46 protein-coding genes and 2 pseudogenes (2 of these 48 cut by a window edge) are annotated in these 57,671 nt (G+C 40.0%); 4 read left to right on the top strand and 44 right to left on the bottom strand.

The features are described from left to right. The 38 genes and pseudogenes from CTT31_RS02840 to CTT31_RS02655 all read right to left on the bottom strand — a co-directional run. Positions 1–704, bottom strand: partial view of a hypothetical protein gene (locus CTT31_RS02840; RefSeq protein WP_260491942.1) — the 5' end (the start) only. 895 nt of this gene lie to the left of the window's left edge; only the first 704 of its 1,599 coding nucleotides appear in the window; its start codon is at positions 702–704; the stop codon falls past the left edge of the window. 914 nt (positions 705–1,618) lie between these two features. Next, positions 1,619–3,766, bottom strand: a complete 2,148-nt coding sequence (locus CTT31_RS02835; RefSeq protein WP_260491941.1) for a YjbH domain-containing protein — start codon at positions 3,764–3,766, stop codon at positions 1,619–1,621. A gap of 101 nt (positions 3,767–3,867) precedes the next feature. Continuing rightward, a complete protein-coding gene (locus CTT31_RS02830) occupies positions 3,868–4,827 on the bottom strand; it encodes a DHH family phosphoesterase (RefSeq protein WP_260491940.1) in 960 nt (319 codons plus the stop codon). Positions 4,828–4,849: 22 nt separating this feature from the next. Beyond that, positions 4,850–5,446, bottom strand: coding sequence for an adenylyl-sulfate kinase (cysC, locus tag CTT31_RS02825; protein WP_017217096.1), 597 nt, complete (start codon positions 5,444–5,446; stop codon positions 4,850–4,852). 86 nt (positions 5,447–5,532) lie between these two features. After that, positions 5,533–7,260 carry an SLC13 family permease gene (locus CTT31_RS02820; protein ID WP_260491939.1) on the bottom strand — a complete coding sequence of 576 codons (1,728 nt, stop codon included), beginning with the start codon at positions 7,258–7,260 and terminating at the stop codon, positions 5,533–5,535. 21 nt (positions 7,261–7,281) lie between these two features. Continuing rightward, positions 7,282–8,580, bottom strand: a complete 1,299-nt coding sequence (locus CTT31_RS02815) for an oligosaccharide flippase family protein (RefSeq protein ID WP_260491938.1) — start codon at positions 8,578–8,580, stop codon at positions 7,282–7,284. 36 nt (positions 8,581–8,616) lie between these two features. Next, on the bottom strand, positions 8,617–10,017 hold the full coding sequence (locus CTT31_RS02810; protein ID WP_260491937.1) for an undecaprenyl-phosphate glucose phosphotransferase: 1,401 nt from the start codon (positions 10,015–10,017) through the stop codon (positions 8,617–8,619). A gap of 8 nt (positions 10,018–10,025) precedes the next feature. Beyond that, positions 10,026–10,904, bottom strand: coding sequence for a dTDP-4-dehydrorhamnose reductase (gene rfbD, locus CTT31_RS02805; RefSeq protein WP_260491936.1), 879 nt, complete (start codon positions 10,902–10,904; stop codon positions 10,026–10,028). Between the two features lie 3 nt (positions 10,905–10,907). After that, on the bottom strand, positions 10,908–11,441 hold the full coding sequence (gene rfbC, locus CTT31_RS02800; RefSeq protein WP_260491935.1) for a dTDP-4-dehydrorhamnose 3,5-epimerase: 534 nt from the start codon (positions 11,439–11,441) through the stop codon (positions 10,908–10,910). Position 11,442: 1 nt separating this feature from the next. After that, complete coding sequence (gene rfbA, locus CTT31_RS02795) at positions 11,443–12,321, bottom strand: glucose-1-phosphate thymidylyltransferase RfbA (protein ID WP_260491934.1); 879 nt, start codon at positions 12,319–12,321, stop codon at positions 11,443–11,445. Between the two features lie 12 nt (positions 12,322–12,333). Then, complete coding sequence (gene rfbB, locus CTT31_RS02790) at positions 12,334–13,401, bottom strand: dTDP-glucose 4,6-dehydratase (protein ID WP_260491933.1); 1,068 nt, start codon at positions 13,399–13,401, stop codon at positions 12,334–12,336. A gap of 13 nt (positions 13,402–13,414) precedes the next feature. After that, positions 13,415–14,518: a DUF1972 domain-containing protein gene (locus CTT31_RS02785; RefSeq protein WP_260491932.1), complete on the bottom strand. Its 1,104-nt coding sequence runs from the start codon at positions 14,516–14,518 to the stop codon at positions 13,415–13,417. Next, positions 14,511–15,497: a sulfotransferase family protein gene (locus CTT31_RS02780; RefSeq protein WP_260491931.1), complete on the bottom strand. Its 987-nt coding sequence runs from the start codon at positions 15,495–15,497 to the stop codon at positions 14,511–14,513. Before CTT31_RS02780 ends, CTT31_RS02785 begins: the two co-directional genes overlap by 8 nt. Beyond that, positions 15,491–16,402: an NAD-dependent epimerase/dehydratase family protein gene (locus tag CTT31_RS02775; RefSeq protein ID WP_260491930.1), complete on the bottom strand. Its 912-nt coding sequence runs from the start codon at positions 16,400–16,402 to the stop codon at positions 15,491–15,493. Before CTT31_RS02775 ends, CTT31_RS02780 begins: the two co-directional genes overlap by 7 nt. Next, a complete protein-coding gene (locus tag CTT31_RS02770) occupies positions 16,399–17,607 on the bottom strand; it encodes a glycosyltransferase (RefSeq protein ID WP_260491929.1) in 1,209 nt (402 codons plus the stop codon). The genes CTT31_RS02775 and CTT31_RS02770 overlap by 4 nt, the downstream gene beginning before the upstream one ends. Next, complete coding sequence (locus CTT31_RS02765; RefSeq protein WP_260491928.1) at positions 17,604–18,818, bottom strand: O-antigen ligase family protein; 1,215 nt, start codon at positions 18,816–18,818, stop codon at positions 17,604–17,606. The genes CTT31_RS02770 and CTT31_RS02765 overlap by 4 nt, the downstream gene beginning before the upstream one ends. After that, complete coding sequence (locus CTT31_RS02760) at positions 18,815–19,717, bottom strand: glycosyltransferase family 2 protein (RefSeq protein ID WP_260491927.1); 903 nt, start codon at positions 19,715–19,717, stop codon at positions 18,815–18,817. The genes CTT31_RS02765 and CTT31_RS02760 overlap by 4 nt, the downstream gene beginning before the upstream one ends. After that, positions 19,707–20,375: a sulfotransferase family protein gene (locus CTT31_RS02755; RefSeq protein WP_260491926.1), complete on the bottom strand. Its 669-nt coding sequence runs from the start codon at positions 20,373–20,375 to the stop codon at positions 19,707–19,709. The genes CTT31_RS02760 and CTT31_RS02755 overlap by 11 nt, the downstream gene beginning before the upstream one ends. After that, complete coding sequence (gene cysN, locus CTT31_RS02750) at positions 20,372–21,805, bottom strand: sulfate adenylyltransferase subunit CysN (RefSeq protein ID WP_260491925.1); 1,434 nt, start codon at positions 21,803–21,805, stop codon at positions 20,372–20,374. The genes CTT31_RS02755 and cysN overlap by 4 nt, the downstream gene beginning before the upstream one ends. 116 nt (positions 21,806–21,921) lie before the next feature. After that, positions 21,922–22,269, bottom strand: a pseudogene (locus CTT31_RS02745) (four helix bundle protein). 101 nt (positions 22,270–22,370) lie between these two features. Further along, a complete protein-coding gene (cysD, locus tag CTT31_RS02740; protein ID WP_312026960.1) occupies positions 22,371–23,285 on the bottom strand; it encodes a sulfate adenylyltransferase subunit CysD in 915 nt (304 codons plus the stop codon). A gap of 99 nt (positions 23,286–23,384) precedes the next feature. Next, positions 23,385–25,616: a polysaccharide biosynthesis tyrosine autokinase gene (locus tag CTT31_RS02735; RefSeq protein ID WP_260491924.1), complete on the bottom strand. Its 2,232-nt coding sequence runs from the start codon at positions 25,614–25,616 to the stop codon at positions 23,385–23,387. Between the two features lie 14 nt (positions 25,617–25,630). Beyond that, positions 25,631–26,065 carry a low molecular weight protein-tyrosine-phosphatase gene (locus tag CTT31_RS02730; protein WP_260491923.1) on the bottom strand — a complete coding sequence of 145 codons (435 nt, stop codon included), beginning with the start codon at positions 26,063–26,065 and terminating at the stop codon, positions 25,631–25,633. 11 nt (positions 26,066–26,076) lie between these two features. Further along, positions 26,077–27,192 carry a polysaccharide export protein gene (locus tag CTT31_RS02725; RefSeq protein WP_039494238.1) on the bottom strand — a complete coding sequence of 372 codons (1,116 nt, stop codon included), beginning with the start codon at positions 27,190–27,192 and terminating at the stop codon, positions 26,077–26,079. Positions 27,193–28,610: 1,418 nt separating this feature from the next. After that, positions 28,611–29,090 (bottom strand): transcription/translation regulatory transformer protein RfaH, encoded by a 480-nt coding sequence (gene rfaH / locus CTT31_RS02720; protein ID WP_017217117.1) that lies wholly within the window; start codon positions 29,088–29,090, stop codon positions 28,611–28,613. 75 nt (positions 29,091–29,165) lie between these two features. After that, a complete protein-coding gene (locus tag CTT31_RS02715; protein WP_017217118.1) occupies positions 29,166–30,332 on the bottom strand; it encodes a nucleotide sugar dehydrogenase in 1,167 nt (388 codons plus the stop codon). A gap of 52 nt (positions 30,333–30,384) precedes the next feature. Continuing rightward, on the bottom strand, positions 30,385–31,536 hold the full coding sequence (locus CTT31_RS02710; RefSeq protein ID WP_260491922.1) for a hypothetical protein: 1,152 nt from the start codon (positions 31,534–31,536) through the stop codon (positions 30,385–30,387). Between the two features lie 2 nt (positions 31,537–31,538). Then, the gene (locus CTT31_RS02705) at positions 31,539–32,468 is read right to left on the bottom strand and encodes a glycosyltransferase family 2 protein (RefSeq protein ID WP_088531606.1); all 930 of its coding nucleotides are present in this window, start codon (positions 32,466–32,468) and stop codon (positions 31,539–31,541) included. Positions 32,469–32,492: 24 nt separating this feature from the next. Continuing rightward, complete coding sequence (locus CTT31_RS02700; protein WP_260491921.1) at positions 32,493–33,575, bottom strand: DegT/DnrJ/EryC1/StrS family aminotransferase; 1,083 nt, start codon at positions 33,573–33,575, stop codon at positions 32,493–32,495. Between the two features lie 12 nt (positions 33,576–33,587). Beyond that, a complete protein-coding gene (locus CTT31_RS02695) occupies positions 33,588–34,166 on the bottom strand; it encodes an acyltransferase (RefSeq protein WP_211859186.1) in 579 nt (192 codons plus the stop codon). After that, a complete protein-coding gene (locus CTT31_RS02690) occupies positions 34,166–35,113 on the bottom strand; it encodes a Gfo/Idh/MocA family oxidoreductase (protein WP_017217123.1) in 948 nt (315 codons plus the stop codon). Before CTT31_RS02690 ends, CTT31_RS02695 begins: the two co-directional genes overlap by 1 nt. Positions 35,114–35,129: 16 nt before the next feature. Further along, positions 35,130–36,410 (bottom strand): Vi polysaccharide biosynthesis UDP-N-acetylglucosamine C-6 dehydrogenase TviB, encoded by a 1,281-nt coding sequence (gene tviB / locus CTT31_RS02685; RefSeq protein WP_039494231.1) that lies wholly within the window; start codon positions 36,408–36,410, stop codon positions 35,130–35,132. A gap of 7 nt (positions 36,411–36,417) precedes the next feature. After that, positions 36,418–37,191 (bottom strand): WecB/TagA/CpsF family glycosyltransferase, encoded by a 774-nt coding sequence (locus tag CTT31_RS02680; protein WP_211859185.1) that lies wholly within the window; start codon positions 37,189–37,191, stop codon positions 36,418–36,420. A gap of 19 nt (positions 37,192–37,210) precedes the next feature. Further along, positions 37,211–38,287 carry a glycosyltransferase gene (locus tag CTT31_RS02675; protein ID WP_260491920.1) on the bottom strand — a complete coding sequence of 359 codons (1,077 nt, stop codon included), beginning with the start codon at positions 38,285–38,287 and terminating at the stop codon, positions 37,211–37,213. Beyond that, positions 38,287–39,369 (bottom strand): non-hydrolyzing UDP-N-acetylglucosamine 2-epimerase, encoded by a 1,083-nt coding sequence (gene wecB / locus CTT31_RS02670; protein WP_260491919.1) that lies wholly within the window; start codon positions 39,367–39,369, stop codon positions 38,287–38,289. Before wecB ends, CTT31_RS02675 begins: the two co-directional genes overlap by 1 nt. Positions 39,370–39,617: 248 nt before the next feature. Next, entirely contained in the window at positions 39,618–41,192 is a 1,575-nt protein-coding gene (locus CTT31_RS02665) for an asparagine synthase family protein (RefSeq protein WP_211859183.1), read from the bottom strand. Then, on the bottom strand, positions 41,189–42,361 hold the full coding sequence (locus tag CTT31_RS02660; protein WP_260492394.1) for a glycosyltransferase: 1,173 nt from the start codon (positions 42,359–42,361) through the stop codon (positions 41,189–41,191). The genes CTT31_RS02665 and CTT31_RS02660 overlap by 4 nt, the downstream gene beginning before the upstream one ends. 2 nt (positions 42,362–42,363) lie before the next feature. Further along, complete coding sequence (locus tag CTT31_RS02655; RefSeq protein ID WP_211859181.1) at positions 42,364–43,755, bottom strand: lipopolysaccharide biosynthesis protein; 1,392 nt, start codon at positions 43,753–43,755, stop codon at positions 42,364–42,366. 247 nt (positions 43,756–44,002) lie between these two features. Here CTT31_RS02655 and CTT31_RS02650 point away from each other — a divergent pair, with 247 nt between their 5' ends. Then, a complete protein-coding gene (locus CTT31_RS02650; protein WP_211859180.1) occupies positions 44,003–45,571 on the top strand; it encodes an Ig-like domain-containing protein in 1,569 nt (522 codons plus the stop codon). Between the two features lie 52 nt (positions 45,572–45,623). Here the strand turns inward: CTT31_RS02650 and CTT31_RS02645 are convergent, their stop codons facing one another. Both CTT31_RS02645 and CTT31_RS02640 read right to left on the bottom strand, forming a co-directional pair. After that, positions 45,624–46,817, bottom strand: a complete 1,194-nt coding sequence (locus CTT31_RS02645) for a glycosyltransferase family 4 protein (protein WP_260491918.1) — start codon at positions 46,815–46,817, stop codon at positions 45,624–45,626. Further along, the gene (locus tag CTT31_RS02640; protein ID WP_211859178.1) at positions 46,810–47,457 is read right to left on the bottom strand and encodes a sulfotransferase family 2 domain-containing protein; all 648 of its coding nucleotides are present in this window, start codon (positions 47,455–47,457) and stop codon (positions 46,810–46,812) included. The genes CTT31_RS02645 and CTT31_RS02640 overlap by 8 nt, the downstream gene beginning before the upstream one ends. An 87-nt stretch (positions 47,458–47,544) precedes the next feature. Here CTT31_RS02640 and CTT31_RS02635 point away from each other — a divergent pair, with 87 nt between their 5' ends. Genes CTT31_RS02635 through CTT31_RS02625 form a run of 3 tightly spaced genes read left to right on the top strand, consistent with a single transcriptional unit; the run spans position 47,545 to position 50,603 of the window. Continuing rightward, positions 47,545–48,699: a glycosyltransferase gene (locus CTT31_RS02635; protein WP_260491917.1), complete on the top strand. Its 1,155-nt coding sequence runs from the start codon at positions 47,545–47,547 to the stop codon at positions 48,697–48,699. A gap of 31 nt (positions 48,700–48,730) precedes the next feature. Beyond that, a complete protein-coding gene (locus CTT31_RS02630; protein ID WP_260491916.1) occupies positions 48,731–49,930 on the top strand; it encodes an oligosaccharide flippase family protein in 1,200 nt (399 codons plus the stop codon). Position 49,931: 1 nt separating this feature from the next. Further along, entirely contained in the window at positions 49,932–50,603 is a 672-nt protein-coding gene (locus tag CTT31_RS02625) for a sulfotransferase family protein (RefSeq protein ID WP_260491915.1), read from the top strand. 134 nt (positions 50,604–50,737) lie between these two features. On the opposite strand, the gene CTT31_RS02620 is transcribed toward CTT31_RS02625, so the two are convergent. The 4 genes and pseudogenes from CTT31_RS02620 to CTT31_RS02605 all read right to left on the bottom strand — a co-directional run. After that, complete coding sequence (locus tag CTT31_RS02620; protein ID WP_260491914.1) at positions 50,738–52,609, bottom strand: tetratricopeptide repeat protein; 1,872 nt, start codon at positions 52,607–52,609, stop codon at positions 50,738–50,740. A gap of 11 nt (positions 52,610–52,620) precedes the next feature. Then, positions 52,621–53,049 (bottom strand): annotated as a pseudogene (locus CTT31_RS02615) (hypothetical protein); the annotation flags it as partial. A gap of 543 nt (positions 53,050–53,592) precedes the next feature. Further along, positions 53,593–55,293, bottom strand: coding sequence for a hypothetical protein (locus CTT31_RS02610; protein WP_260491913.1), 1,701 nt, complete (start codon positions 55,291–55,293; stop codon positions 53,593–53,595). A gap of 435 nt (positions 55,294–55,728) precedes the next feature. Then, positions 55,729–57,671, bottom strand: the 3' portion of a protein-coding gene (locus CTT31_RS02605) for a secretin N-terminal domain-containing protein (RefSeq protein ID WP_045962957.1). 121 nt of this gene lie beyond the right edge of the window; 1,943 of the gene's 2,064 nt are visible here — the last part of the coding sequence; the start codon falls outside the window, past its right edge — the gene reads right to left on this strand; the stop codon is at positions 55,729–55,731.

Genomic DNA, 57,671 nt, shown 5'->3' with positions numbered 1-57,671 from the left:
GCACCTGCCGCGTTAAGACCTTCAGGAAGAATCGCACCCGCACTTGCTGATGTGCTATCAGCAGCAGTAACATTTAGTGAAATTGTAGAACCCGACACTGGGTTGTTGTTTGCATCAAGTAGCTGAGTATTTGCTGGAACTGCTACGTCAGCACCAGCTTTACCAGATTCAGCTTTTGCTGTGATTACTTCAGCAGTCGTTGCATCAGTTACAGAAGCTTCTACCACTTTATCAGCTAGGCCTTCAGCGTTCTTAGAAACAAGCTCTAGTTGAGCAGGAACTACTGACTCGCCTTCAGCAAGTGTTAAATCAACAATAAAGCTCTTAGATACATAACCTTCAGCTGTTACGTTAACAGTAATTGAATCAACAGCAGCGCCTTCTTTCAGTGTGAAAGTAAAGTCACCTTCAGTTGCGTCAATCACGTTTACTGCAGTGCCATTTACGTCAACAGTGTTTGCACTTAGTTCACCGTTTTCAAGCAGAGTTACTTGCGCTTTGATCGCGTCGAAGTCTGCATTAACAACGTTACCGTTTACAACTAGTGCTAGCGCATCTGGAGTCTCAGGTGCAACGATTACTGGATCAGTAGGCTCTGGTGGAGGCGTGATAGTTACGTTGTTGTCATCATCGCTAAAACAGCCAGAAAGCGTTAGCGCAGACGCTACAGAGAGCGCAAGAAGAGATTTTTTATTTGCAATCATGATTAGTCCTTGTTTTCCTTCTGTTAACTTACGTCGATTTGACGCGTTAACTCATAAAAAAAGCCATATTGCGAGAGAGCAATATAAGCTTAAGTTTTAAATCATTTAATAAGACAGACAGGAACTAAGTCGCTCCCTGACTAAAGCCAACTCAGTTATTCTACCAATCTAGCGGAAAAACAACCATATAGTCGGAGTTAGCTGCCTTAATTTATCACAGAAAAGCGGTAGTTCCAACCGCCTGTAATAAGTTGAAAGTAGGATACCTTTAGAACACTAAATAGACAATGAATGAAGTCAAATTTATAGCAAAAAGTTTCAATATAGTGCTTATTTATTAACAAGGTATATGAATTTAAGAGTAAGAGTGAGATGGCTGTATGATTCCCGCAGATTTTAGTAGCTGCGGGTTTATCCCGCGACGAGAGCATCGCAACAAGAGAATCGCGACATAAAGTCGCTGCTACAAATACATAACCTTGCGACAAAAAACATCGAAACACTACTCTCGTAGCAGCGGGTTTACCCCGCGACAAGAGAATCGCGACAAAAGCACCGAAACACCACTCCCGTAGCAGCGGGTTTATCCCGCGACAGAGCATCGCGACATAAAGTCGCTGCTACAAATACATAACCCCGCGACAGGAGCATCGAAGCATCTCTCCCGTAGCAGCGAGTTTATCCCGCGACAGGAGCATCGCGATGTAAAGTCGTTGCTACAAATCCATAAGCCTACGGCAAGTGCATCGAAACACCGCTCCCGTAGCAGCGGATTCACCCCGCGACAAAAGCATCGCGACGTAAAGTCGCTGCTACGAATACATAACCCTGCGACAAAAGCACCGAAACACCGCTCCCGTAGCAGCGGGTTTATCCCGCGACAAAAGCATCGCAACACAAAGTCGCTGCTACTGTTATCTGTAAGTTAGGTATGCTTCTCGTAATCTTGCCAAATTGCTGTAAATATAACTACTCGACAAGCGTCCTTGATTCAGGAATGTCTTATCCAAATTCACAGGTGTTTTAACTGAATGAGCACGGCCTACTGTTATATAGTTCATTTCATTTCCAATTCGAGAGCTAACGTCATGGCGCCAAGCTTCATTTCCTTTTATCTGGCCATAACGGATCGGTGCCATATCCTTACGTGGAGTGAGCGGGATGCTAAACGCAATGCCTGCGACTTGTACATCCGTATCTTGGGCAAAGATTGAAACATAGCTATCTCCAAACCAGAAGCGGGTTTCCAACTTTACACCGCTATCTTCATAAAAAAATCGACCTGCCGTTGCATGAAAACTTACATCCTGCTCAACCCAGTTATAGCGATAAGACAAAGTTTGATAGTCTCTGTCTAAGTCATAGTCATCATATTCTAAATAACCAATTTCAGCATTAAGCTGGTGACGACCGTTTTCACTAAGCCAAGTCGTTTCGTTTTTGATACCGGTATAATCATTAAACTCTTTAAAGAAACCAATGTGGGTTTGGTTATAAATTCCATACGGTAAATCTAACGTTTGATAGATTGTCGCTTGCGTAACACCACTGTTTTTTGCAAAACGACCAAACGCCTTGCCTGTTTCGTAGTCATCTGTTTTGGCAACTTCGGTTTCAGCGCTAACGCTTATGCCACCGCCATACCACATAGGCACATCCACATCTGCTTTAATTGCGAGTGAAAAGTCATAAACACCTATCTCTGTCCCAAAGTGTGAGTCTAGAGAAGGGCCTATTGTTACACGCGGTTTAAAGTATGAACTGTTGGCTTTAGGCATTCCCACCCAAGACACACTGCCAATCGGATCCATTTCACCGCGACGAATATCCATATCTGGCGTACTGCTAGTATTGATAAACTCACGGTAATTATCGATATCACCACGCACAGAAAGCATTGGAATACCACGGTTTAATAACTGAATCGTATATTTAGCCTCAGGCTCATCTATATGCTCAGCAATACGACCTAGCACAAGACCAATAGCGTCTATATCATTACGATTAAAGACATAGTTCTCAAAACTTACAACAATATGCGGGTCGCGATTAAAGCCCACACTAATCGCCTCTAAACCATCGTCGATTAGCGCATTTTTAAGCTCCCGAGTTTGCAGCGTTAGTGACTTTCGGTACTCATCACGCTCAGCAATCTCTTGCTTGGCTTCTTCTAACGGCTTTTGAGCTAGCGCTCGTTGCTGTTGATAGTGCGCTTCAAATGCAGCTTCACGCTTTTTATGGTTATCTAATATAGGGGCTGGTGCGGCTTCTGTTGGGTCATTTAGTTTCGCCTTTTTAAATAAAGGCATAGAAAAATCTACCCCCCAAAAGGTATCTTTTTCTGCATGTTCAGTATTACTGTAAAACTTGCTGGTTAACGTAAGTGTACCTACATCGTATATCCAGCTCCTAGGGACAGTTAAACGCAAACCTGCATTTACAGCATCACCATCATGTTCTACTTGAAGTGCCATCCAATCTAGCGGTTGCCATTCAACCCCTGCAAAAGCGCCATCCATTTGCCCTAATGGTTGATTACTGTCACCAAAGCCAGCAGAGAACCTGAAATCCCAAATTTCTTTCGAGCCCACTATGTAGTAAGTCTGATATGCATTAGCCTTTACTCGTCCTCCAAAATCTCTAACACCAATAGCCAAGTCAAACCAATCTTTAGGAATATAAGGCACTTGGTACTTAGCGTTGAAAGATAGATCTCGAATCTCAGAGTTCTTATCTGCAAATTTGTCTGTATGGATGCTATAAGCCGCTAAAAAGCCTTGTACTTCTAATCCTTCGAACAGGCCTGCTGAAAACTTAAAGTTATGTCCATCAACATATCTCGCCCCATTTTCATCATGAGAGTAACGAGCTTTAAATGCTGAAGGCGCGAGCTGGTTGTTATACCCAATCACTATATTTCCTTTATCTATGACCTCTGCGTTGGGCGTATTGAATAGTCCAGAGAAACCAGTAAACGATTGGTAAGTATTAACCTGGTTAGCCGATGTAAATGGTGCTCCTAACATGAAAACACCACTAAATAAGGTAGTAAGTTTAGACATACTTTTCCCGAGTTGAAATTATGTAAATCCTGATTTAGTTACAAAACTAACATTTAATTTAAAGCTTTGGAATTAGCAGCTTCCTCAATAGTACAAATATGCTAACCCGAGTAATGGGATACCAAAGCCTCAATTAGTAAAGGCAATTTATCGTAAGGCAGCTCATTTATACCAGCTGCGGCCTCACGGCCACCACCGGTTGTAAATTGGCTGCATACATGGGCGGCACCTTGTTTGTTACTTAATGGCGCTCTCACACTAACAGTGTAACTACCTTTATTGTTATATGTGACAACAGCATGCGCTTTGTTCGGTGTTTTATTCGCAAGTTCATTGCCTAGTACACCGCTTACTCTTCGAGACCAAGCTTTGTCGTCTAATAGAATCACTTTAGTAAAATGGCATTCATGGAGTACTTGCGCCGACTCTGCACTAAGCATATCTGCCTTATAGGCTCTTTCAAGTTGATAATAGACTGACTGTTTATCTGCAATTAGCTCGAAGGGGGATGTATATGGCAGCAAAGCGTTAAATAATGCTACAGGATGAAAATGCAAGTCTGTTATCTCGCTACCATAACCATTGTAATTAATATAAGTGCCAAGCGCTTTTAGTTTAGACTTTTCTTGCTCTGTTAAACCCAAAACATCAGCTTCCCTATTAGCTTTGCTAATTAAATTATCGCCGTATGCTGCAGTGATAGCCCATAAATGAAAGCGCCTATTTAATATATCGCTTACAATTAAGCTCGTGCATACATCAGGATCCAGGTTGATATGAGCAAACAGGTTACAATGTTCTGGAACAGTACCAGACCTATGATGATCCACATACATAACACGAGCACCAACAGACAACGCATGATAGAGATCCGGCTTGTTCTTCTCCATAGACACATCAAGCACACGAATATTATCACCTGCCTTTGGCGTTATTTTTTTCATTAGCTCAATATCGCGCTTCACCCCTGTGATCTTTATACTGTCGACAGGATTCGCCAGTTGGAGCTGTAACAGCGCAATAATACCATCGGCATCGCCATTAAAAATATCGTAATACATATATGCTCTTAGCTTGAAAAGTTTAAGTAATAATCTGCTTTTGATGTAAGTACTTTATAACTTGCTCTGCGCATTGTTTAACACTTTGCTCTGCTGTTTTTAAATGCAGCTCAGGTTTTTCTGGTGCATCAAATATTGAATCAATTCCAGTAAAATTTGGTATTTCCCCTGCTCTCGCTTTTTTATAAAGCCCTTTTGGATCCCGGCTCTCGCAGACCTCTAAAGGAGTATCGACAAACACCTCAATAAACTCACCTTCTTCCATAAGGTTACGCGCCTGCTCTCTGTCTTGTTTAAATGGTGAGATAAACGCGGTAGAGACAATCACTCCAGCATCGACAAAAAGCTTGGCTACTTCGCTGATCCGGCGAATATTTTCAACCCTATCTTCATCGCTAAAAGTCAACCCTTTGTTTAATCCTAAGCGCACATTATCGCCATCAAGAAGATAAGTGTGGCACCCTAACTCAAATAATCTAGCCTCTACTGCATTGGCAATTGTTGATTTACCAGAGCCACTGAGCCCGGTATACCATAGCAGTACAGGTTTATGTCCTTTATGTGCCTGTTTTTGTGCTTTTGATACCGTCTGAGAGTGCCATACAATGTTTTCTGTCATCGCTTTTCCAGATTCTAGCTTCTTTGAAATGATATTTAATTACAATTTCGCAACTGTGACTCATTAATATTGCCTATATTCATCCCCTAAAATGGAAAGAATATAGGAATTAAAACCAGTACAACCACACTGTATGTGATAGAGACAGGTAGGCCAAACAGTACGAAGTCCTTTAATTTATAGTTTCCGGCATTGTATACCATTAAGTTTGTTTGGTAGCCATAGGGGCTCATAAAACTACCGCTGGCAGCAAATACTACTGCCAATACAAATGGTAAATAGCTGACTTCCAATCCCTGAGCAATAGCAAAGGCAATTGGAAATGTTAATGCAGCAGCTGCATTATTGGTAATTAGCTCTGTAAACAACAGCGTGAGAATAAAAACACCAATAAAAGCCACATATGCGCTTTGCTCAGTTAAAAGAGATTTAAACTGCTCAGCTATTAACAAAGCAATTCCCGTGTTATCTAAAGCTGTTGCTAAGGTAAGAGCACTCATTACTATTAACCACAATTCAAGAGGGAATCGGCGCTTTATTTCATTAAGAGATAAGCATCTGCTCGCTATTAGTATCGCTAAATAAAAAATAAAGCACTTTAATAGACTTATCTTTAGTACTAATGCTCCCCCAAGAGTAACAACAAACCCCCAAGTAACAATCCGTTCTTTTATGCCTGAGAGCATATTTTCTGCTTTTACGCCATTGAGTATAAAGAAGTTTTTAGTAAGATTAGTACGTTTAGCAAAATCAGGACCCACGGCCAAAACTAAAAAGTCTCCAGCCTGAATCGACACGTCACCTAGCTTGCCTGAAAGCTTTTCACCTTCTCGTCTAATCGCAACGACGGCAGCATCAAATCGGGCCCTAAAACCAGCCGTCTTTAATGTTTTTCCTACTACCGCGGCACCAGGTTTAACGACCACTTCGGTTAAATTTTCACGAAGCAACCCGTCTTTTTCTGCAAATAGTGTTAACCCTTCAAACTGCTGCAGTACTAAAATTTTAGTGATATCTCCTGAAAAAATAAGCTTATCGCCTTCGCGTATAATATGCGAAGGAGCAACTGGAGATATCAACTTACTCTCTCTTACAATCTCTACTAAAAACAATGACTCTAAGCTTCTTAGACCATTTTGCTCTATTGTTTTACCAATGAGCGCTGAACCTTTATTAACTTGTGCTTCTACAAAATAGTCGGCCACCTCAGCAGAATCGTTAACTTTGCCATTTAAGCGCTTGACGGTAAACCCAATAACTACCATACAGGCGGCAACAGCGGTGAGACCGATGGGAAGAAAGTCAAAAAAAGCAAACCCATCAACACCTCGCTCAATCAGCATTGAGTTAACGATCAAGTTTGTAGATGTGCCAATGAGAGTTAATGTTCCGCCCAAAATAGCGGCATACGACAACGGCAATAATAGTTTATTCGGGGCTATTAGTTTGTTGTTTTTAACTGGGCTAATGAGCGTAGCTATCACCGCAGTATTATTTAAAAAACCAGAGGCCAGCACTGTGGCCAGTAGAGTACGTACGTAGGATTTAACTACCGAACCATTGAAAAGCACATTGGCAAGCCTACGCAAAAAACCAGTGCGTTCAAAAGCAAATGCACACACCACAAGTAACAACAAAGTAACTAAACCGGGGTTGACGGCATTTGCAAGCAATTGTTCGGTAGATACTAATGAAGTTGCAAAGCAGGTTAAGCTCGCCGCTGCAAATACTCGTTCAGGGAAGTGTTGATATTTAATTAACCCCACAATGGTTGATAAAAAAATAACGACCATCAACCATTGTTCTAAAACCATGCAAACATCCTTATTCCTAACTTACATCTTCTGCCAAAACTTTAAGGTATTAAAACCCAAGCGTTTTTTAACAAAATAAACAGCTAATAAGTTTTGCAAGCTTATAAAAAAGCTTGTAGCTATTGCAGCCCCAATTGCCCCATATAACTTTGTAAAAATAGGCACGCTAATTAAAACACCAAAACCGCTAATAAGTGTGACCAAACGCATATCGCGCTCATGACCAGTCATTTGCAATAGAAAGCCAACCGAACCGGTTACAACATTAACGGCTTGCCCCAATACTAGTATTTGTAAAATAGCGGCCCCTTGCTTAAACTCCTCACCAAATAATCCCATTAAAAATTCTGGAAATAGCAGCATAACCAGTACAATTGGAAAAGCGCTGACCACTAATAATCGCACTGAAAATAACGCAGTTTTACGAATCCCCTCAAGATCACCTTTGCTATTAAAGGCTGAAAATTTAGGAGCAACAACTAGGTTTACGGCCATTAAAACGAAAGAGGTTAATAAAGCGATACGCTGTGCAACACTAAAAAAAGCAACTTGCTCAGAGATTAAAAACACCCCCACCATTATTGGAGCGAACCACTGGACAGCTTGACTCATCATCATAATGACCCAATTGGGCCTAGCACTTATCCAAAGTTCACCTTCACTTACTGTTCTACCGAGATCATTAAGGCCTCGCAAGCTTAACCAGTAAAAAAAACACGCTGTGCTAGCTAATGATAAGCTGAGATAAAGCGCAGTAGAACTTGCTGACTCGACATTCAAGCAAATAATTGCCACTCCACATAGTACAAAGTGTGCAATATTCTGGCACGGAATGCTCGCTATCAATTTATGTCTTGCCTGTAAACTCATCGCCACTAATGCGACAATAACCAACCCAATAATCGCTGGCGATATACTCCTTAACGTAGTAACAATTTCAGGCTTATCAAATACCATATTGGCTAAAAAGGGAGCTGTGAAATAAACTAATAGCATCAAAAGGAACGCCACAGGCAAGCTATACTTTAAGGAAAAATGTAGAATAGCCTTAACTGTTTTACCATTGAACGAGTTTGCGGAAGTGAACCTCAGCACGGTATTATCAAAACCAAGCCTCGCTATCGCAGAAAAAATCATAACCAAAGAAAAAGCAAGGAAAAAATATCCGCTCTGCTCTGCTCCAAGTTGATGAGCTATGGCTAAATTAAATAAAAAAGCCATTGCAGCACCAAGGATTCTAATGCCTAGTGCTAATACTGCGTGAATTACTGTATGCCGATGCTCAGAATCTTTTAATACAACTTTTAACTTTGCGAGCACAGTTATCTCATTTCTACATTTGATTGACAATACAACCTAATAAGCATTTTTATTTATAAAGCCTTTAAAAATGGTTAAGAAGACAATCTTTAAGTCGAGCAGTAGGGACCAATTACGAATGTACTCAAGGTCAAACTCTATGCGTTTTTCCATTTTATCTAGCGTATCGGTTTCACCGCGCCAACCATTCACTTGTGCCCACCCCGTGATTCCGGGTTTTACCTTGTGTCTTAGCATATAACCATCGACTAGTTTTCGGTACTGCTCGTTATGCACTACGGCATGTGGTCGGGGGCCTACTATTGACATATTACCTTGGAGTACGTTTATAAACTGGGGAAGTTCGTCTAAGCTCGTCTTTCGGATAAATTGGCCTATAGGGGTAAAACGCTTATCGTTTTTGGTTGCTTGAGTCACTGTAGCACCGTTTTCCATTACATTCATTGAGCGAAACTTCCATACTTCTATGGGTTTACCGTCAATTCCGTAACGATTTTGTTTGAAGAATATAGGTCCCTTTGATGTTACTTTAACAGCAATTGCTAGCCCTATTAAAATAGGTGAGATTAGAAGCAAAATAACAACAGAAAGTAATATGTCTTCAACCCTTTTGATAATCGCATTACTGCCATCAATAGGTGAGTCGTAAATGCTAATTGTCGGAATGCCCATAATAACGTCACTCCGCGCATGCAATAACTGATATGTAAAGACGTCAGGCACTATATAAACGCTTGCCGTACTATCTGCTAGCTCACTGACGAGCCATTTACTTCGTTCATGAGCCTGAGGAGGCAAGGCAATATATACTCGATCTATCCCTCCCTCTTTACAATCAACTACAAGCTGCTCTAGATCCCCTATGGTTTGCGCTGCTGTCAATTTATTTTCAGGTACAATATCATCATAATAGCCCCCAAACACTAATCCAAAACTAGAATGACTAATGATACTACTCGCCAGCCGTTGACCAACATTCCCAGCCCCTACAACAACCACTGAGCGCGTGTTTATGCCTTGTGTACGCAACAAACGTAATACTAAACGAAGAGCAATTCGATAGATCAACAAGCCTACTAAAGCGATTAAAAACCATTTAAATTGCAACCCCTCAGGGTTTAAATATTGCGGTGCGAAAAAATTTACACTAAGAAATAAGGTAGCTGCGCTGATTGCCCAGTGCGATGTTGTCTTTTTTAACTCTTTATATATCGACAAACCACGCCATGAGATATAAAGGTTATCTAACTCACACGTAAAGTGGAAAATAAAAACAGCTAAAAGCGCAGCAGTAGTATGCTGTAAAAGCCAAGGCTGCTCTTGAAGCAGCACAGCAAGCACTAAGCTACCTACAATTATGCATATATCTAAGATCCGTTGTATAAAAGCAATTATGGTTGCGTTACTTTGTAGTATTCCTAAATTCCTCTTTTTCATAATCCATACTAACCATTTAACTTGTTGATCACTGTACTCAGCGAGTTTCGCCAGTTGCTGCTTTCAAGCAGGCCTAGTAAGGGTAGGCTATTATCAGCTAAAACGGAATATTGAGGTCTTTTAGCAGCAGTGGGAAATTGTGCCGTTGAAAGCGGATTAAGCTTTGGTACTTTATAATTTTCGTCTACTGATAACTGGCGAGTAAAAATTTCCTTTGCAAAGTCATACCAACTAACTGCTTTGTTTCCACAAAAGTGGTAGACACCATACTGATTGAAGTCAGCATTTTTTAACTTGTCAGCAAACATAATTATCAACTGTGCTAAATCTCCAGCATAGGTAGGACAGCCTATTTGGTCCGCAACAATACCCAGCTCATCCTTTGAAGAACCCAGCTTAATCATGGTTTTTACAAAGTTACTGCCATATTCACTAAATACCCACGCTGTTCTAATAATAATGTGCTTAGATGTAATTGCCTGAACTGCCTTTTCACCGGCTAGCTTTGTATTTCCATAAACGCTCGTTGGTGCAGTAGGTGACTCAGGTAAGTAAGGAGTTTTAGATTCCCCGTCAAATACATAGTCAGTGGAAATATGTATAAGTGGGATACCTAATATGGCCGCAGCATACGCCAAGTTCTCTGGTCCTGTGCAATTTACGGAATACGCTGCTTTTTCATCATTTTCAGCTCGATCTACCGCTGTATAGGCCGCACAATTAACGATTAAATCTGGCTGTAGTGTGGTTATTGCATGATTAACCATTGATTTGGAGGTAATATCTAACTCACTACTTGATAATGCAATAGCCTCAAAGTCATTAGTGATGCGGCTTTGAAGGCACAGCCCTAGCTGCCCTCGCGCACCTGTAATTAGCACTTTCATCCCTTATAAGTCCTTTAAAAAACCAGCATCAGCATCTTTTGCCGAAAGCGATGGCTCAAAGTCCATCGGCCATTTTATATTTAATGTTGGATCGTCCCAACGAATCGCACTCTCATCAGTGGGATCATAGTAATCTGTACATTTATACTCGAAGTCGGCTACATCGCTCAACACTACAAAGCCGTGTGCAAAGCCTGGGGGCACCCAGAATTGCCTTTTATTGTCGCCTGTTAGCAATACACCGACCCAGTGACCAAAAGTATTTGAATCTTTACGAATATCAACTGCGACATCATAAACTTCACCTGTAACCACTCTTACTAGCTTACCTTGAGGCTTCATTTTTTGAAAATGCAAACCTCTTAAAACGCCTTTACGCGAGCGGCTATGGTTATCTTGAACAAATGATACTTCATCACCTAGAAACTCTGAATAACGTGTTGCTTGGAAAGTTTCGAGGAAAAACCCCCGTTCATCACCAAACACTTTAGGCTCGATAATTTTTACTTCGGGAATCTCTGTATCTATAATTTTCATATTATTTATCTTTGACTAAATTCAATAAGTATTGGCCATAACCAGTTTTGATAAGGCTAGTTCCTGCCCTCAAGACTTCTTCAGTGGTTAGCCAACCTTTGTGGTAGGCAATTTCCTCAAGACAGGCAACTTTGAGACCTTGCCGATGCTCTATTGTTTGCACAAAGTGTCCTGCTTCAATAAGCGAATCATGGGTTCCAGTATCTAACCAAGCAAATCCACGTCCTAATACATTTACGTTTAGATCGCCACGTTGCAGATAAACATTATTTACATCGGTTATTTCCAACTCACCACGAGGTGAAGGTTTAATATCTCTCGCTATACTTACAACATCATTATCATAAAAATATAAGCCTGTTACTGCATAATTTGACCTTGGCTCGAGGGGCTTTTCCTCAATGCTAATAGCAATACCATTGGCATCAAAGTCAACTACACCAAAACGCTCAGGATCGGTTACATGGTAACCAAATACGGTAGCACCACTGTCACGTGATACAGCTGACGCTAGCTGCGTGCCAAAACTTTGCCCATAAAAAATATTGTCGCCAAGTACTAAACTCACATTATCATTACCAATGAAATCAGCACCAATAGTAAATGCCTGTGCTAACCCATCAGGGCTTGGTTGTACGGCATAACTAATGTTAATACCAAATTGGCTACCATCAGCTAATAAGCGTTGAAATGCTGGCATATCTTCAGGGGTAGAAATAATTAGTATATCTTGAATGCCAGCCAGCATTAATACAGATAATGGGTAAAAAATCATTGGTTTATCGTAAATAGGTAAAAGCTGCTTAGACACCCCTTGGGTGATTGGATGTAAACGCGTACCTGAACCGCCAGCTAAAATTATTCCCTTATATTTTTTCATTTTATTCACCCTTTATTTTGTATTTTCGCCAATACGGTCTAGTTTGTAGTCTCCACTTAAAACGCGCTGCCACCAACTTGTATTTGCCAAGTACCACTCAACCGTTTTACGCATACCGGTTTCAAAGGTTTCTTTAGGTACCCAATTAAGTTCTTGTTGCATTTTAGTCGCATCAATTGCATAACGTACATCATGCCCAGGGCGGTCTTTAACAAAGGTAATAAGATCTTTGTAATTAGCAATACCCTCAGGTTTATTGGGTACAAGCTCTTCTAGTAATTCACAAATAGTGTGGACTACTTCGATATTTTGTTTTTCGTTATGACCACCAATATTATATGTTTCGCCAACTTTGCCTTCGGTTACTACCTTGTATAAAGCGCGAGCGTGGTCTTCAACAAACAACCAATCTCGAATTTGCTTACCATCACCATACACAGGTAAAGGCTTACCATGTAATGCATTTAAAATAACATGCGGAATAAGCTTTTCAGGGAAGTGGTAAGGGCCATAATTATTAGAACAATTAGTTACAACAATCGGTAGACCATAAGTTCTCCCCCAAGCTCTTACTAAGTGATCAGACCCAGCTTTACTCGCCGAGTAAGGGCTACTTGGTGCATAAGGAGTTTGTTCTGTGAATAGCTCTTCAGTACCTTCAAGGTCACCATATACTTCGTCTGTTGAAATGTGATGAAATTTGAACTCATTCTGTGCAGCAGCAGTTAAACTTTGCCAATGATGTCTTGCACATTCCAGCATATTAAATGTGCCAATTATATTGGTATTTATAAATGCACCAGGCCCTTCGATAGAGCGGTCAACATGACTCTCTGCCGCTAAATGCATCACTAAATCGGGTTTATAAGTATCAAATACTTGTTTAAGCGCCACATAATCACAAATATCAACCTGAGCAAAAATATAACGCTCAGCTTGCAATTTAGCTGGGATTGACTCTAAGTTGCCTGCATAAGTAAGCGCATCAACATTAATAACTGAGTCATTTGTATTCGCAAGAATGTGCCTGACAACAGCACTGCCGATAAAACCAGCTCCACCGGTTACTAAAATATTCATAAATTGAAACCCATCATTTTAAATATTTACTTAGAAGCGTATCGTATTGGGTAAGTATGTCTTGCCACTGAAAGCACTCTAAAAATTGTTTTTTTGCAGCTTTACCTTTAACCACAACAAAGTCATCGTCTAGGTATTGGTGGTCAAAAAAGCTAGCTAAATGGCCTTTATCTTTAAAATAAAAAGCGCCCTCGCCAGCAACCCAACGATTAAAGTGATTGTCGTGCGCAATTACTGCACAACCAGCTGCTAAGCCTTCAACCAGTGACGGGTTAGTGCCACCTACTTGGTGACCATGTACATAAAAACGTGCATAAAAACGCAGTGCTGCAACTTTTTCGGCCTCGTAAATAGCGCCAGGAAAAATTACATCATTACTTGCCGCACCAATAACTTGTTGATGATATGGGTTTGAATCTAAAAACTTACCTAACACCACTAATTTATGGCTACGCGGCTTAGCAGAAAATGCCTCAACCACCTCTAGAATCGAGTTTTCTGGTTCAGGGCGCGCAATAATAATCGCATACTCATTGTTAACTAACCCATAATCAGCTAACACTGCTTCGTTAGCCTTACTCACATCTGGGCCGCCATATGGGATCATAGTGATTTTATCGCGCAATACGCGCGTTGCTAAGTGATCTTCTATTCTAGGGTGATCTGCCACTAAATGATTACCAAACCAGCAACCAAAACGCTCGTTTAACCAAAACCACGTTTTAGCAACGAAGCCCCATTTTTGGCGTTTCCACTCAATGCCGTCCATATTAATCACATTGGTAATACCATATAGGCGCTGAATAATATTAAAACATGCAGTATTGTAGCCAAGAGTTAAGTGCAAGCCCTTATTTTTGCGCGCATGCCATACCGATTTTAAGTCAAAAATAATGGTCCCTAATGGGCCTTCATTTTTTACTGGTATATGAATACGTTTAACCCCTTGCCATTCGCTTTCATACATTTCACCTTCGCCATCTTCTTGACAATAAACTGTTACTTGCCAGCCTCTAGCTATTAAAAATGGGCATAAATATTCAGCAAAAGTTTCAAAACCACCATGTCCTGCAGGTACACCGCGAATACCCAATACAACAAGTTCTTTTTTACTCATAACCTAACAACTTCATAATACGATTAAATTCATCAGCTATTTCATCAGGTAAAATAACAGGCTCCCTCTTAGATGGCATCTTTAATACTTCTTTACAGTACCCATTAAAGTTTTGGTCTTCAGATAAATTACAAAAATTGAGTATTTGACTTCTAAATGCGGGGTCAGTGACAAATTGTTCATATTTAACTGGCAAAACACAATCTTGATCCATTATTTTAATACCTTGCTTCATGGTAAGGAGCCATTCAACAGCTGCCATAGAGACATGGTCAGTGTACTCTTTTATAACTTCATAATGTTTTGAAAGTTCTTTGTCATGCAAAAGGACTTGCTCACAAAGTGCATACCATTTTCGGTTGTTTTTACCCCACCAGTTATGGGTTTCATCATTCTTTTCAAGCCCTAATCTTTCAGACCAATGCTTAATGGAATGACAAGTGTCCCAACCATTTCTGTATAAGAATAAAAACTTTGCATCGGGGAATATTCCTTTTACAAATGGAACCCTAAAAATCAATTCAGGGTACTTATCCACAACCCTATTCGAAATTGAGAACCTTAAATAATTCCCATAAATTTTTTTAGCTTTAAGCTTCAGTGCTTCGGTTACATCTGACTCATCAAGGTAATACCGCCCAACCTTATCTTGGTAACTGCCAATTATATCCTCATTATCATACAGGTGGCTCCACAAAGCTTTTGGCTCATTCAAAAATCCTACATCGCGATGAATTCCTAATGTAACACCTAGAATTGTAGTCCCGCTCCTACCCGTACCAAGAATAAATACAGGCGATTGCACTTCTTTCGATGTAGGTAATACTTCTTGTAATTTATATAAACTGAACACTAAAGGGTTAATCCACTGCCCTTTTGTTGTTAATGGTCTGCCTTCATAGAGGGCATACGATAAATATCTTGTATATGCTTTTAACTTAGTCCGCTTAGTAAAACGTCCATCAATTTGGGCTACCATGATTGTGTTTTCATCCAATTAAATTGTTTACAAATACCGCTTTCAATTTCAACTACTGGCTGCCAATTAAGTAATTGCTGCGCCTTTGTCGAGTCTAATACGATCTCATCAATATCAAACTCACGTTTAGGATATAAAGAATAGAGAAATTGATAATCAGTTATTTTTTCAACCAGCTCTTTTATAGCGAACACACTTAAAGGAATACCTGAGCTTATATTATAAACATCTGTAGTATCGGTGATTATTGATTTATATATAGCTAAAGCCAAATCACCTATGTATATATAATCTCTAACTGCCTTACCTTCATCAAATAATACTATTGGCTCTTTTTTTATGGCTTTGTGTAATAGTGTGGCAATCAAACCTTGTGAACCTTTATTAAACTGACGTGGGCCATAAGGGTTGGAAGGCCTCAATATTACTAATGCAATACCATATTGTTCACAAAGAATCCGCAAATAATTCTCGATGGCGGCTTTGGTTGAGCCATAAACAGAAATTGGTGAAATTAGAGCATTTTCACTAACAGGTAACTCCGACGGGTTACCATAAACAGTACCACCGGAGGATAAATATATTAGTTTTTTAACACTTTTCTTTGCCATAGATTTAACTAAAGACAAAGTGGGTAATAAGTTAGCAGAAACATCAAAAGCAGGGTCTTCTGCAGCTAAAGCTGGTGTTGAAGAGCTTATTGAGTGTATAACGCAGTCATGTCCTTCAAGAGCATGTTCTAGTGCACTGCTATCTAAAAAGTCACCAGTGAAACTTGTAACTTGATTATTCTTAAACTTATAAGTACTTCGAGCAAAACTACTTACATAGCCAAATTTACTAGCCAATAAGTCAACAACATGTGATCCAATAAATCCATTTGCACCTAAAACTAGGCATCTCACTTTAATACACTCCTGTAATTACTCATTATTGCTTCGTAAAACACTTTGTCATTAAACTCGGTTTCAACATAAGTACGAGCTTTTAAACCTTGTTGCTTGCAGGTTTCAACTGAATTCCACATTTTTGACATACAATCTGAAAGATCCTCAATGTTGTTTGGCTCAAAAAGTGACCCTCGCTCTTCTCCCACCAGCTCAGGTATTCCTCCTCTTTTTGAACCTAAAACAGGCTTACCGCAAGCAAAAGCTTGAAAGATTACATAAGGAAAGTTTTCATGCCACAATGAAGGAACTATAACAAAACGAGAGTTAACCAGAACTTGATTCAGTTCATCACCCCACATAGGCCCCAAAAACTCAACATTATTAATATTTTCTCGTTCAGCTAGAGCCTGTAACTCAGCTAACTGTGGACCATCTCCAATGATTTTTACTGGCACATCACAATTCTTGGCTGCATGAACAATACGATCGACACCTTTTTCATCAATTACTCGGCCAAAATACAGTGCATAATCTCCACTATAATTCGGTGAATACTGTTCAGGTTTAAATGGATTTTTTAACACGCCATATTGAACTTTTTTATTTACCCAGAACTCTTTAGTTTTATTAAGCATAAATTCGCTAGCAAATAAATATTTATCAACAAGACTATCGTATACCTTTTTATGTTCATGTATATAGGCCTCAAGAGATGAAGCTAAGCTAAATGAAAATGACCCTTTGCAACAACGTTTTTTAACCGCATTATAAAACTTCCCACCTTTGCATAGTTCGCAGTTACTAGTTCCGTCATAAATTTTATAGTTCGGACAAATATGTTTGTAATCATTACATGACATTACAACTGGAATATTGCGCTCTTTTGCAGCTTCTAAAATAGATGGTGTAAGGTGTACATGAATTGCAAAAGCATGGACAATGTCTGGTTTAAATTCGTCCAAAAGCTTTGCAAATGCCTTTTTTTTATCTTTTGAATAAAATGTGCTTGGTAACGCTTTTAGCTTATCTAAAAGTCCGCCACTGTAATTTGGCGCAGGAACAAAATGAGCAACATCTCCAGTATTAATATTTTTTTCACTTTCAGTCGAAAAAAATGAGACTTCGTGACCATAGCTTTTCAAAACTCGAGCAACTTCAAAGTAAAATACTTCAGCGCCGCCAGTTAAGTGATGGAATTTATGAACCAATAAGATATTCATATATTATTTTTACTTAAATTAAAAAACAAAGTTAAAAACATTAATATACCCATTGAAAATCCTGCTAAAAACAGAGAGTTATAACACAAACAAATTAACAACACAGGTTCTACGTAAGAGTTATTCTTTTTACCTTTTAACCAAACTTGATTTAAAATCAGGATAAAGCCAACTAACCCAACCACGCCATATTGCGTCAATAATGATAACCAATTATTGTCTTGAAAAACGCCTAAAGGTATTGATAAACCAGCATAATATATGATTTGATTATGTTCGTTTGACTCTGAAAAAGCTAAACCTAACCCCCAACTACCAGCTCCACTACCTACAATAGGGCTTTCAAGAAATTTAAGAATGGAAGCATATATATAGGCTCCACGTCCAACATCAAGAACAGTATTATAATATTGCTGAGAAAAAATCTCTTTTATTGACTTAGGGAGGTATGCCATATCAATAAAAAACAAAGGAAGTATAATAAAGGGAACGAATAAAACGGCTAATAACCTGTAGTCCTTTCTACACAAATAGAAGATAAGTAGAACCATAAAAAGAAAAGCACTACGAGACTCAGATATCAAAATTAAGGTAAAGCAAGAGAACAGAACTAGAAAATTATAAAAATTGGTCTTAAAAATTTTATATTTACTAAAGATAATAAAGCAGAATAATGAAAAATAGCCTAGTGTATTTTTTGATAAAAAGCTCCCGAAGACCCCCCCACCAATAAGATTTTCTCTATAGTAGTCATGAGCATTAGCAAAAGCTATTTGTATAATTAGTGACTTCAACCCAAAAACGTTAAAAAACTGCAAAATAGAAAATACAAACTGAAAAACAAAAATAATAAACAAAAGTCTAGAGCATTTTATAAAGTCTACACACCTACAAAAAACCAAAAAGTAGGTACAAAAGAGAAAGTATTTACCCTCATAAAGAACAGTCTTCACACTATCAAAGAGATTTAAGCCATAGCCTAAAGAAAATAAAACACAAAAAGAAATATAGAGTAAAACCCAAAAATAAAAATAATCCAATTTAAAGTTAAAATTACATATATAACCTGAAGCACCTATAAAAAAAAGAGCAACTATATAGAAAGAAACCAAAAATGAAAATTTAGGATAAATTACAGATGCTAATGGTTCAAATGAAAAAAGAAAAACCCCAATAAAGAATATTAATTCAGGTTTAAAAAAAGCTTTCATTTCAAAACTCTTTTAATTTTAAATTTAAAGAAAAGCTCAATAAGCTCTTTTTTAATAAAGACCTTAAATAAAAATGAAGTGTTACTTCCAAAACTCATTAATAAACTAAGAAATGACATTAGAGTCACATTTTTTTCCAGCTCTTTATTTCTAAGAATTTTAAATGACTCCCAATCGTTCCCCCCAAGTTTCACACCCATATTTTTCATTGCACTTTCTATTATTTTACATGCATTATATTGCATATCTTTTTTTCTAGTTGAGCTAACGCTAGAATTATGTACCCTGTAATACATTAACTTCTCTTTTAAGTTTGTAATGCAAAAGCCATTATCTAGAAGCCTAAGCCATAGGCCAAAATCTTCACAATATAACTGACTCTCATCATAATATAAAAATGGCCTAATTTTATCAGAAACTTTAATCATCACACTCGGATGTAAAACAGGCACCCTAACAAAGCTTTTAGCTTTCACTGCTAATGGTGTAACTGGGAATGAAATAGAACCGACCTTTTCACCTACACTGTCAATAAGTACAGCATTACAACCCAAAACATCTATATTTTCATGACGCTTCATATAGTTAATTTGCATTTCAAGTTTATTAGGAGCGAGAATATCATCATGATCCATTCTGACAAGATACTTAGCACGAGATAAAGAAATACCCAGATTTAAAGTAGCGATAAGACCTTCATTATCTTTGTTTATCACTTGAATTCTATCATCAGCACTTTTTAGTCGTTCCAGTATTAATTTAGTATTATCTGTAGAGCCATCATTAATCACTATCAAATTAAAGTGGCTGAAAGTTTGATTTAAGATACTTTCTATTGATTCAGAAATATAATCTTCTCCATTATATACAGGCAATATGATATCAATACTATCTTTCATAACCGAACAACTCAAAGTCCTTTTTATAATACTCATAAAGCTTTTCTTTATTTTCATTCGTCAAAGCTTCATTCCTACTCACACTTCGATTAACTTTTTTAAAATCACCTGAAATTGGTATTGATAACATATTTTTCAGTACGGAAATATCATCATCTATTTTTTCAAATCTACCGACAAAATCCATTTCAACCTTTCCATTTACAGTTAAAAAATGGCTTTGGGGAACAAAATGTATCCAGTTTCTTATTTCTTTCTTCGCAAAGAAATCATTAACAAATTGATTTATCGAAGTAAAGCTAGTTTGATGTTCAAGATAAAAACTTTTATCAAATTCATTTCCTCCACCAGCACTTAAATAGTTATATGCTGAAACAAATCTAGTATATGGGTTTCGAACGAATGTAAATTTGAAATAATCATTATATTTATGATTATCTAAAAATCTATAGTCCGATGCGTAGAAGTGCCCAACTTGTTGTCCAAAAAATATATCTTTAGATATTGATGAGCCAGCAGCCTTAGGTATATGAACAAATATAGCTTTTCTTTCATCAACTTCATGAAGAAATGGAGCCCGTAGGCCCCTCTTCACATCTAACCAAAGAATTAGTTTTTGCGGCAAGAAGTTACGATATACTTTTTTCAAAATACTCATAAAATTGGCTTTGCATCCCATTCAGGGTAGTAATCACAAATGTATTTATTCAAGGCAATTTCAGCTTCTGTATATGTACGGGCTGCGGGCTGCAGGCTGTGGGCTTCGAGCATCGTATTTGTGATCATACCAGCACCCACCGTTACATTGGTTAAACGATCGATAATAATGAACGATCCCGTCCCCACTACTTGGCTATATTGATCAATTACCACTGGTGCAGCAGTCTCGATAATACAATTAGCAATTTCGTTTAATTGTAATTCGCTAGCATCAAGTTGCTCTAGGGTATTTACATCAATACGGTGGTTAATATTGCTGATTTTACCAAAGGTGTTTTTAGTACCAATTTTAAGCTCGTACTCTTTGCCTGGTTGCATTGCAGCATCAGCCATCCATACGATGGTTGCTGCAAAGTTTGAACTGGTTGTAGGTAGCTGTTTTTGGTCTGCAGTTGATCGTACAATTACATCACCACGCGAAATATCAATTTCGTCTTTTAAGGTTAATGTAACTGCTTGGCCAGCAAAGGCGCTTGGTAAATCGCCATCCGCTGTAACAATACGCTCTACTGATGATGTTTTACCTGATGGGAATGCCGTGATTTGGTCGCCTACGTTAATAATACCACTGGCAATCGTGCCGCAAAAACCACGGAAGTCTAAGTTAGGGCGATTAACATACTGTACAGGTAAGCGGAAGGTATCTAGATTTTTGTCATCGCTAATGGTTACTGTATCAAGTAACTGCATAAGGGTTGAGCCAGGGTACCAGTCTAGGTTATTACCTTTATCAACAACGTTATCGCCTTTAAGCGCAGAGATTGGCACAAAACGCACATCGGGAATATCTAATTGCTCAGCAAAGGCTTTGTAATCAGCTTTAATTTGGCGGTACACGTCTTGACTGTAATCAACCAAGTCCATTTTATTAATCGCTACTATTACATGTTTTAAGCCAAGTAATGATGCTATATAACTATGGCGTTTAGTTTGTGTTTGTACACCTTTACGGGCATCAATCATCACAATGGCTAGGTCGCAGTTAGATGCACCGGTTGCCATGTTACGTGTGTATTGTTCGTGTCCAGGGCAGTCAGCAATAATAAACTTACGCTTTTCGGTTGCAAAATAGCGGTATGCTACATCAATGGTGATGCCTTGCTCACGCTCTGACTGTAGGCCATCTACCAATAATGCTAAATCGAATTCTTCGTCTGTGGTATTGAATTTTTTTGAGTCGTTTTTAATAGCCGCCATGTGATCCTCAAAAATTAATTTTGAGTCGTGTAATAAACGGCCAATTAATGTTGATTTTCCGTCATCAACATTACCACAGGTTAAAAAGCGCAGTAGATCTTTGTTTTCGTGTTGCTTTAAGTAACCTTCGATATCTGTTTCAAGAAGGTTTGGTTTGGTTTGGTCGGTCATTTTAAGTCCTTATTTAAGCTACGAGCTGCGAGCTATGAGCTACGAGCTACGAGCTACGAGCTACGAGCTACGAGCTACGAGCTACGGGCTATGAGCTATGAGCTATGAGCTATGAGCTATGAGCAATTCTTGATTGTTCTAATTAAGCCACCTAGCATTTTTCCAATTAATTCACACTCATCAATAATTGGTAAGCTATCTTCTTTTGAAATATAAGCTACTTCAGTTGCAATCATTAACTGTGTTTTTAATTCACCTAAAGACCCCTTTGCTATAATCAGGAAGCGAACCTTTTACTTTTCAGACTCTCTTTCAAAGCCTTCCGCTATATTACTAGGAATAGAAACGCTAGCTCTACACATTTGATCTTTCAGGCCAAAATCTTTTAGCAGCTCAAATTTTCTATAAATTTCTATGCTTAGGCGAAAGCTACGCTGCCATACCTCTAAATTTTCGTATTTCATCACTATCCCTGTTAATCAATTTTGCTACTCACTTAAAGTTCCTAACTATATAGTTAAGCTCGCAGCTCATAGGCTTGAGGCACGAAGCACTAATATGCGCTCTAGAAATACCCTTCCATTTTCTTTTTCTCCATTGAGCCTGATGAATCATGGTCGATTACACGGCCTTGGCGCTCTGAAGTTTTGGTGAGTAACATTTCTTGGATAATTTCAGGCAGTGTTGTGGCGTTAGACTCCACTGCGCCTGTTAATGGGTAACAACCAAGGGTTCTAAAGCGGACCATTTTTTTCATTGGCACTTCCCCCTCATTCAGTGGCATACGATCATCATCAACCATAATCAAAGTACCGTCACGCTCAACAACTGGACGCTCTGCCGCTAGGTAAAGTGGTACAATGTCAATATTTTCTAGATAAATGTATTGCCAAATATCAAGCTCGGTCCAGTTACTCAGTGGGAACACACGAATGCTCTCGCCTTTATTTACTTTACCGTTAAAGGTATTCCATAATTCTGGACGTTGATTTTTAGGGTCCCAACGGTGGTTTTTATCACGGAATGAGTAAACACGCTCTTTAGCACGTGACTTTTCTTCGTCACGGCGTGCGCCACCAAAAGCGGCATCAAATTGGTATTTATCTAGCGCTTGCTTTAAGCCTTGCGTTTTCATGATATCCGTATGCTTAGCACTGCCGTGAGTAAATGGTCCAACACCGGCATCTACACCTTCTTGGTTAATATGTACTAGCAAATCAAAACCCAACTTTTTAGCCATTTTATCGCGAAACTCTATCATTTCTTTAAACTTCCATGTTGTATCAACATGCATTAAAGGGAATGGCGGTTTAGCAGGGTAGAACGCTTTCATTGTTAAGTGCAGCATTACTGCCGAGTCTTTACCGACAGAGTAAAGCATTACTGGATTATCGAATTCTGCAGCCACTTCGCGAATAATATGAATTGACTCGGCTTCTAGTTGCTTTAGGTGAGTCATACGGGCTTGGGAGATTTCCATTGTTACTCCATTTATAAGTTTTAAGCTGTAAGCTGCAAGTTCCGGGCTTCGAGCTTCGGGCTTCGGGCTTCGGGCTTCGAGTCTGCAGCCTATAATAATTTATTTATCGCTCTTATATTCGTAGTTGTAGTAGCCGTAATATCCATAGGCATTCATTGACTTACGAACTACGCCATTAAACACAACGCCTTTTACATCAATACCATTTTGTTCAAAACGATTACGCGTTATCTCTAGCTCTTTTACGTGGTTTTGGCCAAACCTCGTCACCAACAGCGTAGTACCGGCGTGTGCGCTAACTATTGCAGGGTCTGTTACTGCTAAAATAGGCGGTGTATCAATAATCACCAAGTCGTATACGCTACTCACTTCTTCTACTAGTTTGGTAAAATTTTGGTGCATTAAAAGCTCTGACGGATTTGGTGGTATCTGACCACGAGTCATCACATCAAGACCTACAAGTTGCGTATTCTTGATAGTTTCACTCAGGTTTAAACGTCCAGATAGGTAATCGCTCAAACCATTATCCCATTTCATACCAAACTGAGTTTGCAGGTAGCCCTTGCGCATATCACCGTCGATCACCAGCACTTTTTTGCCGCTTTGAGCAAGCACTGTCGCTAAGTTTACTGTGATAAATGACTTTCCAACACCAGGGCTTGGGCCAGAAATAGCGATTACATTATTTTTAGCTTCTAGCATAGCAAAGTGAAGACTCGTACGTAGGCTACGTAATGCTTCTACAGAGAGATCCGCAGGGTTATCGATGGCTAAAATTGATTTTGCTTTTGCAGTCTTCCCTTGTCGAGCCTTGGCAAAACCAGTTAGCTTAACTTGGTACTCAGAGAAAGGTACGCTCGCATAAACAGGCAAGCCTAATGCTTCTATTTCAGCAGGGTCCTCTATCCCTTTGTGCATCGCTTTTTGGACCAAAACAATGGCAACAGCAAGCATACCACCTAGTAAAGTTGCAACAACCACTATTAGAGCTTTTTGCGGCTTCACAGGTTCTGTTGTATTTACCTCTGCATAGTCAACAATACGAACATTACCTACCGTACCGGCTCGAACAATATCCAGCTCTTGAGTTTTGCCTAGCAGCAGAGTGTAGATTTCATTATTTACTTCAACATCACGCTTTAAGCGTAGCAACTCTCGCTGAGTCTCAGGTAGCCCTTGCACCTCTCCAGTTAATTCATTTCTTTGTTGCTTGACCGTATCGATTTGCTCAACAACCCCACGGTAAGAGGGGTGTTCACGTTTAAATTTACGGCCAAGCTCTAAGCGCTTTAATTCTAACTCTTGTAGTTTTGTTTCTAGCGCTACGATTTGCTCTAAAACACCTTGTGTTTCTAGGCTAATATCAATGGACTCTTGACGAATTTGATAATCGTTAAAAGCCTTTTCAGCACGTTCCAAATTACGTTTAACTTCAGGGAGTTGAACTTCCAAGAACTCCAAGGATTGCTGTGCCTCAGCACTGTTTCGCTCTACGTTGCGACGAACATAAATACTTGCAACTTTATCTAGCACTTTTTCTGCATATTCAGGGCTTTTATCTTGCAGCGCGAGGTTAATGATCCCCGAATCCTTACCTTTTTCAGATGCAGAAATTTCTTTCTGCAGATCCAGTATCGTTTGCAGGCGATTACGCTTTACGATACTAAACTCAGTTTCGGGTCGTGCAACCAAAGTTTTGATAACTAGCTCAAACTCACCTGACTTTACTTCTTGTCCCACTTTACCAGAAAGCACTACTTCTCCATCTTCATCGTAGAGCGAGAAGCCTTCTTGAGATTGTGCTTTAAGAGTAAACTCCAATTCCTCGGCACTTTTAGGGACTCGGAATCGGTGAATTTCGACTTTTTCTCCACCCCAAGCGTAAGACTCAGCCCCTAAACTTGGTTCAGCAACTTCACCTTCACTTAGCGCTACAAAGTTACGAAAAGCTCGGTTACCAAATAAAGGGAACTGTTTAGGCTCTACAACTACATCTAATTGTAGTGTGTCAACTGCTTCACCTACTACGCTTCTTGATTTAAGTAGCTCAATCTCAGTCACTGCTTCGGATGTGCTCTCAAACATGCTTGCCATGTCATCAAAACCAGGGACGGAACCTCCCTTTTCTTCGACTTGTACCATAGCTGTAGCTTGGTAAATTGGCGTACTAAATATTGCGTATGCAACACCTAAGAGCATAAACAAAGCGGTAACGCTCGTTATAAACCACTTGGCATCTAGTAGCGCACCAAATAATGCGATTAGATCTATTTCTTGTTCGTCGTCTTTTTGTGTTTTTTGCGGAGAAATTAGATTTGGCTGAGCATTCATATACTCTTAATTCCTTATAAATACTGTTGCCAAGCGCTGCAGGCGCTATCGATAAGCTCATACACGTGTTCAAACGCTTCTTTAGATTGGCGGTAAGGATCGGGGATTTCTTTATCGCCAACCCATTTACCGAGTAAAAAGGTTTTACCGCGAGCTTGAGGGTAACGGCTGCATAAGTCGTCAAGATGCCTATGCTCCATTACTAAAATGAGACTGTTTTGCGCAACAAGCGTACCACTGAGCTGGCGCCCTTGATGCTCACTCATGTCGATACCTTGCGCCTTAGTAAGCTCTTGTGCCATTGAATCAGCAGATTTACCTTCTAACGCGGTCAAGCCCGCCGACGACACTTGAATATTCTTACCCGCCAATTTGCTTTTTAATACATATTCTGCGGTTGGGCTGCGGCAAATATTGCCAGCGCAAACCATTAATACACTATCAAACATGAGCAATCACACTATTGATTTTCAATATCTTGAATTGCATCCACGGTTGATAGCGAAGGCAATAGTAAGCTGATAACTTTGTTCCAGCGAGCAAGTGGTGCGCTGGTAACGTACACAATATCTTGAGGCTGCAGTTCAAACTGCTCTGCAAGTACCAACGAGGCAACATTTTTTGCGTGTAGTTGATATACATCTGCAAGCACGCCGTCTTTTTGTAGGTCGCGTTTACGCAGTACAAAAACACCATTAGCATCAGCTGTGCGCTCATTAAAGCCACCTACATCCGTAAGTGCTTCGGCTAAACTCAAGCCATAGCGGTTTACGTCTACTTTACCTGCTTTAATTACGTCGCCTAACACATACACGTTACGTTTGTCATTGCGGCTGATATGAATAATATCGCCATGTTGCAACAAACGGTTTTGTGAAATATCACCTTCAGCATAGAAATCATCGAGTTGAATAACCTCTGTTTTCTCACCGCGAGTAAATGTTACGGTTTCCCAATCAGCACTTTCAGTCAGGCCGCCAGCTTGGTTGATCGCATCAATTAGCGTGACTGGCGTTTCCGTGATTGGGTATACACCCGGTTTTGTTACTTCGCCGGTTACGTATGTTTTTTGACTTCTAAAACCAACCACTTTGACATCGATTTGGGGTTCTTCAATAACTCGACTTAGCCTTTTGACTAGCTCATCACGCAACTCATTAATGGTTCTCCCAGCTGCTGGAACTTTCGGCGCATAAGCGAAGTTAACAGTTCCATCAGATTGAACACGAAAGCCATCGAACTCGGCTGTTCTTTGTACCGCAGCCGGGATTGTAAGTTCAGGGTGATCCCAAACGCCAATTGTAATGACATCCCCAACGCCTAAACGATATTCATAGTTTGAGACATCGATACCTGCAAGTGACGAACGGTCAATTTTTTTGGCTTGTTTGATTTTGTGCTCTTGAACTAACTGAGAGTCGATGATGTGAATATTTACTTTTTCTAAGTCGCGTTCTAGATTTGCTGTTTGTTCACCTGAGCCGATCCCTTCAAAATGGCCACCAGGAACAAGTGTACAGCCGCTCATTGTCATTAGAACGGCTGAAGCAATGATAGTTTTACAGCGTAGCGCCATTGTTTCTTCCCAAAAGTATTGTAATCTTTTCTTTTCATTACTTTTATTGCCCTTTATTAAACAGTAGAGGAACAATAAAAATTTCGTGGGCTAATTAAAGCATGCACGATTGTTAATCGCAAGTGAGTACTAGGTTTTGCGCAAGATCTCACTCTATATTCTATGTTTTTACCTAGAGATGTGGTTAAAAGCCTTTATCAAGTTTGAATTCATTTTTTAGATTGTTGTTTTTGTTGTTTCTTAATTTGCAATTTAATCCTTGGTCCTTGGTGGTGGCGTCTGAGTTTGAACCATTTTTTCGCGACATAAAGTCGCTGCTACGGCATTCAGGCACGCTTCCGGCCTCAGGTTGTAGCTCCTCAATGCTGGTTTTAGTTATAGTAAAAGATCGCGAGGTGAACTCGCTCCTACCATATTGACCCAAGGTGTTTATGTCTTCGCGGCGTAAAGTCGCTGCTACGGCATTCAGGCACGCTTCCGCCCTTAGGTTGTAGCCCCTAAATGCTGGTTTTAGTTATAGTGAAAGATCGCGAGGTGAACTCGCTCCTACCACATTGACCTAAGGTGTTTATGTCTTTGCGGGGTAAAACCGCTGCTGAACCATTTTGTCGCGACATAAAGTCGCTGCTACGGCATTTAAGCACGCTTCCGCCCTTAGGTTGTAGCTCCTAAATGCAGGTTTTAGTTTACGTAAAAGATCGCGAGGTAAACTCGCTCCTACCATATTGAGCCAGATGCTTATGTCTTCGCGACATAAAGTCGCTGCTACGGCACTCAGGCACGCTACCGCCCTTAGGTTGCAGCTCCTAAATGCTGGTTTCGGTTGACGTGAAAGATCGCGAGGTAAACTCGCTCCTACCATATTGGCCCAAGGTGTTTATGTCTTTGCGGCGTAAAACCATTCCGTCGCGACATAAAGTCGCTGCTACGGCATTTAAGCATGCTTCCGGCCTTAGGTTGAGCTCCTAAATGCTGGTTTCGGTTTAAGTAAAAGATCGCGAGGTGAACTCGCTCCTACCACATTGACCTGAGGCATTTATGTTTTCGCGCCATAAAGCCGCGTCTGAACCATTTTGTCGCGACATAAAGTCGCTGCTACGGCATTTAAGCACGCTTCCGCCCTTAGGTTGCAGCTCCTAAATGCTGGTTTAATTTAAATATAAAGATCGCGAGGTGAACTCGCTCCTACCACATTGACCCAAGGTGCTTATGTCTTCGCGGCATAAAGCCGCGCCAGAACCATTCTGTCGCGACATAAAGTCGCTGCTACAAACTGGTTTGAGTTTTTAAGTTACAGCTACAAAATTACAAACGTTCCGCTATGAAAATGTAATCTTTCTAACAACGTGAAGAAGTTTACAGTCAAACCAGAGTACACCCTTTTTATAACAATTAAATAAGAATAAAGGATGAAGTTTTCATTGTACCTTTTTTATTGTACAGTTATCAACAACGATTTGTGCGTAATGGTTAAGCAGTTTAATTAATAAAATGCTACGAAGCTCTCCATCAGGTTGTTGATATATGGCGTGAATATCTTTGTAACAGCCGTCTGTTAACTGAACCAAATCGCCTTCTTGAAGGTCGAGCTCGTCCGCGATTTCATTTTTATTCATTAGTTGAGCGACGAGTTCATCTGGTACCATTTGCAGATCGGTACCATAACGAATAAAGTCAGAAACACCGCGAGTGTTTTTTACAGCAGAAAAGTGTGAAGAATGTGGATCTAGCTTAACAAATAAATATCGTGGAAACAGCGGTTGCTCCACAGCTCTTGAGCCAGAGGTTTTTCTTTTTACGAAAGTAGGGAAGCAAGACTCTATGCCTTGATTTTGAAGATTTGACTGTGCTCTGTGTTCTTGTTTTGGTTTACAGTAGAGCAAATACCAGCATTCCATGCGTTGCGTTCCCTAAAAAAATAAGCCTAACGAATTAGGCCTACTATTATACGTATATTCTCAATTAGGTCTAGCCTAGTCACTGCCAAAAAGGTCTCTTGTGTAGACTTTTTCGGTAACGTCTTGTAACTCTTCGACCATACGATTAGAGATGATTACATCACAGCTACGTTTGAATACATCTAGGTTATTTTCTACTCTCGAGTTAAAGAAAGTTGCCTCTTTCAGTACTGGCTCATAAACCACTACCTCGACTCCCTTCGCTTTTATTCTTTTCATCACACCTTGAATAGAAGAAGCTCTAAAGTTGTCTGATCCCGCTTTCATAATTAATCGGTAGATCCCCACCACCTTAGGTTTTTTTTGCAAAATTGACTCAGCAATAAAGTCTTTTCTTGTTGTGTTTGCATCAACAATTGCTTGGATTATATTATTAGGTACGTCTTTATAGTTGGCTAAAAGCTGCTTCGTGTCTTTTGGTAAACAATAGCCACCGTAGCCAAATGAGGGATTGTTATAATGGCTACCGATTCGGGGGTCTAAACACACCCCCTCAATTATCTGCTTAGCGTTTAAACCATGAGATTCAGCATAGCTGTCTAACTCATTAAAGTAGGCTACACGCATCGCCAAATAAGTATTCGAGAACAACTTGATCGCTTCGGCTTCTGTTGACCCACTAAAAAGCACATCTATATCCGCTTTTAATGCCCCCTGTTGAAAAAGGTTAGCTATAACTTGTGCATATTCTGATTTAGCACCAATTATGATCCGTGATGGATATAAATTATCGTGGAGCGCTTTACCTTCTCTTAAGAATTCAGGAGAAAATATAATGCTCTCATAGCTAAACTGCTCCCTAGCTTTACGAGTGAAACCCACAGGAACTGTAGACTTTATTACGATCTTCGCCTGAGAATTGATAGACAGCAATTCACCGATTACATTTTCTACACTACTTGTATTAAAAAAGTTTGTCTTAGGATCATAATCAGTTGGTGTAGCAATTATAACAAGTTCAGCGTTACCAAAAGCACTCTTTGCACATGTTGTGGCTACTAATTCGAGCTTTTTCAAAAGCAGATACTCTGAAATCTCAGGGTCATGGAAAGGCGAAATCTTATCATTCACCAAGCGCACCTTGGACTCGTTTATATCTAGCAATGTAACTTGATTATGCTGCGCGAGAAGAATTGCGTTGGAAAGCCCAACATAACCTGCACCAACAACTGTTATCTTCATAGTTTTAGCCTCTTTTCAACTCTCAGCTTACTATAAGTAAAGAAGATGACAGTTAAGTGGACGCATTTAGCTCTCTAGCTGACTTAGCACTTGAAGAACCATAATATTTCAACCGCTCAGGATATAACGCTGTCATAACGATAATCAGTCCAACAATCGCATATACACTATTCATCGAGCTGACTGATGCTCCATTTAAAAATAAAATACTAATACAGACAAGTCTTGCTCGTGGTGAAACATCGCTCAATTTGAGTAGCTGATTCACTGCCAAAAAGATAAATAACAATCCTAAAAAGCCATGGTCAAATATCGCTCTAGTTAGGTAAGTGTGCAATATAACCGAGTAACACACTCCTGGCTTGCCTGCACTAAATAGTGATTGGTAATACTGAAGCCTTGTGCACACACTTTCGGGCATTGCTGTAAGTGTTTGCGAACCAATCAAATATTCCTGCCATCCCCAACCTGAAATCGCTTTCAAAAAGCCTTGGAAAAAAACCACCCTATCGATTGCTTCAATATCACCGCCCGACAAACGACTAATAAAGGTTGCAGCGACACCAGCTGCGATTATAGCAACAATAAGCAACTTAATGATGGTCTTCCAACCAAAGTCTTTAATATAGAAAATGGTGAACATTGCAAGAAAGCAGATCACACCAGAACGAGAACCGGAAAGAAAAGTAACCACACCTAATGCCATCCAGTCGAATAATGACAAAGAGCGATTAAAGCCCCATATTGCACACCCTAATAGCAGTACAAACATGATTTCATAGTTATTTTCGGTAAAAATACCTGGCCGACCTTCTTGCCCAAGGCCAATCCATATAACGTATTTGATGAAAAATAGTACTAAAAGAATATGCCAAAAACGTCGCAGTAGCTTTTCTTCGAATAACACTTTAGAGGAAAAAAATGACAATAAAGCGAGATAAAAAAAAGTTTTATAGGCAATAAAGTAATCAACAGGATGGATACCGCGAACCTTAGCTAAGGCTAACGTAATAATTAAATAAAGCAGGCTACAACTGAACACAAGCCATGCGCTTGGGCACATGCGCTTTGCAACAAACAAAAAAGTACATAAAACCAGCAATTCGAAAATAGCATTAGTTGGCAGCACATGGTATTGACCAATAATACCAATACTCATGATTGCTAATGTTAGAAAGAAAAACAGAAACTGCTTTCTAACCATGCTTATCTCCGATGCTTTAAAGCCATATAGCTACGAGCGATCCAGCTCTTTGGCATTATTAGTAAGAAAAAAGCAGCTACGCGATACCTATCCCATTGCAATAAAGGATGGGTTAGCAGAAGCTTTAATGCTTTCATGCGATTGCCAATGAGTAAATTACTTTTTACACTGCTCATCACGGTAAGATGTTGTAGGTATTTTACACTTCCAATAAGCTCAGTAGGCACAATACCATCATCCAGCAAACGCTGAAATTCAAAAATATGTGGAGATGGCTGTTCAAAATCCGACGGCGACTGCCCAACACTAGAAGCCGTTAAATCATACATCACAGACACTGACTTATCGTAAGCAATTGGCCACTGACAAGCAACGCTACCCCATACGGCCTGATCTTCACCTAGGCTTAATCCTTCTTTAAACCCACCGACTTTTAGCAAGCTCTCTTTTGCAATGCAAACAGATGACGAGGTTATTGGTAAATCAGCATTACAACACGCTAAAAAATAATCTTGCAGCAACCCTCTATTTTCTAGCAAATGTTGGTTTTTGGCCGCTCGCTTCCCTTCCACTGTATTGAACTCATAGCCAGTACAAAAAATACGTGCATCGGGAAAAGTTTGATAAAGGGATTGAATATTAGACAAAAAGTCATCATGCCAAACATCATCAGCATCCAAGAATGCGACAAACTCAGCGTTAGCAGCACGAACACCAACATTTCTTGCAGCAGAAACGCCTTTGTTAGCCTGTTGTAATAATCTCACCTTACTACTGTTTATTTTTTCAACTACACTCGCTCCAGCATCAGTGGAGCCATCGTCTACGACGATGATCTCACTCGCTGGATGTTTTTGAGATAGTACAGAATGAACAGCTCGTTCAATATATTCGGCTTTATTAAAAAGCGGAATAACTACAGAAATATTCATTCTTTTAAGCACTCACAAGCAAAATTATTCGGCACTGTCGGCGCATAAATATCCATGCATAGGCAGACTCAGTACTGACTTAGCCAGTTTTTCAGCAATCGGAAAATCACCTTCCTTATGACCTAAATGCTCAAAAGCACTTTGCTGATGCATACAGGTGCCATAGTAAATCATGGTCGGAATACCTTGTTCTTTATATGATTGCATTACCTGTTCACGATTATCTACTTGGATAGTGTATTGCGCCCATGAGCTTAAATATCCCTCAGGCACAAAAGGCGTAACAAACTGCGACTGTAGATCATTGGTATAGTTCTTGGCGGCGCGGTTACGATTCTCCAACTCGGTAGGAAAAGCAGCAAGCTTCTCCAATAAAATAGCAGCTTGAATTGTATCTAATCGGCTATTCATGCCGATGCGAACATTATCGTACTTGTCTTTACCTTTACCATGAACTCGTAGTGATTGTAATAATGCAGCATATTCATCGTTATCGGTAAATAGCGCCCCACCATCACCATAGCATCCTAATGGCTTAGCTGGGAAAAAGCTGGTTGTAGCTATGTCGGCAAAAGAGCCTGCACGTTTACCATCAATCTCACCACCAAACCCTTGCGCTGCGTCTTCAATAATCTTTAGTTGATATTTATCCGCAATTTTTTTAATCGCTGGATAATCAGCAGGTAAGCCGAATAAATCCACAGCCATAATCACTTTAGGTGTCAATTCACCAGCGTCTATTACCTGCTTAATTCGGTTTTCAAGATCGATTGGACAAATATTGAATGTTTTTTCATCAGAATCGACAAATACGGGAGTCGCTCCTGCAAAAGCGATAGTCTCAGCGGAAGCGAAAAATGTAAAAGTTGGACAAAAGACGGCGTCTCCAGCTTTCACATCTAATGCCATCAGAGCTAAAGACAGCGCGTCAGTACCGTTAGCACAAGTGATAGTATGCTTTACACCTACATAATCAGACAATGCGGCTTCAAGCTCTTGTACTTCAGGCCCCATAATATACTGACCATGTTCTAATACCGCTGCGATCCGTGTATCTATTTTTGTTTTTAAATGCTGATACTGTGCAGCTAAGTCGATAAATTGCATTACATCATTCCATTAAAATTGATGACTAAGTTGGTTTCCGTTTAGTACATACTGCTCGCCAGTATGCGGACAAACACAACGACCTTCACCTTCAAGGGGCAAGTCTAGTTGCTCGCCATATTTACTGATCCAACCGATTTGCTTCGCTGGTACTCCGACCATAAGCGCAAAAGGAGGAACGTCTTTATTAACCACAGCGCCGGCACCAATCAATGCATACGAGCCGATTGTAACGCCACACACGATTGTGCAATTTGCACCAAGCGTTGCGCCTTGCTGGACGCGAGTATCTCGGTATTCAGTTTTGCGCTCTATAAACGCTCTCGGATTATAGACGTTAGTGAACACCATGCTCGGACCACAAAATACATCGTCTTCCAGATAAACGTTGTCATACACTGACACGTTGTTCTGGATTTTAACGTTATTACCAATCTCTACTTTATTACCGACAAAAACATTTTGCCCGAGCGAACAGCCAGCACCAATTTTGGCTCCGCCACAAACATGTGCAAAATGCCAAACTCGAGAGCCTTCACCTATCTGAGCGCCATCATCCACAATCGCGCTTTCATGTTTTTGGTAGGCCATTAGAGCTTACCTTGTAAAAACGGATGAACATCCGCTTGTGATTCGATATGCACTTTACCTTGACGGATTGCATTTACGGTTTCGATACAGTGACGTGCGTCTTCTAAGCCATAGCCTCTGCCAGCTAAAATTTCTTGATAAGAAACAGTATGGAGATCGGTAAAGCCGCCCGAAAACTCTAACTCTTCGCCATCACAAGTGATTGAGCGATAAGTCGGTTGCTTACCTTTAACGACCTCTGGTAAATCTTCAGCATCAATAGACAAAAACCATTTTACTCTGGCATTTTCATACTCTAAATAACCAGCCGCTTTGTCATTGTTCATAAAATGCAATTCGTTGCGCTGTAAGTCACCAAAAATAAAGTGCAGCATGTCAAAAAAGTGAACACCGATATTCGTCGCCACGCCAAAAGATTTTCTAGGGTCGCCTTTCCAGCTTTGCATGTACCACTTACCACGAGAAGTAATGTATGTTAACTCCACTTCATGCTTGTCGGTATTTGACGAACTTGCGACTTTATCTTTCAGATCTAAGATAGCTTGGTGATGTCTTAGCTGTAATATGTTGAATACTCTCTTGCCGGTTTCTTGCTCAACCTGAATTAGGTCATCAAGTTCAGCGAGCGTCGGTACTAAAGGCTTTTCGCATATCACATCACAGCCCAAACGCAGACCAGCGGTAATGTGCGAGTGGTGTAGATAGTTAGGTGAGCAAACAGAAACATAGTCAAGCTTAGTCGCTTCATCGCGCTTCAATCGATGTGCATGGTCATAGAAGCACTCAAACTCTGTGAAAAACTCACTTTGCGGTGAAATACTATCGATGATACCCACAGAATCATTGATGTCATAGGCAACCGACAGCAGATTACCAGTTTCTTTAATGGCTTTCATATGACGAGGTGCGATATAGCCCGCCGCACCAATTAATGCGAAATTCTTCATCTTTTCCATTGCTCTGTTATAGCCTTATGTCTGCATCTTGTGGGTTTAATACATGTTTAACATCGTATAAAACATGATCTTCTTTACCGAATGCTCTGATCTTTTCCACGCCCCACTCTTTAAACTCAGAGTGATCGACCGCGAGGATAATACCATCGTATTGACCGTGCTGTATCTGATTGACAAGTTGTATACCGTATTCTTTTTCTACTTCTTCTGCACTCGCCCACCCATCGTAGACATCAACTGACATATTGAAATCTTGAAGTTCGCGCACTACGTCAATGATTTTAGTGTTTCTCACGTCAGGACAGTCACCTTTAAAGGTAAACCCAAGTACGAGTACTTTTGCTTCATCTATATGAATTTTACGGCTTGAAAGCTTCTTAACTAGCTGTGTCGCAACGTATTCGCCCATACCATCATTGATACGACGTCCGGCAAGTATGACCTCTGGACGATAACCAACTTCTTCAGCTTTAAAAGTCAGATAATAAGGGTCAACACTGATACAGTGACCGCCGACCAGTCCAGGCTTAAATTTCAAAAAGTTCCATTTTGTGCCTGCTGCATTTAGTACTTCTTCCGTATCAATATTCAAGCGATTGAATATTTTTGCAAACTCGTTAATCACAGCAATGTTTAAGTCACGCTGGGTGTTCTCTATCACTTTCGCGGCTTCTGCAACCTTAATTGAAGATGCTTTATGCGTACCAACGGTAATAATTGAGCGGTACATCTCGTCGATAAAGTCGGCGACCTCAGGGGTCGAACCTGAAGTGATCTTAGTAATCTTTGTTAAAGTATTAACTTTGTCACCTGGATTAATCCGCTCTGGTGAATATCCAGCAAAGAAGTCTTGATTAAACTTAAGGCCCGAATTCTTCTCAATAATAGGAATACAGACTTCTTCTGTTGCGCCTGGATATACTGTGCTTTCGAAAATGACGATGTCGTTACTGCTGATATGACGAGCCACCAATTCCGACGCTTTACGAAGAGGATTAAGATCCGGTGCATGTGTATCGTCAATTGGTGTAGGCACAGTAACGATAAAAATGTTACATGAGGTTAAGTCATTTTCGTCACAGGAGTAAGAAAGCTTAGCCGCTTCAGTTAGCTGTGTCTTATTCACTTCTAACGTTGCATCAAACCCGTCACGCAATTGCTCAATTCGACGTTTATTGATGTCAAACCCAACAACGTCAAAATATTTACCAAATTCAGCTGCTAACGGCAGACCTACATAACCAAGGCCAATAATGCCTATTTTTTTTGTTGGTGAAGGAGAAAACATACTTTTCCTATTTCTCGCGAGGGTTGGCTTCTTCGATTGACTGAGTGCGTTTATTTTTCATTTGTGCGCGCAGATAGCTAACAACAAACTTTGGGTATTCTCTTACAAGCCTTTGACGAACATGCTTGTGTAATACCGCTCTTTGCAACCAACGTAATCCAAGTTTTTTTACTAATGGGTGATAATAGTCAGCTTTAATTGCTGACTGCTCAATAAATCCGCCACAAGTGAACAGTAACGCAGGAGTATCTAAAGCATTTTTTAATTCAACAATAAATTCATCTTGCTTTGGAGTCCCCATGCCACAAACAATAATTTCTGGCTGCTGCTGATTAAGCTCAGCGATGACTTGTGACTTAAGTGCCGCATCATTTACATAACCATGATGCTTATAAACGACATTGAGGTCTGGAAACATGCTGACGTAATTTTTGACGGCGACATCAACTAAGGTCGGTTTTGCGCCAATAAAGGCGATGCGTTTTCCTGTTTGATTGGCAAAGCGTAAAACATCGACTGCTATCGAAGAAAAATCGAAGCTTAATCGCTGAATTTTATTTTGGTTAAAAGTGTTATGTAATTTTGTATGCAACGAACCATCTGAAAAAATAACGTCCAGTCCCGATAATAGACGAGCATTTTTACTCAACAGTGAGTATGAAAATGGATTTACAAAAGTCACAGCGATACTACGCGGCAGCCCTTTTGTACTCTCATCTAGTAATTTATCAAAGACTGTTTTAGAGGACAGTTTGTTATCTAACACTTTTGAATGAATCAAATTACGCCTACACTATCTGTTAATTTAACTTATCTAAAATACGCTTGAGCTTACTCTCCATGCTCAGGTTTTCTTCCGCATACTTTCTTAACTCACTAGGTGACATTAATGTTTTAGTCGGTAACTCACAAATCAACGTCGTGATGTCATTCGTGCTATCACTATTACTCACCATCAAGCGAATATCAGAATCCGCGGGGAAATCTGGATCATTGGCAGCACCAATGACACTTAATCCTCTTGCCACATACTCTCTGGCTTTCAACACTGAAGCTTCATCAAGTCCTATGCGATACAAGCCAAGGCTCGCAATGCCTATATGTGCATTGTTAAACTGTGCATCTAACCTAGCGCCCGATAAAAATCCCGTAAACTCAACTTGCGAGTCAATTTTTAATGATTTTGCCAGTTTCTTCAAAGGTTCAAACGCTTCCCCTTCGCCTACGATAGTCAAACTGACTTTCGGCGCATCAGGTTTATTTGCTAACTCTGCGATTGCTTTCAACAATCTATCATATCCATGCCAATCTGCGAGTTGCGCTACCGCAATTAAATTTAAGGTATCATCGGCTTGCCAGGATGACAGCGCTACAGGCAAATCTTCAGGTATATTAATACCGTTACCTATTTTAAGTGTTTTATGCTTAACGCCGAATAAATACCATGCAGATTCTTGCGCATATTGCACTATTAGATTTGCAGGCATTAGCACCCAACTGGCAGAAAGTAATGAGATACTCTGTTTAAACATTCTTACAAGCATTCTTGGCTCTGATGTTTTAAGCTCTACCAGCACGGACTTTCGTGGCGTTGGCACATCCACTACTATTTTTGTTCCTCTTAGTCGCGCGAGCAAAAAAGGAAAAAACAAAAATGGAAACAATAAACTAGAAAAACGAACAAACAATACTTCTGTATTGGTGCTCAACAGGGCCTTGATAAATCCCCACGCTCCCGACATCGTTGGCGCAAGCAAAGTAGACTTGGCATTCAAGCCCAACTTTTGTGCAGAAGCAACTGTACTATCTATTTTCTTTGCAACACCGGGCGTCTTCTCGGCATCTACAAAAGCGATATATTCAAACTGATGTTTCATTAGGCGCTTTCAAACTCCAGAAGAGCTGCCAATATCGCCTTCGCGGCTTCACCGTTACCATATAAGCTCTCAGCTTGAGCAAAGTTCGTTGCTTTTGCAGCGTCAACCGCATTTAAAATTGCTTGTTTATCAGCACCAACTAGTTGATTCACACCGGTGTTGACCAGTTCAACCCACTCAGTTTGATCTCGCATTGTAATACATGGCTTTGAGAAAAAATACGCTTCTTTTTGAAGGCCACCACTATCCGTTAGTACTATCTCGCAATGCTCTAACAGCCATACCATTTCGAAATAACTCACCGGCGGTATTACGTCAAACTTAATCTCAAGACCCAAGCATTCAGCTAATTTTTGTGTTCTAGGGTGAATTGGGCAAATAACAGGTTGAATTTCCGATAACTCATTTAGTGCTGTAATGATGCTTTTGAGACGATTTTCATCATCGGTGTTTTCTGCTCGGTGGATTGTACACAGACAGAAACTGTCATATTCTGGGATAGCTGGTCGCTTTGCGCTTTGTGTATAGAAACTAGCAGCATCAAGCATCACATCACCGACATTGCGTACCTGACAGCTTTTGTCTTTAAAACCTTCTCGTACTAAGTTTTGCACAGCGGTATCTGTAGGACAGAATAGAATTTTGCTGATTTGGTCAGTTAGGATGCGATTAATCTCTTCAGGCATTCTCATATTAAAACTACGTAGCCCTGCTTCAACGTGAGCAACCGGAATATGAAGCTTAGCTGCAGCTAATGCACCAGCGAGTGTCGAATTGGTATCACCATAAACCAAAACCCAGTCAGGCTTTTCTTCTAATAGTACCTTCTCAATCTCTTCCAACTGACGGCCGGTCATTTGTCCATGGGTGCCACCACCAATTCCGAGACTGTAATCTGGCTTGGGAATTTGCATCTCTTCAAAAAAGATATCGCTCATATTGGCGTCGTAATGTTGCCCCGTATGAACTATCACTTCTTGCACTGCTTTTTGGCTGGTTTGATTGTGCTCTCTGACTGCGCGACTAAATGTAGCGGCTTTGACAAATTGCGGCCTTGCCCCAATTACTGTTACAACTTTCATAAATATGTAGCCAAATTAGTTGAGAATATTCCTCGTAGGAGACCTATTTCAGAAGACCTTCTACTTTTCCTACAAAACCGCGTTTTACACAGCCCGTGAACCGACGGATTTTACCTTATTACCAAGCAATGATACAACCGATAGGCTGTTAATTGCCTACAAAAGTCACAATTTGCTTAGAAAGCTGAGCGAATATAGCATGTATAAGAAATAAAACTGTTAAAGAATGCAATCAACAAAACTTTCTGCTAGCTCTCTTTATTTCCCCAGCGAGATTGTAAGAACAGTAAGGAATAAACTCCAATCATGGTGTAACCAAACTTGGCATATTCATCTTTTTGCTCATCAGAAAGCAACGCCCCAAATGCCAAAAAGTGATTATCAAAGTCATTTCTGAGTTTTTTACCATAGATAAGCTGTTTGAGCGGTGTAGGCATCACTTGATAAAGTCTATGCGCTAACTTACGAGCAAAACTGAAATCCGCCGCATTTTTATCCGCGATTTCACTTTGGGCGCCAACCACGGATTTGAATCTGTCAGCAACATAGGCGTTATACCAAAGGCGTTTTTTCCTATATTGCAGTGGCATTTCACACCAAAACTCAACAAATTCCTTATCCCATAAGGGCAACCACCATTGCATGCCAAAAAACTCGTACACACGAACCGAATTGATAATGTATTTTGCCTGTCTTTCTCTCCAGTCCCAAAGCTCATATTGATTAGCGAACGCTTCTGCATTAAGAACATCGCCATCTGATAATTGCCGCTGCAGGCTTACCTTTATTCGATTAAATGTCTGCGTTTCAATTAGTTGCCTTGGCACATTCTGATAGTGATCCGTGAGCAATTGTGAGGTTAGGTCAGATTTTGAGAACTGCTGTTGCTCAAAGACAATGTCTGGGATATGAGAGCCTGCGACAAAATCGCCACTGTGGCCCGGCACAAAAACAGCATCGCTTGAAATTAACTGTTTGTCTTTTAATTCTCTGACCGCCAACCAATCCTGTATATGTGGTAAAGACACACCATTAGAGGCCATTTCTCGAAACTCATTGGCTTCATCACTAAACCAAGCATTGCGCCATTTATCTTCGTTATACTCAACAAAGTACCATTGAAAGCCCAGCCCAGTAGCAATTTGCTTGCTCAGAGTTGCTTCTTTATTTCCTGTTAAGCCATAGGAAAAACAGACGACATTTTGATAGCCAAGTTGTTTTATCGTTGAAGCGATGAGTCGAGAGTCAAACCCACCAGAAAGCGGCAGCACAATTTGGCGTCCAGCGGCAAATTCTATAAGCCGTTTGAATACAGCCCTCACAGCCATGTCTAACTGTTCAACATATAGAGACTCAGCCTGAACCTCAGGCTCATGATGTTGGAATAGGAAATAGTTTGATTTGCTGACTGTCCCAGTGCGCTTACAAATGATGACTTCTTGGCCCGCCTCAACTTGCTTTATTTGCTTAGATAGCGTTCTATCTGCACACACATAGCCAGTTAATGCGAACTCAGCCTTCCCCTGCTCACACTCTTCATTTTGCTGTAACTCCGAATGCAGCCAAGCATAATTGGAGGAGAACAATATTTTGTCATTCGTTACTGCATAAAATAATGGAATCGAGCGAACTCTATCAGCTATAAGCCTCACAAACTCATCTTCATGGCTGAGCAATGCAAAAAATCCAGATAATGAAGAGAGGGAGTGTCGTTCGAAAAACCCACGACCAAACTCACTACCATCGAGCCCTTTTTGCTCTAAGTAGGGGCTTCCGAGGGCATCAAATGCTTTTACATGGTTTGTTATTACGCTATACATCATTTGACTTCCGATACACTCTGTAAGTGCTTACTAAGTTGACTGGCAATGTGAACAGTGGAGAAACGCTGCTTAGTTTGCTTTGCAATAGTTTGGCTACAGTATTGTGCTCTGTTATCCCTCATATACCGCATCGTATTTGCAAGTAACTCGATATTATTTGGTTCAACCAAAATGCCATTTTCTTTATTTACAAAGTCCACAGCCCCACCAGTATTCGTGGCGATAACCGGTAAGCCAGCACTCATTGCTTCGATATATACAACCCCAAAGGCCTCGTATTGACTTGGAAGAACAAAAACATCTGCCTGCTGAAGCGCACTCACCACTTCACTCGCCGTCAAGTTACCCGTAAAACTGACCCGGCTCTCTAGGTTCAACTCTACAGCTAACTCCTTGACCTGGTTTAAATACCAACCATCACCGACTATCGTTAATGAGACATCTTTATCTTTGGATGCTACGTTCGCGAAGGCTTGGAGCAAAGTTTCATGACCTTTTAGGGGCGTCACATGCGCAACACAGATAAACTGACAAGCTTGGTGTACTGTTGAACGTTTCATTGTAAAACGATCCACATCTACCATATTGGCAAGGACTTCAAGCTTGGCCTCAGGGCACACTTTCTGCAGGTAAGGAATAAGCTTAGATGAGACACATAGGACTTTACTTGCCCCTTGCAGCGCTTTTTTAACCTGTACCAGTGACATTTCCTTTTTTTCACTCTCATTTACGTACTGATTATTAATAAATCGCCCTCGATGCTCTGTGACCACATAATTAACCGGAAACATTTTTGCGATTTTGCTCGCTGCATACCCGGCCCATATTAAACTATGTGCGTGGATCACATCTGGCTGGTACTGCATCACCTTTCTGTAACGTTTAAATACTTGCTTAGATTTAAATGCAAACAGCTCAGCATATAATGCATAAAACTTTGGAATACCAGGTAATGGCGCCCGTGCGACAGTCAACGGACCTTCTTGCGATAACGTGTAACGACCGGAAAACAACCAACACCAAGCACTCAACCATCGCAGTAGCTCTCTTGGTGAAATACGCTCTACGCTTTGCACTATGACATCATGTCCCTGTTCAGCCAGCGCTTCCGCCTGTTGCTGAATAAACTCCCCTTTGTACGGTGGATACCAAGAAGGTAAAACGAGCACTTTCAAATCTTTTTCCTTATCATCAGTAATGTTAATGGCAACACGACAAACACTGCACTGAGAAAACCAATGAAATCACTTTGCTCGGCAAGTAAGCGAATAATCACAAAACTTGGCAAACATAAAACAGCAAACGCTTTTAAATGCGGCATGATCAAGTCTGCTATAGAAATATTGAGCTGAGAAAAAACCAATAAGATGAACGCACTTACTACAAGTGCATTGATAATTGAAAAGTACATAATTGCATCTTTAAAAGCCATGGAAGATAACAGCACTACGCTGCCTAGACGAACGATACAAGAACCAAAATCGAAATAAGCCGCAAGTTTTTGCTTTTCCATTGCAACCAAAACAGTACTGATAGGAGACGCAGTAAATACAAAGTAGATCCATATAGCAATAAACTGGGCAATCTCCCCCGCTTCAGTCCACTTTTCCCCGAAAACCACTGCAAAGATCTCAGGTAAAAAAGGCAAAGTTAAGGCCATAATAGGCATAGCAATCAGTATCAGGCGATTATGAATATCCAGGGTATTTTTTGCCAACGTTCCAGCAACTAAATAATGTTTGGCGTTTGACATAAAGACATTTCCAACCGCATTTCCGATGAGCGTTACAGGTGCAAATAACATTCTATGTGCCAAAATGTAGAGCCCAACAAGTGCCGCAGAGTAGTAACCAGAAAACAGTACTACAGGCAACATCGTACTTGAGGTGTTAGCCAATGAAGCCCAAAGCGTATACTTAGGAAAGTTTTTAAAGCGTGTAGCAACCGCTAGCAACCGTTTTGGGTTGTAGCCGTTAAAGTGTAACGTATCTCGCTTTTGTAATAAAAACATCAAAGTCGATGCAATAAACCCGAAAGTATGCCCAAGCACTAAACCAAAAACCGTCCACAACGAAAGTCCAACTTGCGCTATTGCTATAATCACAGATTGCGTCACTTTTGACACACTTAACACCCGAAAAGATTCTGTTTTAATCGCGTAAAAATGCAAAAGTTGATAACAACCACAAGCAAATAGCGCAACAGGGATAAGATAAAGCTCACTTTTATTTAGCGATAGATTGAGATGCTCTACCAACCATGAATCAAATGCATAGACAACAACTGCAACCACTGTGCAGCTCAATATGATCAAGATAAAGCAGAGGTGTAGTAGCACCTTAGCAATTGAATGTTGTTTTACAAGGGGAAGCGCGAGCTCATACTTCAAGCTGACGAGTACTAAAAGTATAGTGATAATACTGACGAACACACCGAAGTTACCAAACTGCTGCGCACTATAGAGTCGTGTCAAAACAGGCGAGATCAGTAACAAAATGAGTTGCGCCGAAGCAGTGCCCGAAACAAGAGTTAGGATATTTTTTAAAAAGTTATTTGTGGCCAAGCGCGTATCTTTTAATTTGCAATATTAACACATCAACAGTCAAACCAGTCACTACGCGAAAAGTATTAACCTTGACTTCATCATCAAACTTCCATTCTAACACGAGCAATGCAACTCATCTACGCCACAAAATACCTTATCGTAAGCCATAATATTAGCGTTCAAGGTATTGAAAAGATATTGCTTGAATTTCGTCCAACAGATACTCACACTAGAGGTGAGCACAACATTCAAGGAGAAGGTATTTATGAAAAGGTCAATAATCTCTACTATCATTGCTAGTGCTTTGTTAAGCGCCTGTGGAGGGAGTTCAGATAACAATGACAATGATGTAATCGGTGGCCAAGGAAGCTTTACTGTAGAAACATCAACAGCATTTACCACCCAAGAAGATGAAACTTACACGCTTGCGGTTAGCCCAAAGTCCGCACCAAGTGGAAACGACACATTAACCGTTGAAGTCATAAAGTCACCCACTCTTGGCACGCTCACCAGCAGTGGCTTGAGCCTAAGTTATCAACCAGAACCAAACAAAAATGGCACTGACAGTTTCACTTACAAATTTAAAAAAGGTGGGGTATTGAGTAATGAAGTTACCGTCGATATAACAGTCGAAGCGATTAACGACGCTCCCACTATTTCAGGAACCCCCTCGCCCGAAGCTATCAAACTTAACGACAGCTATCATTTCACGCCAACTGTTGAAGATGTTGACGGTGAAACTAGCACATATCAATTCGGAATTACCAACAAACCCAGTTGGGCGGAATTTGATACAACAACCGGTGAGCTAAGTGGAAAGCCGGCTAATATTGAACAGCTTGGTAACTATCGGCAAATTGTTATATCTGTACTGGATGGCGAACATAGCGTATCGCTGCCCCCTTTCGACATAGAGGTTGTATCTCAACCATGGCAAGCTTTTTCAGAGATCCCAAACAATCTAGGTAGTCACTTGCAGTCTGCGACACTTGGAAAGGAAATCATCATTGCAAGTCATGCAGCATCACTTTCTTCCTCAATGAGTTGCGCAAATGCACCTTTAAGCGCACCTGAGATCCACTCACTTGCAACCACAAACACGGATTGGCAAGCCTTACCTTCTGCAAACGAGTCTCGCTACTATTATCAAGCTCAAGTATCAAACAATAAGTTGTTCCTCTTCGGTGGAACAGAGGCCTGCCCAAGCACCTCCTCCCCCAAGGAGACAATGGAGATCTTTGATTTTAGTACACAACAATGGACATCAATTGCAGCGCCCAAATTTGCCCCTTTTGAAAATAATGTTCTAGCGAGTTGTGCAAACAATGACACGATTGTTGCGTTCACCCAACAAGCTAACACCACGTATGCTTATCAGCTGGCCACCGCTGATACAACTTGGTCGCACAAACCGGCATCACTACCAAATCTATCGATTACTGACTGCCAGTTTATCGGAAACGAATTATTTATAACGGCTAACAATACTCAAGAGCAACAAGCTCACTTAATTCAGTATCAACTCTCAAGCGCTCAGATACTCTTAAATGAGCAGGTGCCGGCTGAGCTCTTCGGGAGCTACTATACGCTGACGCATAATCAGCAAAACATTCAGCTTCATAGCGCAGCACACGTTTTGAATTACAATACTCAAACTATGCAGTGGAGTAACCTATCAAGCAATCCAAGTGCTACGGAGCAACAAGGCTCTGAAACTTACTACTTGCGTGACTTTAAAATGGAGTCAGTTGATCAGAAGCAGTACCAAATTGGAGGTGCGTTTACGACCCAAATGACAAGTCAAATATACCAATACAACCCCACAACAGAGTAATCTTACGAGTAATATTGCTATTTTTGATAAAATCCTAAATAGCAATATTTGCCTACTTTATTAGTGATTTAGCCAATGCATTCCAGCTGTATTTTTGCCTAACAAAGGCCACGCCGTTACGCGAAATTTGCGCTCGCTTTTCAACGTCTGCTAATGCACATGAAATAGTTTTTGCCAAATCACTAGCATCTAATGTATTCACATAAAAACATGCATCGTCACCAAGCATCTCGCAAGTTGCCGTTTTCACAGTCTCTCCTGCGCGAAACGCAATAACTGGCACTTCACAACTTAATGCTTCAAGAATAGTTTGTCCAAACGGTTCATAAGTTGATGTCATAAGAAATAGTGACGCTACCTGATAAAATGGAGAAGTATCCGCTACAGCACCAACGAAAGTAACACATTCCTCAATACCAAGTTTCACAACTAAGGATTTATAATAATCCTCCTGCTCCCCACCACCTACAAGTACTAAATGTGTATGTAAAAGCTCTTTCTGTGCCCGAATTGCATACTCAATTCCCTTTGCCGCGGTAAACCGTCCGACAACGAGTAATAAGTTTTTATCCAAGGGTAATCCCAGCTTGCCTTTCAAGGCGGTTTGAGCGTTTACATCAAGAGAAATAAATTTATTTGTATCTACTCCAGGGCTCACCATTGTCACCTTGCTACAATCAAAACCAATTTGAGCTAACTGGTTTAACATATTACTGCTAAACACAAAATTTTTCTCAGTTACCTGTAAAGCAAGTTTTTGAATCGCATGATGATAAAAAATCGCTAACCATTGTTTGACTTGCCTTAGCCCTTCCACCTTATGAGTATTGCTTGGCTGGTTTTGGAATTTAACAACACCGGGTAATAAATATCTCACTCGACTAAAGCCAGCTAATCGAGCATGGATAGTAGTAATATGATAACGACTAATGACCAAAGCATTACCAAACTCAACCCTAGCGGCCCTAAAGCAACGTCGCATATTTTGCCAACCCAAAAGGGATGCTTTCAACTTAGAGTGCTGTTGCCCATGAAAACAAACGTCATACCTCCAAATAGTTGCGTATTCGGTAGTTTCGCAAAGCGGTAAGGTTTGTTTATTAACAGTATTAACGTTACTAACAATGATCACAACTCGAAAACCCAACTCATGATACGCTTTACTCAATTGCATTAAGGAATTTTCGACCCCTCCAATATTAGGAAGGTAAGCATTGCTTGTGAGTATAATCGTATTCCTACTCATTGAAGCGATAACCTAGTAATTCATAATCAACTTTATATAAACATTGAATTTTTTCGAGCTGTTGCGGGGAGAGCGCCTCGGGTAATGTTGAAGCCCCTTTATTTAACCAAGGTAACTCCATTGTCCATCCTTTCAAAATACAAAGCTTACGCCAATCGTGATTCAAAGATTCATAGCGTAAAATAGTATCAACTTTACATTGATACTGAGAATCAAATATATAGTAGCTCTGTGGTTGAAATAAAGGTTGAAACAACACAAATTCAGGAGTCAATATCTTATCTACAAATTCCGTGAACGTTCTGGCATTATTTAGCACCTGCTGTTGCAACGCCCTATCCCCTTCACTCTGGTTACCACCCTTTATCACATAGTTGTAAGCAGAATATAACCTTGCTAAGGGCGCTCTAACGATAGCAAACTTATGATAGCGTTCAAAAAGATATGGGTTAGATTCATTATAATCAAACCACTTAGCATGAAGCCGATAACCTCTATAGCCAAATGCCTTTAAGACACTGGTACCTGCATTTTTTGGAATGTGAATAAAAATACACTGCTTTCTTATCATATAAGATTTATACGGGTAGACAGGAAGTGGCAACCAGCGTTTAAGAAGCCTTGTTAGCTTTTCAATCATCGAAAATATCAAAGTATTCTGTAAAATTAGGTGATACTATACCAGAACAATCGCTTGGCTGTTTAGCAATACGACTCGAATTACAACATGCATGTATTATTTCTACCCTCTTGGTATCACACCAGTCAAAAACCAACCTTAGGCTCTTTTTTCAAAGAGCAGGCACTTTCGTTAAAAGAACATGGATGTAATGTGGGCGTTATCTATCCCGAGCCGGTTTCAATAAAACATGCCTTGACTTGTACACCACCTTCTCAATTAAATGATGTACAAATTAATACCAAAAGAAATCGATATTTTACTTTACCTGCACTGTACCGAATAAACTTAAAACAACGAATAGTGCAGTATCAAAAACTGTTTGAGCAATATACTCGAGACTTCGGGTTACCTGATGTATTACATGCCCATAGCTGCTTTTATGGACCTGGAGGAGCAGCTGGTCTTGCAGCACAACAAATAGCCCAACAGTATCAGATACCCTTTATAATTACAGAACATGCATCAGCAGCAAAATTATCGACAACTCCTAAATTCGAGACACAATTAATAGGTCAAGCCTACCGAGCGGCAAATCAATTAGTTTGCGTCTCGGAGAGCCTAGCTAGCATCTTACGGGACAGATTTGAGTTAGATAGGACTATTGAGATCATTGGCAATGTGGTTGACTCAGAGTTATTCACTCCTAAAGAAAAAATACATGATGATTTCACTTTTATTACTGTGGCACACCTAAGGCCAGTTAAACGAGTTGCTAGCATTGTTAGCGCATTTTCATACATCACTGAAGAACACCCAAAAGCCAAACTATTAATAGTTGGAGACGGAGAAGATAAACAAAAACTCAAAACACTGTGCGAGTCGTTAAAATTAAAACAAGTTAAATTTATTGGCGATAGCTCTAGAGAAACCGTCGCTAAACTGATGCAATCCAGCGACTGCTATGTTAATTGGTCCGAATATGAAACCTTTTCTGTTGCTGTACATGAAGCACTATCTTGTGGATTAGAAGTCATTAGCTCTCCGTGTGAAGGGCCTGAATACGTCGTTAAGAAGCTAAATGGGAAAGTTGCCGAAGACGCCACGATTGATACCCTCACCAAACTCATGTTTGAAGTACTGAAAAAGACGTCGTGTGGCTTAAATGAGCACAATCAAAGACACGCTTACATCGATAGCAACTTCAGTAGAGATGCAATCGCACAACAATTAATACGAGAGTATAACGCAATTGTTAAGTAATAATTTTCTAAGCCAAATAAGGCTTCCACTATTGCTAAAACTACTTACAACGGCACTAGGCTTTCTAGTTAATTGGTACTTTGCTCAAAAATTATCAACAGATGATTTTGGCCTATTTGCCTTATTTCAACTACTCATTCTGTTTATTGTAGCAATAAGTAAATGTGGACTGGACCAAGCTGCGGTTCGCTTCATTGCATCACAGCAACACACTGATATTGCAAGTTTTTTACCGCGTATATATGCTATTTTCTTTACCTGCATTTCTATCACGGTAGTGACAACTGGATTACTCTGTCACTTTTATAGTTTATTATCCATTTCAGGTATCTCTACCTTTCAATTTTGGACATTACTGCATATAGCCTCATTCGCCACTGCAATAATCAATCTAAACGCATGCATTTTCAAAGGCTTATCAAAACCCAGCTTATTTACCACATTCAGTGGATTTGCTAGCCTCTGTATACTGCTCTTTGGTGCTACAACCATGCATTTGAGCACTCTTGCTTTGGTATTGTATCTTGTGACTGGCGCACTGTGCATTACAGCTATTACTAGCTTATTTATTGTAATTAAACTTCGCCCCCCTACCACCACAACACCCCAACCACGCTATTCATTCTGGATAAGTGCAAAAGCGTTTTGGATTAGCGGTTTAGTTTATTTAGTGGTGCAACAAGGGAGCCAACTATACCTAAGTACACAAGTGTCTCTTTCGCAACTTGGCGTTTATGCCATCGTAACCAAGCTAGCGATGCTCCCAAGTATTTTTTTGTTTGCCTTAAATAGTGTAACGGCCGCAAAGTTCGCAAAAAGCTACTCACAACATCGTCTAGATGAAGTAAAGAAACTGTTTTCACTTAGTCAATCAACATCTATTTTCGTCGCCGCAATCACGGTTTTACTGTTCTATTTTTATTCAGAATATTTATTAGGCATTTTTGGCGAGGATTATAAACAAGGTGAATTATGGTTACTGGTACTTATAGCTGGTCAAGTTATTAACCTTATTACGGGACCTGCAATCACACTGTTAACGATGAGTGGCCAAGAAAAAACCTACCAAAATATTAGCATATTCACTGCTGCTATTACTGTTATATTGGCCATGCACCTCATTACTAATCATGGTCCTCTGGGCGCTGCTATTACAACAGCCATTGCAATGAGCACGCAAAACCTCCTCGGATATTACTTCGCAAGATACAAAATACTTAGGAATCATTAACATGATATCTCACCAACATCGCTGCATCTTTGTTCACATACCAAAAGTTGCAGGTCAAAGTATTGAAAGTGCATTTCTTAATGAACTTTCCTTAACCTGGGAAGAAAGAGCGCCACTTTTACTCAAAAAAAACAGTAACCCCAAGAAAGGCCCTCCTAGACTCGCTCATTTAACCGCCAGCGAATATGTGCAACTTGGCTACATAACTCCTGAGCAATTTCACGATTACTATAAATTTAGTTTTGTGCGCAACCCTTGGAGTAGGTTGGTATCAGAATATACATACAAGCAGCACCCGTTTAGCTTTAAGCACTTTGTACTGGATTACCTGCCTAGCTGCGACTCTGATGATTATCAAAACCATATAGGGAACTTAAGGCACTTAGTTCCACAACATTGTTTTCTCTATGAAGGAAATGATTGTTTAGTAGATACTGTTGGTAAATTCGAAAACTTAATGAATGATTTTGAGGCTATCAGCCAACGCGTTTTTGGACATGTTGTCGATTTGCCATACAGAAATAAAACAACAAAAAGACACCCACTGCTAGAAAAGTTAATTGGTAAGAAAGTAAAGCCTTCTTATCAATCCTACTTTGACAACGAAACAACTGAATTTGTTGCTGACTTTTACAAAAGGGATATTGAGTTGTTTAAGTACCAGTTTGAATAAATGCATATTTTATGCATCGCGATCACCAAATAACATTGATGCCAATCACGTCAGTTAGGTTTTTACGAGGTCTACAATCGTGAGAGATTGTGATCGGCATCATGTTATTACGTATCGTTAGCTTATTTAACTACCTAGAATAAAGTTATTGAATGTTTACTCGCATATCTCTGAATCATGGATTTAGACTCCTTACAAAGCAAGTTGACACTATCAATAACGCTATTCTCTAGTGCACTTTCAGCAGCCAGTGCTTCAACTTCTCGCCAATAGCTAATATTTTGCGTCAGCAACTGCTTTTCGAAACTCTTCACTAAGTCTGCAAGTATTACGTCATTGATTTTATCTTTATCCATTACACTTAAGAGAACGGTCTGTATAGCTTCTCTTAGTAATTCTGGATGCTTCGGTGTGATAAGTAGTTTATCGATGCCGACGCTTTGCTCCTTTACTGCAATATTAGGCAAAAATGCCGCTAAATGAGATGTTCTATTTGATCGATTTTCTACGTCAAGTACTGCTGTATTTCCAAATACTTCAAACTCGAGTTCTGCTAATGAGATATGACAAGGAATAGAAAACAAATAGTCGCTTGCGTAATCAACAAACCCATAAATTAAATATGTTAAAAGCGGGTCAAATTGGTTGTAATTAACGAAAACCTCGGCTTCAGCATTACCCGGTGTTCCCTCCACTGATATACCTTTGTTACTTAATTTATATGGCGACGCCCCACACCTATGGTTAAAGAAATCAATTATAGATAATAATCCAGAGGTATAGCCCTCTTTTCCTATGTTGAAAAAGTCATTTTTATACGCAAATTTTCGCGAGCCGAAAAAGCTCGATAGAAATAACTCATCCCACTTTTCTTCTAAGGCAAGCCGCTTATCTTTATTCACTTTAGTATTTAATTTTTTACCATCGCAAAGCTTCTCTAATAAAGCTCTATCTTTGCTTAAGGTAAAAAAAGGAGAGGATAGCTTCCATTGCGTTACTTTATCTGCTTTGTTGTAAAGCTCTACCATCAGTGACATCGTTTTGACCGCTGTTGGATTTAATAGCTCTTTTTTTGGTGTCGAGATTAGTGTATTTCCATTTACTTCAAGCTCAAAATCGTCTAGTAAAGGCATACATTCCAGTGGAATATCAATAAGTACCTTAGGTTGCTGATTAAAGGCTTTAATACTTAAATTACCTTGGCAGGCAACTAATCTTAAATCCTCTGAAACACTTCCACCGTAACGCTTGATTTCTTCAACTAACTGCCTAATGATTTCTGCAACTTCATTGCTATCGGATACAATCAACTCCTCAGGCTTTTCTGCTGTGAGTTGTTGCTGAATTTTCAAGCCTTGCAAATATTTAAACCAATCTTGATGCGAAAATCTATTGGAAAATAACCCCAACATATTCATAAACCAACTTTGTTTATCAGCCTCTTTTAGCGTTACTAATAGGTTTTTCGCCTCTTGTTCAGGAAAAGCGCTGCTTTCTCCTTCGATAATCAGCATTTGCTTTTCAAAGCTAGTTTGATCGCCTTTAGCCAAATGTGCTCTTAACGTAATAACTAAGCCTAATGCAGCGTAATCCGAATAGGCCATAAGCTTGGCAGCTAATGAGAGCGCTAAATCGTATTGATTTAGGCTAAAAGCTAACTCCGCAGCTACGACCCGCATTTGTATATTATCGAAGCCAGGATCAAACTGAAGTGATAGCTCGAAAGCTTGCAGGGCCTGCATTTGAAACTTATCACCTAAGTTTTGATAACAAATACCTGCATTTCGGTACAGAACAGCTTTTTGACTCGATGTGCCAGCTAACTCTGCGGCTTTTATGAGATTTATGGCGGCTAATCCATATTGCCCCACACCATGTTGAGCCATGCCAAGCAGCTCTGTAACCCTAAAACCACTGTCATGGTTAACTAGTTTTTTTGCTAGCGGCAATGCTTTTTTATACTTCTGTTTTTCTATTAACAACTCTAGCTGGGCTAAATCTTTCATTTTTTTTCCTGTTATTCAAAGCGATAAGAGAGCAGCTCTATATCACGAGCAGAGAACTTTTCAGTAAACTTAACCCCTTTATCGCTGTATGCACTCTGATAGTCTACCTTATTCTTATTACATAAGTTTAACACTTTCTTAGATGGAGACTTATTTACATGAGGTAAAAGTTTATCATCACCAAAAAGTTGTAGAGATAATGTCTTAAAGGCTTCATTTATCATTTCAAATCGACCGATGAAATCAACTTTAAAGACATCTCTGTGATCAAATATACACTCAGTTTGAGGAATAATATGTCGATATAAATCATCTCCATTAGCATAATTGTCTTGTGTTTCCGTTGGAAACCTTTTTAGCAAGAAGTCATCAAGACTACAATTATGCTGGCGATAACAATATTCAGACCAAACTCTTTGCCAAGGATTCCTAACAAAGGCAAATTTGAAGAGCTCTCGTCATAGTCCACCTCCCCCTGTCTACCAATACGGGTTTTCGCATCACATGGCCACCGTGTTTTCATCAGACAATTTGTGAATTTGTTTAAGATATTCGAGGTAGGCGGGGATAGGCTTGGCACCAGCGCCTTTATCGCCATAGTGCTGTTTGAATCTGCCTCTAGGCGCAGTCAATCAATGAGTTTTACTAGTTTCGCGAGTTCATAACGCGATGAAAAGATATCAATAAACTCGACTTGAAACAGGTGTTTTTGTGGTGCTTGCATGGTAGGTTTTATTTTTACACTCAAATTGCAATGTTTTGGCTGTGTGATTCAAAAAAGCTGCAATTTAAAGGTAGCAAGATTGTTTAGATCTTCAAGTAATTCAATAAATTAAATTGGTTTCAGGCGCGACTAATTATTCCGTGCTAGGTATCTTGTAGCAAAAAGCAATTGTTTAAATTTATGACCTAGTTTTATTTTTCTCTAATAACAAAAAGGCGAGCTAAGCTCGCCTTTTATAAACTAGAACTAATATCAAATATTAGTTGTTAGTTTTGAAAGTACCTAAGTGGATACGGTCTTGACCGTCAACATCAACCTTAGCACCGCCGTATACGTGAACGTCTCTTGAAGGAACGTTAGTAACGATTTCTAGAGCTACTTTGAAGCCAGACTTTTCTGAATCATAGCCTTCAGCTTTAAGTGCATCAGTAACGATGTTAAGCATGTTTCTTACACCTGGTTTAGCGTCTTTAACACCTGCAGCCGCTAGTGGTTGCCATGCGTTGTGCTCGTCTTCAACCATGTAACGTACAGTGATATCACCAGTACGAGTACCAGCGTTAGTGTGACGTAGAATTGGTTGAGTGTTCGGACCAAACGGCATGTAAGGAACGATAACTACAGAACCATTAAGCGTCCACGCACCTGCGTTTGTAGCAGATAGTGCTGGCATGTTTACAGCAGCTGTAGAGAATGCTTTGTTGTCTTTAACATCAACAGCAACAGTGAAGTCTTGAACTGGAATCATTAGATTCTCAAGTTTGCCTTCATCGTGACCAGGAACGGTAAATGTGATTGTTGCAGAAGTATCAACTGCACCAGTTACTGTGCTAACTACTGTTAGTTTAGTCAGATCTGTATTTACAGCGTAAGACTTAGCAGCGTCGTCTGTTAAGCCAGCAACTTTCACAGCTTTACCAAGTTCAGCAGAGCTTAGTTTACCATCTTTATTGGTATCGATGTCATCATCTAGCATCCAAGAGAAGTCACCAGTAATAGTGTAATGTACTTCAGCTGGAGTAAGCTCTAGGTTGTCAGTGTTTTTCTTCATTGCAACTACTAGTGCATCGCTAGTACCAGTAGCAAACTCTTGACGATCTTTACCTACATCGATAGCTGCATCTAGAAGAGATGAAACTGACGCTGTGTATTGGTTCACAAGTGTAGTAATAACACGAGCTGAAGCCACGTCGAAATCAGTACCAGAAGTGTTAGTTGCGAAAGAATCAACACTTACTGCTGTGTCTGAAGAAAGACCTTTAGAGTCAAGGAAAATACCACCTAATTGTAGTACCGCACCACCTTTAACAAAGTCGTTTTTCGCGTTTACTGTTTGAACAGTAAAACGTACACGGTCTGCTGTGATATCTAGGATATCAAAAGAGAAATTAGCTGGAGCAGTGCTCAGACCATCGTTACCAACAGTGATTGTAGGAGCAGTTGTCTTAGTAAGGTCAACTTTAGCACCAGAAAGGTTTACAGTGATAGTATCTTCATCTTTGTAACCACCGATACCAGCAACGATAACAGGCTTGATTTCAATCGCTTTAACTGAAGAGTATTCTAGACCATCTTTAACGCTTGATGTAGATAGACCTGGTTTAACAGAAGCTGTACATACATTATCTGCAGTCATTTTAACTTCTGTTTTATTAAGACCGCTTAATGCTGCAAATGCTGCTGTATCGCCAGCTTTACCAGAAGCCGCCACAGCAAATTTACCGTCATTAGAAAGTGAAACACCTAAAGCTGACGCTAAAGCTGTACAGTTGTCAGTGTTTGCACCACCAAAAACTTTATCAGTACCTAGTGCTTCACCAGCTTCGCCTTTCGCGTTTGCTGTGATTGATTTTTCAACGTCAGCTTGAACAGATGTTGATGCTTTTGTGTAAATTGTTGCAGCGTTTGCAGATACTGCTACGCCAGATACTGCTAGCGCTAGTAGAGTTCTTTTGAACATATTTCCATTCTCCAAGTTTCATGAAACTGAAATAATAGTTTAGAGTGTTCTATCATTTCAAATAATTTACTTGTTATTGTACTTAGGCCGTCGCCTAAGCAACAACCAAACAAATTAAGCAATCGAGAGTGTAACCATTGTTTTGTAAATTAGTCAACATCGGCACCACTTTTCGACTACAAAATAAACAACTTACTAAATTATCCATTTTTCAGTTGCTTTCAATTTGCTTTGTTAGTTATAAGTTAGTTAACAAAACAAGAATCGTACTGAGTGTACTCAAGTTTCTCCCAGCTATCAAGCGAAAATAGCGTAATAAATATATAATTTTCCTAATTTTGAAGCTATTCGAACCTATGTGTACAGCGTTCTGTATTTCTACACGTAAAAATACTACGACAAGTCTAGAACATTATTATGACAAGTAGTGAACACCTAAAACGAAAGTTGCTCAAACTTAGTCCTAAACGCTTCTTTTATGTCTTTCCATTCGTCGTTAGATTGAATAACGCGTGGCGTAACGAGAATAACCAACTCCGTCTTATCGCCATCTTTAGTATCTGCGGAGAATAATTCGCCCAAAATTGGCAGATCTTTAAGTATGGGTACACCAGAGTCATTTAATGAGCGGTTTTCACTGATAATTCCACCAAGCACAATAGTTTGGCCACTTTCAGCAACCACTTCTGTCTTTATGGTTCTGTCAAAAAGCGATGGATTTCCACTTGTCGAGGTAGTCTGCTGTAATTCATTTGAGACTTTCTGAGATATCTCCATGAGTACAACACCTTGCGCGTTCACCGTTGGCTTTACATCAAGCTGCAGACCTGTCTTTCGGTATTCAATTGATGTGGTTTGTCGCTCTCCATTAATTGGGTCTGAAGTTGTCTGGCCTATAATTGGAATATCTTTACCTACATTGATCGATGCTTGCACACCATCTCTTACAACGATAGATGGGCGGGATAAAATATTCACAAGCGAGTTCTTCTCAAACAAATTAACGGCGACTTTCCCCCTATCTCCGGTCAGGGCATAGGATAATCCGCCAAAGCCGCCCTCCCCCATAAAGGCACCTTCCGTGCTTAAGCTATAATTACTGCTTCCTTTAAGTAGAAACTCCACCCCTTGTTTAAATTCATCTGTCATAGACACTTCAGCAATTACCATCTCAAGCATCACCTGTTTTGGTAATATATCTAATCGCTTAACTAGTGGTAGAATTTGCTGGTAGCTTTCCCCCGTTGTATAAAAAATAACGGAATTAGAGCGTTCGTCAATAACCATTTTCAGGTCTTTATTCGATGCGCTTGTGACACTTGGGCGTGACGCGCTTGAAGAGGCCTCATTGGCGACAGAAGTTGAGTTGGAGAAACTCCCTCCATTACCAATTAACGCTTCAAGGCTTTCTCCCATATCCACTGCACGTGAATATTTAGGTTGGTAAATAAAATACTGTTTTTCAGCCGTATTAATCGGTTTATCCAGTTCTTCAGCCCAAAACACGACCCTGTCTAATAATGAGCGCTCATTCGCAAACATGATCAAGCGATTCTGCTGCTCTATATTAACCACGGTTACGGTGCCAGCCGTTGAACTCCCGGTCTGTAGGGTGATCCCTTCTTGTTTAAGCAGCTCTGTCAAACTGTCTAACATTTTCTTTGTTGGCATATATACAGATTGGTATACACCTATTTCACGGTTAGCAAGACTAGGCCTGTCGAACATATTTATAAGCTCAAGCGCTCTAATGATCTCGTTTCTTTTTCCGTATACATTTATGGCATTTCTCTCTACATCAGAAGAGGCTTTTATACCGAGCATTTGCCTTAATGTGTTCGCCATCCCCATTTGCATACCATAAGTGAATGGCACCATTTGAATAATTTCATTACTGGTTTGAGGTACATCATCTACAGACTTTCCATATCCAAACACTACATCTTTAAGCGTGCTATTACTGTCTTCTTTTTGATGCACGTAAAAAATATTATCTCGAAACCTTAACACGTAGCCTTTTTCTTCCAACAGCTCGCGTGAAAGTAGAAATAACTTTCTTTCACTCACTTGATCTTGAATATTAAGCGTTATCGTTTGATTATCATCTTTAAGCTCATCAGATAACACATAATTTAGTTTCAGCTGATCGCCTAAAACATAATGTAAAAAGTGAATTATCCTAAGCGATTCTGCACTAACAGAGAGCATTTCTGTATTTGAAAACCTATCGATAACATCATCTGTTACTTTTGATTCGTTGATGTATGTACGATATTTTGGCAAAAATTGTAGCGAACCATCCGCTATCTTTTCTTTATTGTTAACGCTTGTTTCACCAAGAAGTTCAGCCCCCTCAACTTCAGTATTACGAATATTTT

This window comes from Pseudoalteromonas maricaloris, from assembly GCF_024746855.1.
Classification (GTDB): domain Bacteria; phylum Pseudomonadota; class Gammaproteobacteria; order Enterobacterales; family Alteromonadaceae; genus Pseudoalteromonas; species Pseudoalteromonas maricaloris.
Note: the sequence above shows the minus strand (reverse complement) of the source record. Positions and strands in the feature narration are given on the sequence as shown.

Excerpts from the sequence above, each read along its gene's own strand:
- CTT31_RS02760 (WP_260491927.1), bottom strand. The coding sequence starts at position 19,717 with ATGAAAGATAGTATTGATATCATATTGCCTGTATATAATGGAGAAGAT.
- CTT31_RS02710 (WP_260491922.1), bottom strand. The coding sequence starts at position 31,536 with ATGGTTAGAAAGCAGTTTCTGTTTTTCTTTCTAACATTAGCAATCATG.
- CTT31_RS02725 (WP_039494238.1), bottom strand. The coding sequence starts at position 27,192 with ATGGCGCTACGCTGTAAAACTATCATTGCTTCAGCCGTTCTAATGACA.
- CTT31_RS02635 (WP_260491917.1), top strand. The coding sequence starts at position 47,545 with ATGCATGTATTATTTCTACCCTCTTGGTATCACACCAGTCAAAAACCA.
- rfbA (WP_260491934.1), bottom strand. The coding sequence starts at position 12,321 with ATGAAAAAATATAAGGGAATAATTTTAGCTGGCGGTTCAGGTACGCGT.
- CTT31_RS02830 (WP_260491940.1), bottom strand. The coding sequence starts at position 4,827 with ATGTATTACGATATTTTTAATGGCGATGCCGATGGTATTATTGCGCTG.
- CTT31_RS02690 (WP_017217123.1), bottom strand. The coding sequence starts at position 35,113 with ATGAAGAATTTCGCATTAATTGGTGCGGCGGGCTATATCGCACCTCGT.
- rfbC (WP_260491935.1), bottom strand. The coding sequence starts at position 11,441 with ATGAAAATTATAGATACAGAGATTCCCGAAGTAAAAATTATCGAGCCT.
- cysD (WP_312026960.1), bottom strand. The coding sequence starts at position 23,285 with ATGGAAATCTCCCAAGCCCGTATGACTCACCTAAAGCAACTAGAAGCC.
- CTT31_RS02810 (WP_260491937.1), bottom strand. The coding sequence starts at position 10,017 with ATGAAAAAGAGGAATTTAGGAATACTACAAAGTAACGCAACCATAATT.
- CTT31_RS02640 (WP_211859178.1), bottom strand. The coding sequence starts at position 47,457 with ATGATTGAAAAGCTAACAAGGCTTCTTAAACGCTGGTTGCCACTTCCT.
- CTT31_RS02675 (WP_260491920.1), bottom strand. The coding sequence starts at position 38,287 with ATGAAACATCAGTTTGAATATATCGCTTTTGTAGATGCCGAGAAGACG.
- CTT31_RS02645 (WP_260491918.1), bottom strand. The coding sequence starts at position 46,817 with ATGAGTAGGAATACGATTATACTCACAAGCAATGCTTACCTTCCTAAT.
- CTT31_RS02650 (WP_211859180.1), top strand. The coding sequence starts at position 44,003 with ATGAAAAGGTCAATAATCTCTACTATCATTGCTAGTGCTTTGTTAAGC.
- cysN (WP_260491925.1), bottom strand. The coding sequence starts at position 21,805 with ATGACCGACCAAACCAAACCAAACCTTCTTGAAACAGATATCGAAGGT.
- CTT31_RS02610 (WP_260491913.1), bottom strand. The coding sequence starts at position 55,293 with ATGTTCAAAAGAACTCTACTAGCGCTAGCAGTATCTGGCGTAGCAGTA.
- CTT31_RS02820 (WP_260491939.1), bottom strand. The coding sequence starts at position 7,260 with ATGGTTTTAGAACAATGGTTGATGGTCGTTATTTTTTTATCAACCATT.
- CTT31_RS02780 (WP_260491931.1), bottom strand. The coding sequence starts at position 15,497 with ATGGTAGCCCAAATTGATGGACGTTTTACTAAGCGGACTAAGTTAAAA.
- CTT31_RS02625 (WP_260491915.1), top strand. The coding sequence starts at position 49,932 with ATGATATCTCACCAACATCGCTGCATCTTTGTTCACATACCAAAAGTT.
- CTT31_RS02765 (WP_260491928.1), bottom strand. The coding sequence starts at position 18,818 with ATGAAAGCTTTTTTTAAACCTGAATTAATATTCTTTATTGGGGTTTTT.
- CTT31_RS02735 (WP_260491924.1), bottom strand. The coding sequence starts at position 25,616 with ATGAATGCTCAGCCAAATCTAATTTCTCCGCAAAAAACACAAAAAGAC.
- rfbD (WP_260491936.1), bottom strand. The coding sequence starts at position 10,904 with ATGAAAGTGCTAATTACAGGTGCGCGAGGGCAGCTAGGGCTGTGCCTT.
- CTT31_RS02695 (WP_211859186.1), bottom strand. The coding sequence starts at position 34,166 with ATGGCCTACCAAAAACATGAAAGCGCGATTGTGGATGATGGCGCTCAG.
- CTT31_RS02705 (WP_088531606.1), bottom strand. The coding sequence starts at position 32,468 with ATGAATATTTCTGTAGTTATTCCGCTTTTTAATAAAGCCGAATATATT.
- wecB (WP_260491919.1), bottom strand. The coding sequence starts at position 39,369 with ATGAAAGTTGTAACAGTAATTGGGGCAAGGCCGCAATTTGTCAAAGCC.
- CTT31_RS02730 (WP_260491923.1), bottom strand. The coding sequence starts at position 26,065 with ATGTTTGATAGTGTATTAATGGTTTGCGCTGGCAATATTTGCCGCAGC.
- CTT31_RS02835 (WP_260491941.1), bottom strand. The coding sequence starts at position 3,766 with ATGTCTAAACTTACTACCTTATTTAGTGGTGTTTTCATGTTAGGAGCA.
- CTT31_RS02755 (WP_260491926.1), bottom strand. The coding sequence starts at position 20,375 with ATGAGTATTTTGAAAAAAGTATATCGTAACTTCTTGCCGCAAAAACTA.
- rfaH (WP_017217117.1), bottom strand. The coding sequence starts at position 29,090 with ATGGAATGCTGGTATTTGCTCTACTGTAAACCAAAACAAGAACACAGA.
- CTT31_RS02620 (WP_260491914.1), bottom strand. The coding sequence starts at position 52,609 with ATGAAAGATTTAGCCCAGCTAGAGTTGTTAATAGAAAAACAGAAGTAT.
- CTT31_RS02665 (WP_211859183.1), bottom strand. The coding sequence starts at position 41,192 with ATGATGTATAGCGTAATAACAAACCATGTAAAAGCATTTGATGCCCTC.
- tviB (WP_039494231.1), bottom strand. The coding sequence starts at position 36,410 with ATGTTTTCTCCTTCACCAACAAAAAAAATAGGCATTATTGGCCTTGGT.
- CTT31_RS02770 (WP_260491929.1), bottom strand. The coding sequence starts at position 17,607 with ATGAATATCTTATTGGTTCATAAATTCCATCACTTAACTGGCGGCGCT.
- CTT31_RS02715 (WP_017217118.1), bottom strand. The coding sequence starts at position 30,332 with ATGAAGATAACAGTTGTTGGTGCAGGTTATGTTGGGCTTTCCAACGCA.
- cysC (WP_017217096.1), bottom strand. The coding sequence starts at position 5,446 with ATGACAGAAAACATTGTATGGCACTCTCAGACGGTATCAAAAGCACAA.
- CTT31_RS02700 (WP_260491921.1), bottom strand. The coding sequence starts at position 33,575 with ATGCAATTTATCGACTTAGCTGCACAGTATCAGCATTTAAAAACAAAA.
- rfbB (WP_260491933.1), bottom strand. The coding sequence starts at position 13,401 with ATGAATATTTTAGTAACCGGTGGAGCTGGTTTTATCGGCAGTGCTGTT.
- CTT31_RS02785 (WP_260491932.1), bottom strand. The coding sequence starts at position 14,518 with ATGAGTAAAAAAGAACTTGTTGTATTGGGTATTCGCGGTGTACCTGCA.